Raw genomic sequence first — 57671 nt, 5'->3', positions numbered from 1 at the left:
TAAAGGTATGCGGAATCGGATCGCCCGGCTCGGTGACGCCGTAAGTGGCAACCGGTATGTACTCGATATCGAGACAGTCGTTTTCGAAGTCTCTGTCTTCGTTGCCCCAGGTTCTTCCGAGATCGTCGCTACGGTACAACTTGTATCCGGCAAAATCCGCCTGGCCGCTGAGCGGGTCGATTGCAGCTTCTGACGTGTCACCCCAACTCAAGTACACTTTTTGATTGCCCGCCCTGGCCACCAGCGATGGTGTCGGGGGCGGCTCAGGACCGACATAGTAGTTGTCGTACATCGTCTGCGCCATAGCGGCATTGGAGACAAACTCGTCGTGATCGGCTCCGGCTATCAAGGCGTAAACAACGCGCACGGTTTGGCCGGCTCCGAGGGTTATGCCTCTGACGCACTGTACGTAGTACTGGTCGGTCGGAGGCAGCGGGCTATCGAACCGGGTGCTGTTAATCAGTTCGAAGCGACCAACATCATCGGTCGGCAAGAACGACCAGTCATCGGTTCTGAAGGCGGTCACACCGATATCGTTCGGCGTTTGGAGGAGTTTGGTTCCCATAACTCCGGTTTTGACAGTCGGTCCCCATCCGGGATCAATACCGACAACGTCAAAGATGTATGCCCAGTTATCCTCGATACTGTAGACGACCGAGTCATTCATGTTGCCGTTGCCACCGGTGCCATCGAGGCCGCCGACATCGATATCCACATAGAGACCGAAGGCGAAATCGTAATAGTCGATGGCGGTGGTATTGGTTATATCGAGAACGATAAACATGAAATCTTCATTGTAGCAGTAGTTCCATTGCATAATCGAGTGGGTAAGTTCCAGACCCATCAGCGATGATCCCGATGCGGCGTCGTTGAGACGGTAGTGCGAATCCTGAAGTGAAGTCGGACCACCGGCGTTGAAACTCGAGGTGAGGGAGTTGTAGCTGGTGTTGTACTCAAAAGTCTCCAGATTAGCGCTCCATATACGCCAGCCAAAGGCCGGGTTGCCTTCGCTGAGACCGACCGTATCGGCGGGGTCAAAGTCATAGTAGCGATTGGTATCCGTCGAGAGATATATTTTGTAGGCGTCGGAACCGTTCACCGGCATTCTCATGCCTTGGAAGTCGTCTGCGGTGTTGGCCACCAGAGTGTCGCCGGTTGGGAGCACCGCGCCCATCCAGTAGTGTATTTCAGCCAGGTAATCGTGTCCGGAATTACGCGGCCACTCTCCCGACGGCAGATATCCCGGATATCCACCTACCAGCCCCCAGTTGTCGACGGTAGTGACGATATTGCCGACATTGTGCGTCACCCGATCGATCGTGGTCGGTTCCGGGGACAGCGACAACGTAGCGGGATCTTTCTGATTCGGATCGTTTTTGAGCGGCGGCATGGCCACAACAGTTGCCGCGAACAGGACAAGGGCCATCACGATGGCTATATTACATTTTTCAGTATTCTTTCGGCGTGTCATAATCTTATCTCCGGCTTAGAAGTGTAATTCTAACCCGGTTCTGATAGTCCGGGGAGGTGAATAATTCTGGGGATCGTGATCATACAGAGCGTCCCACTTATCCAATTCTTCCTGACTCAAGGCCAGAGTGGCTGTCTGGTTGAAACCATCATCATCGGCACAACCCGTCAGGGAGTAAACATTAATAATGTTGCGTCTATTGAGGAGATTATCGATTTCCACAAAGAAGCTAAGAATAGAACCGCCTCTCGACATGCGGAAATCTTTGTTGAAGCGCATATCGACGGTATAATATGCCGGCAGGCGGCCGGAATTGCGGTCACCGAGCCTGTTGCCGTCAACATCGGTCATCGTGTATGGAAGACCGGAACCATAGTGACCGACCGTGTTTATTCCCCATCCTCCCGGAATGGCGAGCCCGGCCACTTTCAAGTGACGATCGTACGGAACGCGGAAGTCGATTACGGCGGTCAAGGTGTGGCGCTGATCGAAATCCAGCGGGTATTCGGTCAGCGGCGCCAGGGTATCTTCGAGCGACGTGAGGTAAGTATAGTAGGGCTCGAGAGCATCGGAGCCAATGCCCTTAGCGACCATATATCCATAGGATAGTGAACCTGTGATGAAGTCGTTGGCGGGGAGTTTCTCGACGCTTATATCGACTCCCTTGGCGGAACCGTAATCTTCATTTACAAAGAAGGTCACGGAATTCCCGGCGACTTCGAATGACGACCGGGTGGTTACCAGGTCATTTATATCTTTGTAATAGGCGGTAATATCGAACTTTACCGCCTCACCTATCAGATGATCGAGACCAATTTCCCACGAGGTGGTGCGTTCAGGCTCGAGGTCAGGATTGCCGACCAACGGATAACCGCTGGAAACATCGCCACTCATATTGGTATAGAGATACAGAAATTGCGGCACTTGATAGTAGACGCCGTAATTCATGTGCATTACGCTTTTATCGGAAATCGGATATGAGATACCGAAGCGGGGGGACAGACGCTGTTTGGACTCTGCCTCTTTGAGATATGGCACAGGTTCACCGCTTTCGGTGATTGTCCAGGCGGTGTAGGTTACATCGGTGTTGCGGTAATCATAGCGAAGTCCGAGGTTTATAACGAAATAGTCATACTCCATTTTATCCTGTAAGAAGAGCGACGCGTAGGTCGGCTTGCTGATATATTTTTCGCCGTACGGTCGGGTGTTGTAAAACTGTTTGAAGTCCCACGTCACATTGTATTTTCGGTATTCGAGGCCGGCTTTCAGTTCATTGGACTTGTTGAACTGATTGATAAGGCTCAGGTGCAAGGCATCATAGGTAGTTTCGCGAAGTCTGAAACTCGGTTCGTAGTCATCACCGTCAGTAAAGCCGACGACCTGCATTGGGTCGCTCCAATCGACATCGTTAAGATAATTGTCATCATCGATAGTGCCATTATAAGTGCCGGTGGAATCCTCGGAGTAACCGGGCCAATCGGACCAGTAGACATTGAACAGATGTTGCGGGGCCGACTTGGTGTAGGTGTAAAACCGGTTATATCTTGTTGAGACAACGAACTTCTTATTGAAGTAGTAGTTTCCGGAGAGTCCGAGCAAATAGGACTGTTTCTCAAAGACCGGCAGTCCATCGAGATTCATATCATAGGAGACATTGTTGACATCGCGGTGGTCAAACTTTTCTCCGGACGCCTCATAATATGTCAGATTCGATACCAGCTTGACCTTTTGAAACGGCTGTGCCGAGAATTTCGCCGTTCCGGTGTAAGATGCCTGGCCGTTGTGAGGCAGGTCAGTGGGGTCGTGCAGATATTCTCCGGCAACGCTGAAGGTGTAAAGTCTGGAGTTGACACACGGAAGCGGTCCTGAAAGGTGGGCCGAGACGGATCTATTGCCCACATTCCTCAGATCACTCCAGTCGGCTGAGTTTATATCATAGGCGTGCGTGTAGCCCTGGTAAGTTTTTATGCCGCCGTGATACTCCGAGGTACCCTCGCGCGAGACGGCACTAACCACCCCCGAGAGAGCCTCGCCGTACTCGGCAGCATACCCGCCGGACGTAAGGGTCAACTCCTCCAGGGCGTTCGGAATAATGTGGATTCCGGAGTTAGCGACAAAAGGATCCTGCACCGAGAAACCATCATAGTAGTAACTCACCTGGCCGGATCGCCCCCCCCTGACGTGCAGATCCTGTTCACGATCAATAATCACGCCCGGATAATTCGTCAACACCGACTGCACGGTCACGATGTTAGGGAGTGTTTTTAGACGATCCGAGGTGAAGATCACCTTTGAGGCGGTCAGGTCTTTCTGGATGATCGGGTTATCGGCCATGACCACCACTCGATTAGAGAGCTCGACGGTTTCTTCATTGAGGGTGAAATCGACCGGGGTCGTGAGGTCTACGAGGACTCTTACATCTTTTTTTATGAGCGGCTCAAACCCGACGGTCGTGGCGGTGATATCGTACTTGCCACCGGGTATATCAATAACAAAGTATTCGCCGTCGGCGTCACTGACCGTGACCATATTGGTGCCGACGACTCGAATAGTGGCTCCCTCGATTGGTGCACCGGTGCTGGAATCGGTGACCACACCGGATATTTTTCCGGTAACACTGGCACCTACCGGAGCCGCGAGCAGACACAGCAGTGTCAGTATTATAGGGGAACGGAATTTGCTTTCGGGCATGAAAGATATTCTCCGCAAATGCATTTTGGAAATGGCGTCATTTTGTTACTGTTGAAACCTCTCTGTCGCGCGGGCGGCGCGGTTTACTAATTTATCGGTAGGGCACAAAAAATCTTTATTCCCCCTTTAGGGCAAAAAGGCAGGAAACAAGGCGCTTTTTATCCATTATGAATGGTACCGGGACCGTCAAGTTTTTCTCAAGGAATCCGATAATTCGAAAGACAGGGTGGATAATTGCGCCTTTTTCGGGCGATTACCGTAACCGCTCATCCTGTAACGAAATAAAGAGGATAGTTCTTTCATCCTATGGTCCCGAGCCTCAAAAATGTCTTATACGCTATTGGGGTTGCCGTAGCGGCAGTGGTGTCCTCCTCGACGACCTATGGCGCTCCGATAGAGATCGCGGTGTTGACAAGTGACAGTTCGACCTCAACTTTGAGGACTTTGGCCGGCGCTGAAAAGGTGATTGCTCAGGAGTATCCTCAGGCAAGTTTCACGTCGTTCACCATCGGCAGAGACAGTGTGGAGGATCAATCCACAGTGATCGCCATAAGAAGTCTCGGGCCGACGTTGATATTGACGATTGGCAGTTCGGCGACGGAATTGGCAAAGCGAAATTTCGAAGATATTCCAATAGTCTTCTCTGCCGTAAAATACCCTGAACTTTCGGGCTTTGTCGAATCCAACGAGAAACCGGGCCGGAATATAACGGGTGCGTCGCTGGACATTCCGACAGATGTCCAGTTCGGTTATTTCCAAAAAATAATCCCTTCGTTAAAAAAGCTGGGGGTTCTTTATACCGAAAACACGGCGAGTCTGATACCCCAGGCGAAGATCGTTGCCGGTCAGCTGGGTCTGGAGCTGGTAGCTCTCAATGTCGAGAGTGACAAGGGCCTTCCGGCCGCATTGGATTCGCTGACATCGGTAGTTGACGCGTTGTGGTCGGTGGCCGATCCGAATCTGTTCAAGCCCCAGTCCACCAGATATATTTTGCTTCAGACGGTGCGCAAGCAGATACCTTTTATGGGTTTTTCGAGGTATGTGGTGGAATCGGGGGCTTTGTGCGCGCTGGACTTTGACTACAAAGCCGTGGGACTTCAGGCCGGCGCCATCGCCAATAGAGTCATCAGTGGTGTATCCCCCGACAGCATCGCCGTCACCTCGGCCGATGTCATCTGGTTTCATTATAATGAGAATACGGCCAAGCGCATAAACATAACGATTCCCGAGGAGCTTGTGGCCGTAGCCAAGGAGGTGTATCGATGAACCTTCTTGGATATTTCCGCAATCTCAATTTGCAGACGAAATTTGTCCTGCCGATTTATGCTCTGTTGATTGCTGTTATAGTCTCAATCAGCGCCCTGTTGATCGAGCAGCAGTCCGATGGTTTCCGAAGAGAAATGGAGACCAATGGCGAGACCATGGTGAGAATGCTTCAGATGAACGTAGAGAGCGGTGTACTGTTTGAATCCAAGTACGAGCTTTTCAGCGCCCTTAATGTTCTGTCTCGATTCGATTTCGTTCAGTATGCATCGGTATCGAACAGTGATGGAGAGATACTGGCCAGTATAGGATACTGGGAAAAAGAGCGTTACCGGTTATCGGCTGAAGTAAAGCACAAGGACAAGGTGAATCATAACGACTGCCGGCACTTGTATTTCCAGGACAGTGAAGGCAATGAGTTCATAGAGATATCGGTACCGGTACTGTCCCGAACCGAGAAGCTCGATCGAGAGACACTGGGTATTACGGGAAATCTTGATGGGGCTATTGATCCACCTTACGTGATGGAGAAGATCGGAAGTATCAGGCTTATATTGTCGCTGGAGGTCGTGAATGAAGCCATTGCCAACGCCACCAGAAGCGTGATTGGCCTGACGGTGCTGATTTTGATCCTGTCGCTGGTGGTCCTGACATCGCTGGTGAAGTTCGTAACCAGGCCGATCAAGAGGCTGGTGGTCGCGACCGACCAGATCAGCCAGGGTGATCTCAGCCAGCAGGTTGTTGTCAAGCAGCACGACGAGATAGGTCAGTTGGCAACGACTTTCAACAAGATGGTGGAGTCACTCAAGCAATCGCGTCAGGAAATCGAGCAGTATAATCGCACGCTGGAAGAGAAGATTATCGAGCGCACGCTTGAACTCGAGGAGGCGCAAACGCAGTTGATTCAATCGGAGAAGCTGAGCGCCATCGGGCAGCTTGCGGCGGGAGTGGCCCACGAGTTGAACAATCCGCTGGGTGGAATTCTGGGGTATACGCAATTCGCGCTGGAGAAAATGAAAAAGGTCAATCCAGAACAGATAACCGCCAGGGAGTTGAACAATTACATTCGATATCTTACGGATGTCGAGACACAGGCGCGGCGGTGCAAGACAATTGTCCAGAATCTCCTGAGATTCTCGCGCTCCTCAAGGACCAGTGAGTTTGCCGAAGTTGATATCAACCGGGTGATCAACGACACCTGCACTTTCGTGGAACATCAGCTCAGCATGAACCAGATATCGCTGGTGGTCCAGACCACCAATGATCTGCCTGCCGTTCAGGGGAACGCCGGGCAGCTGCAGCAGGTGTTGACCAATCTGATAATCAATGCCATGCACGCTTCGCCGCCCAATACCGAGATTAAACTGATAACTCGGCTCAGCCCGGCTTTGGGTGAATTTGGAGGAGCGATAGAGATTCTCTGTGTGGACCAAGGCGTGGGAATCCCGCCGGAGGACATCAAGAAGATCTTTGAGCCGTTCTTTACGACCAAGGAGGTCGGAAAAGGCACGGGATTGGGCCTGTCGGTAAGTTACGGGATAATCAAGGAACATGGCGGAGAGATAAAGGTGAAATCAGCCCCCGGTGAAGGGACCACTTTCACGGTAATATTACCGGTTCAGAAAGCCCAGGCGGGGGCCGATATCCAGAGTAAGGGTTTTTTGGACATAGTTTCGGGTAAATCTGATAAGTAAGCGGCCTAATTGATGGACAAAAAGTCTATTCTAATTGTTGATGATGAAGAAATAATCCGGGAGTTCCTTTACGAAGTCCTCAATGAGGATTATCAGATAAGTATGGCTTGTGACGGCGATGAGGCCATAGAGCAGTTGTCGGCCAACAACTTTGATCTGATAATCACTGACCTTAAGATGCCCAAGGTGTCCGGCGAGGAAGTGGTAAAGTATGCCCGTGATGTCGATCCGCGTCCAAAGGTAATAGTCATATCGGGCTATTCGAGTCTTTATACCGTAAGCCAGTCCGTAAACTGCGGGGCCTGCGCGTTTTTGTCCAAGCCGTTCAGTATCAAAGAGCTTTTGCAGGCGGTGTCAACCGCCATAGGGGCCTGAGGAGTCATCGTGGTAAAAATACTGATTATAGACGACTCAGAGGTTATCAGGAACTTACTCACCGAGTATCTCTCCGATCTGGGGTATCAGGTCGACTCCGCGTTTGACGGTCAGGATGGGATTGAGAAAGCTTTATCCGGCGATTACGGGCTTGTCCTGTGCGACATTCACATGCCGCGCAAAAACGGATTTGAAGTACTGCGAGCGGTTACCGCGACCAAGCCCGACATGATGTTTGTTATGACCGATTCTCTTCCCGACAAGCTTTCGGAGCTTGCCCAGCAGGCAGGAGCATATTGTTGTCTGAAGAAGCCGTTTGACCTGACCGAGGTCAAGACGGTCGTGAAAAAGTTACTTTCCGAGATTCGCGCTTATGAGTAAGCTTGCCAACAGCGACATAAACATACTTGTGGTTGACGACGAAGAAGTGGTCCTATCTCTCGTGCGTGATTCTTTGGAAGAGGACGGATTCGTCGTGCGAACCGCTTCAGATGCTTTCGAGGCGCTTGAAAGCATTGAAGAAAGGGCGGTGGAACTTCTGATCACTGATATTCGCATGCCCCGAATGGACGGTATCGAATTAGTTCAGAAAGTCCGCAAGTCTTATCCGAACATAGCCGTAATTTTCACCACCGGTTACGCCAATCTCAATTCGGCCAAGGATGCTCTCAGGCAGGGGGCTTCCGATTATATTCTTAAGCCGTTTGAGCTTAAGGAAATGCGGCAGGCTGTCCATAACGCGGTCGAAAAGATCAAAAGGGAAGCCGACTCCAGAGAATCCGATACGCAGCTTGACCGGCTGTCGGATTTACATCACATGCTGTTCACTGTCGGAGACAAGAAGACCCTGATTACGATCTCGCTACGTTTTGCCATGATGCACTGCAATTCGAGTCATGGCTCGGTCCTTTACTGGAACAGCAATACGGCGGATGTACGCGTTCTGTCGGTAAGCGGCGAGGATATCGCGGAAACGGAACTCCCCGAACGGGTCTGGCTGGAAGGCGTAAACCACCTTGAGCCGGAGCATGTACATCAGCCCATGGTGGTGTCATCGCTGAGCGAACACCCCCTCTTCCGACACCTCGCCGATCAGAATCTTGAACACAACATTTTGCCTTCGCTCGAGCAGGATGGACGGCTGGCGTTGGTGACGCCGGTATGCCGGGGATCATCTGTCTATGGCGTTCTGATAATCTGCGTGGATTCGAATTCGGCCAGAGTGGAGGACTCAAGCCTGAGATTTCTTACATTTACGACGCACCAGCTGGCAATGTCGCTTGAGAACCTTGAGTTTCTCGAAGAGGCGCAGAATGCTTACACTCGTCTGAAGGAACTTCAGGACGAGACCATTCAGCTGGAGAAGATGGCGACCCGTGGTGAAATGTCGGCCGAGATAGGGCACGAGCTGAACAACTTCCTGGGCGTGGTGGCGGGCAATCTTTCACTTCTGGATCATCAACTCAAGAAGAAGAACTATGACGAATTAGAGCGCTATGTTTCGGTGATGGCCGACAATATCGGGAAGATCAAGAATTTTACGGCGAACCTGATGGATTTAAGACCCATTTCGACAACCAAGGAGATTGTCTACTTTGACAAACTCATCAAAGAGGTCATCGACTACTTGAAGCCGCAGAGACGATTCAGGCAGGTGACGATTAATCTGGTTGCTATCAGCGAGCCGCTGCCGTTCGAGGCCGATACGGTTCATATCCAGCAGGTTCTCTATAACTTATTCAATAACGCCGCCGATGCTATGATGGACTGCGAGCGAAGAGAGATTACTCTGAACGCGGCCCCCAACGAAGACCGTACATCGTTTCGGGTTACCATCACCGACACGGGAGTTGGCATCCAGCCCGAGAACCTTCGCAGAGTATTTCACGAGAAATTTACGACGAAGGAGAAGGGTCACGGTTTCGGACTGGTGGTTTGCAAGCGAATCATCGAAAGCCATCACGGTAAGATCAGTATCGATTCGGCTCCCGGTATGGGAACATCGATCAGCATCGACTTTCCTCTTCATCTGCACCCGGTCGAAGTCGCCAGCGCTATCTGACAAATAGCCGAAGGTCCTCAGTGACCCGTATCAGCCCCTGTTAAAATTTCCGGCTACCTCTTTGTGTGATTTCGATTCCTTTGGCGCAAAGCGGGCACTCTTCGGGCGGCCAGGCGTTGGCCGCGACGGTGGCGAGCGCGAAATACGGATAGTCGAATTTTACGGTACCGTTGGACCGGTCGAGCATAAGGCCGACGCCGACTATTTCGGCCTGGTAGGAATTGACCAGGTCAATGACTTCAAAGACTGACCTTCCGGTGGTGAGAACATCATCGACGATAACCACTTTTTGTCCTTTTTCCAGATAGAAGCCGCGCTTAAAGACTCTCCCCTCATCGCCGGGTTCGGCGTAGATGGCTTCGATGCCCATATATCTGGCGATGTCGTAGGCGATTATAATCCCGCCGGTGGTGGGACCCACGACGGTCACCGCGCCGCTGCCGCTGAATCGCGCGGCCATCTCCTGGCAGATTTTGGTGCACAGTGTCGGCTGTTTGAGCAAAGTGAATTTTTCGTAGTAAACATCGCTGTGTTTTCCCGATGTCAGTTTGAAGTGGCCTGTCAGAAGGGCGTTTGATGATTTGAACAGTTCGATTATCTGCTGCTGATTCATTTTTCCTCCAGAAATACCGCGACGGCGGCGGCGTAGTTTTTGTCATGGGTGATGGATATAAGGCAACGATAGCTTCCGATTTTTTCTTCAATTGAGGCGGGTAATCTCAGGGTGGGTTGACCGGAGGCGTTGTTAACGATTTCGATTTCGCAGAAGGCGGGTCGATCGTCCAGATAGTGTCCCAACCCTTTGATTACGGCTTCTTTGGCGGCGAAACGTCCTGCCAGGAAGATCGCTCGATCACGACGCCTGTCGAAAAGTACCAGTTCATTACCACTTAGTACCCGTTCGGCGAAGCGCCGTCCGTACTTATCGAGATCTTTGCTTATTCGCGCAACTTCAACTAAGTCAAGGCCTATCGAATTAACCAAACTTTACTCCTGTCCCGGTCGTAAATGCAGTGAGAACATATTAAAAAACGCTGCGACTCGCAACTTTTACCAAAAAGTAATTGCATTAAAGTATTGAACAAAATATCATGGGACTAAGATGGAGAGAGGGTTGACATTTGAAATTCTCTAACACTTAGCTAATGAAGGCCGTCTCTTCGACGCTGCGTTTTCGCCGTGACCCGGCCCATGGCTGGTAGCGAGACTAAATGCGATGAAGTGGCTATAAAAACCCTTTACCGTACAGTATGGGAGTTTTTCAAATAGCGGACCTCTCTCCTTAAGATAACGAAAAAAGCCTGCCGGATACGGCAGGCTTTTTTGGTAAGTTCGGTTTGCTTTTGACAGCAGCGTCAGGATTTTTTCGGGGATTCCATAAAAGACTCAGCCAGCACCGCTTTAAGGGCCGACTCATAGTCCGCTACCTCGCCCGTTGGTTTCACCACAACGATATAGATTTCGTCGCCGGAAGATACCAGGTAGAGATGGTCGCGTTCCACCTCATAGACACCTTTCTCCCTGGTAATAGTAATTCCGGGCACGGTGGCGAATACTTCTATTAGCTCCCGCAGACCTTTAAAGAGCGCGCTGAACGCATTTTTGAATTGCGCCGCATTTTCTTTTTGCAGGAAGTTGCCGTCGCTGTCGAGGTCGTATATTCTCTGCACCCCGGCGATAGAACGCATCTTTTCAGTCAACGGGGCATAGTCATTGGACGATTGTTTGATGTCCTTGAGCATCGACGGGTTGGTCTTGGCGGTCCGCTTTATTATGGTGACAATTTCGTGGTGCTGCCTCTTTATTTGGCGCTCTACTTCGCACTGTTCTTCCTGGGAGCTAATCGGTCGTTCAAGTTTTTTCTCGATCTTGTGAACAACCTGCCCATTGTTGAGGACCGTGGTGGTCAGACGAGGGTATGGCCTGAAGGCGTACTCAGTCTGCACTTGCAGGGAAGTCTGCCCTCGCTTCACCAGCGATGTCCGACCATTGGGTATGAAGCTGGATACTGTCATTTTCAATCTCTGTAAACGGGCACGGGCAGCCACAATACAACCCGTGACCCCATTTAATTTATATCGGCAGAATTAGCAGGTTGAATAACCACAAGATGCGCAAGTGAAGCAGCCCGAGTCTAATCTCATGGCCGCAGAGCACTGCGGGCAAATTTCTCCCGAAGTTGATAAACTGTCAACTCTCTCTGCGGGATCCCCAAAGTGCTTGTTCAAAACTTGCGCAATGGCATCGGGAATTGAGGAAACCTTGGCGCCATCGGCAAAAATCTGGCTGGAGCCGCCGATGCCGCGGAGTTGACGTATCACCTGCCCCACCGGGACTCCCGATCTCAGGGCCAGGGAAATCAGCCGGCAAATAGCCTCGGTATCGGCCATAGTCGTATAGCCGGATTTGCCGATGTGGGCAAATACTTCGAATGGCCGGCCGTCGCGTGTATTTACAGTAACATAAAGATTGCCATAGCCGGTTCTTATCTTTTCGGTTATGCCGGGCAGGACGTTGGGGCGTTTTTCCACTTTTGAGGAATCGATGACTGCCATGGCGCCCGCGCCACCGGTAGAAAGGACCTGGTTGGGACGCGAATTATCGCGGTAAATTGTCACGCCCTTGCATCCGGAATCGTAGGCAAGCAGATAGGCGCTGCGGACATCATCGCGGGTGGCGAATTCCGGGAAATTGATGGTTTTCGAAACCGAAGAATCGCAATGTTTCTGAAAGGCCGCCTGCATACGCACGTGCTCATCGGCCGAAATATCCGCGGCAGTAAGAAAAAGAGCCTTGACGTTGTCGGGGATTTCTTTTATATCGGCCAGCGTTCTTCGCGAAGATACCCTGGAAACGAGATCATCAGAATAAAACCCGTCCCTTGCGGCTGTCTCTCTGAAGAGCGGATTGACTTCGGTAAGCTTTGTTCCGTCCATGACATTACGTTCGAACGCTATGGCGTAGTATGGTTCGATGCCTGAGGAGCACCCCGCGATAATCGAAATAGTACCCGTGGGAGCGATAGTCGTAACCGTAGCGTTGCGCATGGCAATATTGTCTTCTTTGTAAACGGAGCCATCCCAGTTCGGAAATTTCCCTCGTGCCTTGGCCAGTTCCGAAGAATGCTTGTGCCCTTCGCTTTCGATGAAACCCATGACTTTGCCGGCCAGTTCGATAGCCTGGTCGCTGGTGTAAGGCAGTCCGAGACGGACAAGCATATCGGCCCATCCCATAACCCCGAGCCCTATACGCCGGTTTTTTTTCGTTTGTTTTTCGATCGGTTCAATCGGGTATTTGTTGCGGTCAATGACATTGTCGAGAAAATGCACCGCGGCTCGCACAACCGTTCCCAGCCGATCCCAGTCAATGCCCTCTTCGGGTGAGGATATGGTGTATTTGGACGGCAACGGCTGTTTCACGAACAGACCGAGATTGACAGAGCCAAGGTTGCACGAATCATAGGGCGGAAGCGGCTGTTCCCCGCAGGGATTGGTAGCTTCGATTACCTCCGAAGGTCTGGTGGGGTTCAGGCGGTTTACCCGATCAATGAACATGATTCCGGGTTCGCCGGTCGCCCAGGCGTTGTCGACAATCAGGTCGAAAACCTCGCGGGCATCGAGATGTACTTCTTCACCATCGATTTCATGAGTTCTGCCAGTGTGTGGATTCAAAAGAGGATAGCTTCTATTCTCCCTTAAGGCATCCATGAAGGCATCGGTGACGGCGACTGAAATGTTGAAGTTGGTTATCTCGGAGGTGTCACGTTTGCAGGAGATAAAATCGAGAATATCGGGGTGGTCCACTCGCAGGATTCCCATGTTGGCGCCGCGGCGCGTGCCGCCCTGCTTTACCGCTTCGGTAGACGAATTGTAGACTTTCATAAATGATACCGGTCCTGATGCTACCCCCGATGTAGAAGCCACAATGGAGTTCTTGGGCCGGAGGCGCGAGAATGAGAAGCCGGTACCTCCGCCGGATTTGTGAATAAGGGCGGCGTTTTTGTTGGTCTCGAAGATCTCTTCCATGGAGTCACCCACAGGCAGGACAAAACAGGCCGAGAGTTGCCCGAGAGACTTTCCCGCGTTCATCAGGGTGGGAGAGTTGGGCAGAAATTCGAGCGCCGCCATCATCTCGTAGAATTTGCGGGCGGTCTTTTCCACCCGATTTTCATCGGCGCCATACAGCCGGTCGGCCTCGGCGATATAATTGGCCACACGCAGAAACATGTCTTTGGGCGACTCGATGACTCTCCCCTGCTTATCGCGCAGAAGATAGCGCCGCTTGAGCACTTCCATCGCGTTCGAAGAAACCTGTACATCCCTATATTCATTCATATAATATCCTCTGTCATAATTGTCGGATTATAAGGTCTATATTATTATACGACTTGCGGGCCCGGCTGTTAATCACATTCTGCAGTTTTTAGTGGATGCAACCCTATATTATTTAGCTAATTACGTTATGGGCTTTCAATTGAAAGAACCGGCGGCGAGCCGAAAAACGCTTGTTATGACCGCGGGCGTAGTCTGGCTGGTCGTGGGTATTGCGCTGATTTCGATAGCGGTCTTCTGGCTGAGCGCTTCTCACGAGAGGTCATATCTGCTGATTGGCGCTGCTTTTATCGTCGGAATGCTGGTAGGGCGTTTCGGCTTCTCCAGGCTCGTCAGAAAGAACGTCGCGCGCATAAAAGCCTTGTCCCCCCACAAGGAGCGCATCTGCGTTTTCGCCTTTCAGGCCGTTGTATCATACTTGCTGGTGATAGTAATGATGGGCATCGGTTATACCCTTCGTCATTTTCCCATCCCCCACACATATGTGGCATCCCTATACCTCATAATAGGGGTGGCTCTGGTGCGCTGCGGGATCGAATATATAAAGACCGCAAAGGGAATCTGACCGATTACTCGGCGGGCAGATAGTCCGAATCGCTTTCCATTATCATCTGGAGATAGCTGACACCGCGAAGCCCGAAATAAGCTTCCGGGGCCGAGTACAGCTCATCATCGAGAGCCTGGTCGAGAGGGATAAACCCATAGCCCATATCTTCAATGGCTGTCAGCATCTCATCGAGAAACACCGCATTGAGGCGGTTTGCCTTGAGACGAAGGATGTGCCGGCAGGGGCGTCCGAGAATCTGCTTAGAAAGTCGCTCCATCCGCTCGATTTCATCGAGCACATGGTTGACATACTCGTTAAGGAGATTGTCATATTCGGCTGAATCAGGAATCGTGCCCATCTTTTCAAAACTCAGATTGTAAAGATAGTCTTCGATGACCACCGACGCGTGAACGACCGTATAATCGTTTTCATCAAGATAGAGTCTTACCTCGTCCTTGGCCTCCACCGTGCTGCCGTAGTGCAAAAACGGATATCTGAAGTAGCGGCCTTTTTGGCCAAATCCCTTGAGCATTGTTTCCAGAGCGTCGTTACCGGCCACAATATCCTTAATAAACTGCTCTATACCCAGCTCATGCAGGTCCTGATTCGAATAGGTCATATTCCCTATGATATGGCCGTTATTAAGCCACTCGCCGAGGATATCAAAACTGCCTTCGATCTGGTCGCCGACCACGAAGCCGGCCGCTTTGACGTTGTGCTTTTTCAGGGTTTCCAGCAAAAGATAAGTGATCGCGGACCGATCGGTCTCTCCGAATGATTCCGACGCGGGCAGTTCATCGAAGGTGATGCAAATTTGCTTGTTACTTTTTTTGCTCTTTGTCTGACATAATCCGTCCTCGACAGTCAGCAGAGTACCGACCAGTATGGCAAAAAACCACACCGTTATCGGCAGCAGTGATTTATTTCGAGCGCCGTCCATGTTTTTGCTTCTTCCCCATTTCATGGTACATCATAAAGTTGGTAGGTACGGTTGAACCGAAGGGGACGCCTCCGGTGATGACTACTTTATCGCCGGCCTGTGTAAGGCGATATTTCCTGGCTACATCGTTAACGGTATCGAGCATATCATCGAATGACCGCGGCTGTTCAATCTGAACCGGGTAGACCGAACGCAGAAGGACCAGTTTGGTGAGCACTCTCGGATCCGGGGTCAGCGCAATTACCAGTTGTGGGGGAAACAGATTGGATATCATGGCGGCGGTGAATCCCGATGTCGTGAAGGCGAATATCAGTTTCGTCGAGCATCCGCCATCGTGAGCGCTGACCGCCTTGGCGATAGCCTCGGTGATCTCCAGGCTCACTTTGTAGCGGCCCACTTCTATTTTAAGCGGCTGCGCGGTTTTTTCAGTCGCGGTGATTATCTGTTCCATTGTCCTGACACTCTCGACAGGATAGTTGCCGGTCGCGGTTTCGGCCGACAACATAACCGCGTCGACACCATCGTACACCGCCGAAGCGACATCATTTACCTCGGCCCTGGTCGGCCTGGGGGCAAAGCGCATCGATTCGAGCATTTGGGTCGCGACTATAACGGCTTTGTGTCTGAAGTTGGCGGCCCTGATAATCTTCTTCTGCAGATCGGGGAGTTCGGCGAGAGGCAATTCCACGCCCAGATCACCGCGGGCAATCATTACACCATCGGCTACTTCGAGGATTTTGTCGAGATTATCGATAGCCTCTTTCTTTTCCAATTTGGCGATAATCTGCTGATCTCCGCCAAAGCTCTCGATGATTCGACGAGCTTCCAGAACATCGGCAGCCGACCTCACGAAAGACAGGGCGACATAGTCGGCCTTCAGACGAATAGCGGTCTTGATATCATCTTTGTCCTTGTCGGAGATAGTGGGGATACGAATATCGCTCTGCGGCAGGTTTATACCTTTGCCCGGCAGGATCGTGCCGCCGTTGACGGCTTTGAGAGTAACCCATCGATCGCCCGACGAGAGGGCTTCGAATATCAAATTACCGTCGTCGATATAGACTTTCTGTCCTTTTTTGATTGAGCGGATTATGCCGGGGTGATTCACGGCGATGGTTTTTTTGTCCAATTCGGTTCGGCCGGTGGTGAGATTCAGCTTCTGGTCCAGTTTTACGACCACTTTGCCGTCAAAACGCTCGAGTCTTAGTTTTGGCCCTGAAATATCGAAAAGCAGGCCGACCGGGAATCTTTCCTTTTTGGTGGCATTTCGTATGGAGTTGGCGGCTCTTACGAAATCCGGGGTCGTTCCATGTGAGCAGTTGACCCGGATTATGTTCACCCCCGCGGCGACAACCTGCGACAGTCTGCCCTGCGATGAAATTGCCGGCCCGTACGTGGCAATTACTTTGGTTCTTTTCATATGGGTATTAAGTACCGGCAACAAGGGTTGAAATCAACAAAAATCCCTGAGATCGGGTCTGTGGCCCAAACGGGCGGCTAAAGTAATTTTGGGGCAGTCCGATACTTTTAGAAAGATGTCTCAATTTGAAACGAAAGAAAATTTATGCTTACCAAAGAGTTTCACGATGAAGCTGTGATCGATGTGGCAACATTGCCGGCTTTAGCACCTAAAATTGACCACAGTCAAATTGAAGAGCAGGCGAAAACAGTCGCCAAGCCGCTGCTTTTTCGTCTGTTAGTGAATGGGTCGATAACCGACAAGGAGCGGGTGTTTCTTGACAGTATCGCGCCCGCCGATTGTCTGACCTTTTTGATTCATAATAGAACGTATATTCATCCCGAAGGTCTGGAGTTGTTCCCATTCGATGTTATTGAATCGACCACCTGTCACGGTGGTGAGGCGGTCTTTTCACACCGTTATGAACCGGAGCACATGACCGACAGTCATCAGCAGTACCGAATCTTCTCCGCTATTATCAATCCTTATGAGTCTGATCACATTATTCTCGGTTTCTTTGGACCGGCGCATCGCCTGGGACGAATCGATGACGATTGTGTTTTCACGCGTATGGTTTACCTGTTCAGGGACGCCTATGCTTTGATCAAGAGCGGTATTGGCGCGGCGAAGAAACGGCTCGACACGAAAACGGCCACGTTGTTGATAGATCGCTCGACGGGGCGGGTGTTGTCGGTCAACCGGTCGGCCACAAAGCGGCTCGGCAGCCCTGACCATTCGCTGGTTGATATAAGTCTCCAGCAGCTCAAATATCACCTGTCGCCTCTCATGTCGCGGTACAATCTGATGATGGAAAACACGAATGCCGGGGTGCTTGATTTGTCCGTGGTCAGTCTGGACTCCAATATCGTAAGGGCCAAAAAGGAGAGCGAGGTGCTCTGTTCCCTTACCGGTCAGTTCACCACGAGAGCCGCCAACCTGGGTCTCGCGGCGGACTTCCTAAAACAGACAGCCTGTGAAAAGGGCGACATTGAAACGGCACAACTCGCCGCCGGGATACAGAGGGAATCCGACGCCCTGGAGCTTCTCACCAGAAGGCTGTCGTTCATGCTTCGTTTCGACAACCTTGGCGAAAGAACCCAGAACCTTGCCTCGGAGCTCGACCGGGCTATTGATGGCGTAGAAGGCTACCTTCCGACGGAGGCCCTGATTGTGATCAACGATCACGCTGTCGATTCGCATGTAACGGCTCCGGCGGATGCATACCGGATGTTGTTTGAGGCCGTTTTAACCTCCCATCTGCGCCGCGAGTGTAATGATTGTGAGATGAAAGTAACGTTCTCAAACACGGATTCGGGCAATTTGTCGGTCGTGTTCGAGACCACCTTCGACAGCTGTATGCCTGTCGAGGTCGTACAGAGTGACTGTAGCATTTTCATAGAACATCTTTCTGAAAGACTTGGTAAGGTAGTTACCAGGAATATCGCCATAGAGAATGAGAAACTGGTCACCGAATTAACCCTCAAACATCGATAGAAAGACTATGAAAACGATAAACAATACCAATAGAAGCAAGATCCTGCTTTTGAATATCACCGATGAACAAACCGGGGCACTCTCGCGCCTGCTTGATTCGGAAAAGTATCAACTGGTCGCGGCGAGTTCATCGCAGGAAGCGCTCCGGATTGCCACAGACACGGCATTCTGTCTGGCTATCGTAGGCAACGCCACCTCGACCGATGATATCACCCTGAAGAAGCTCAAATCCTCCTATCCCTGGATGGAGACTATCGTGGTGCTTCCCTCCAGCGACACCGAACTGGCGCTGGAATTCGTTCGGTCGGGGGTACATGACTGTCTTACGTCGGCCAACAGCACGGAAGAATTCGTAATGCGGATAAAGAAAGCGCTCGCGATGGGTCAGATGAAGCGGGAACTGACAAGCCTCAGACAGCACGTAGCGATGAGCTACGGGTTTGACAATATCGTGGGCAACTCGAAACCTATCACCAAATTGAAAGAAACGCTCAGAAGAATCGCGCCGACCGATATTTCGGTAATGATTAACGGTCCGATTGGCTCGGGCAAGGAGCTTGTCGCCCGTGTAATTCATCACCACTCAGCCCGTCGAAAAAACCCGTTCGTGACGATCGACTGCTCGTCACTACCCGAGAGCCTGTTCGAGGCGCAGCTTTTTGGGGAGACCTCTGTCGCGGGAGCGCCGGATTCGAGTCACAGCAAGAGCCTGCTGATGGAGGCCAATGGCGGCACGATCTTCTTTGACGATGTTGACAGGATTCCACCGTCGGCTCAGCCGCGCCTTATGAGTTTCCTTCGTGACTTTACTATCAGAGCCCAGGGACAGGCGCTGCCGACCAAACTCGATTTGAGGATTATAGCCGCGAGCAGCACCGGCCTGGCATCAATGGTGGACGAGGGCTGTTTCTCCCGTGAGTTGTTCTATCAGCTCTCCGTGTTGCCGTTACAGATGCCGTCTCTCGCCGAACGTCCGGAAGATATCGAGATGCTGTCGGAGTATTTCCTCAGGCGCGTGGCGCACGAGATGAACCGTCCGTATTTCGAGATTACCCGCAACGCGCTTGATCTGCTTATCAGTCATCGCTGGCCGGGTAATGTGCGCGAACTGGAGAATACACTCAAGAGAGCGGCGGCGCTCTGCCGGGAAAACCGAATTGATGCTGATGATGTGCTGTTTATCTCGACCGACAGCGACATACCGGTTGCGGCTTCGCAGGTGAGCACAAAGGCGCCGGAGACCAGGACAGGTCGTCTCGACGAGGGTCAGCGGACGATCATCATCAAAGCGCTCGCAGAGAACAATTGGAATTTTACGCAGACAGCGCAGGAGCTGGGCATTGGAAGAACCACGCTCTGGCGCAAAGTGAAAAAATACAACCTGAGCAAGGAAACGGTAACATCATAGCAGGGAAAGACAGTGAAAAAGTCTAAAGCCAACCACAGCGGGGGCATAGCACCTGAACAGGTCGGCACGGAAAACGCTTTGGGCGCTCCGGCAAATGGAGGCGGAGAGCCATCGGAAGTTTTTTTCGACCTGACAAGGCGGCTAAGCACAAAGTTTAACATCAACAAAGGGGTCTTGCTGCTCAAAGCCGATATGAACGCGCCGCTGGCAGCCGTTTCTACCTGGAACAACGGCCAGATGCACGAGGGGTTGTCCATCAAGCTTCCCAGTGACTCTTCCCTTTTCGAGAGAGTCGCCGAGCAGGGAAGCGTTTACACCGAGAATTTCTGTGACAGTTTCAGCGGGAATTTTTTTGAACGGAAGCTTCTGCTCGATGATGATTCGAGATCGTTCGTACTGCAGCCGCTGAAGCACGAGGGCGAGGTTATCGGCCTACTGGGATTCAGTTCCGAGAAGCCGACGGCGTTTACGTTGTTTGAAGAAGGTGACCTCGACGATATCGTTACTGATTTCGCGGGAGTGATCCGCGAGAAGATTTCCTTCTCCTAATTGGAGCCACTCGATTTTTCTTTCAGGGCGGCTTTTATTTTCTCCTTGGCGCGGTTGTGCTCCGCGTTTGTCTTAGAGAAATAGTGCCCGCCGGTTTCATCAGCCACAAAATAGTAATAATCCGTCTGTTCGGGATTGAGGGCCGCCCGCAGCGACGCCAACCCCGGAGAGTTTATCGGTGTGGGAGGCAGTCCCCTACGCATGTAGGTGTTGTAGGGTGAGTCTTTGCGCAGATCTTTTGTCCAGAGGGGTCGGTCGAGGCCGCCCAAGCCATATATCACGGTGGGATCGGCGTCCAGTTTCATTCTTTTGCGCAGCCGGTTGTGGTAAACCGACGCTACCAGACGGCGTTCGTCTTTGATGCCTGTTTCCGCCTCGACGATGGAGGCCAGTTTAACTATATCGTAGCGGCTGTGGCCGTCGATTATGTTCTCGGGCCAGATGGTGTCGGTCTGCCGGTGAAACATGTCTATCATTTCGTTGGCCACATACGCTTCATCAACGCCCCACGGAATGAAATAGGTTTCCGGGAAGAGGTAACCCTCGAGGCCGGGTAATTCGTGTGCGGCGAGAAACGCGGAGTCTTTGTCGAGCGCCATGAATGTCGTAGAGTCGAGCCCGAGTTTTTCTGCTACTATAGAAGCTACTTTCCATTTTGTGGCGCCTTCGGGGATGGTCAGTTTGACTTTGAGAAAGTCGGCTGCTTCGAGCCTTGCGAGGACCGACCGACAGGAGTTTTCGCCGGTGAAATCGTAGCGTCCGGGGGTCAACTTACGGTCGAGGTTCATCAGGCGAGCGGGATAGACCAGCATGGCTTTTGACTCGACCACGCCTTTATCGACGAGTTGCCGGGCTATCCGGCTGAGCGTGTCACCGGGTTTGATGACAACGGTGACGACGCGATCGCCGATATCAATCGTGCGGGTGTAGGCGCGGTAGGTGTAGGCAGCCACAACGACTATCAGCAGAGCCGCAAAAATAATGACAGTTTTGAGGCTCATCTTTTTTCTATTTCGTCTGCTCATATCAGTGCTTTATCCCTGCTGCGCTTTCGGCGGGTGTTCATCCAGATAGCGCTGGAGGATAATCACGGCCGCCAGCCGGTCGATTCTCTTTTTGTCCTGGCCTGTTTTTTTGCCGTGGGCGTGGATAATAGTCGCGGCCTCCTGTGAGGAATACTGCTCGTCGACTTTTTCAATCGGGCCGCTGTAAAACGCCTTCAGTTTTTCGATGAATCGGTCAATTTCCAGACATTTTTCGCTTTTGTCACCGGATTTCAGAAGGGGGTAGCCGATGACTATGCCATTGGGGCCATACTCTTCGATGACGGTGCGCAATGACTCCAGGGCGTGCTTGTCGGATTTTACTTCGAGGGTGGTCAGGGCCGAGGCTATTGTGCCGGTGGGGTCGCTCTTGGCAAGCCCGATGCGCCGGGAACCGTAGTCGATGGCTATGAATGTCCGGTTGTAGTCTGATGTCATGGGTGTAATTTAGCTGCCAGTTAAACAGCCGTCAACTTTGATACTGCCTCAATCAGGTTTTGCGTTCTTTTTTCTTGGCAGCCGGGAAAAGGATATTGTTCAAAATCAACCGGTAGCCCGGCGAGTTCTTGTAGAGGCCCAAATCAGTCGGCGGGTCGTGAACCATGTGCTGGTAATCTTCGGGATCGTGGCCGGACAGAAAGGTGAAAGTGCCGCGCCCGAGACTTCCGTGGATATATCGCACCTCGTCGTAGTTATCCGGCTGGGCCAGGATGGTGACGAATTTTTTCAGCAGTGATTTGCGAAAACCGGTTGTCTGCCCCATGAAGCCGTTGACAGTGTTCACGTGGTCCTGGGTGAGCATGGTGGGAACGGGGTCGAGTTTGGCGGCGAAGTCGAACAGGTAGAAGAAATCATCGGTGGTTCGCGGGAAGCGAATCTGGCGATCGGGGTAGGTGTCGATGTTGGAGTGGCGGTATAGAAGCGGGTCGGTGGTTATTTCGAAATTCTCGAAGGCGAATGTTTTGGAGAAATCGAGTTTCTCCTGGCATCCGGGATCGACCGGGTCGCTATCGAACTCGCGCGGCACTATATCCACACCATCGGCGGCGAGAGCGATATCAATAGTCTCCGGCGCGGAGCACATCGAGAACAGAAATCCGCCGCGGCGGACATAGTCGTAGATCGTTTTGGCGACATCGAGTTTCATCAGCGAAACTTTGCTGTAGCCCAGCTTTTTGGCCATTTCTTCGTTGGCGGAAACATCGGCCTGATACCAGAGCTGTTGGCGGAAGGCGGCGTAGAATTTGCCGTATTGGCCGGTGAAATCTTCGTGGTGGCAGTGAAGCCAATCGTAGTCGTCAAGAGCGCCTGTCAGGACTTCTTCGTCCCAGATAACATCGTATTTGATTTCCGCATAGGTTAGCGCGAGGGTGACGGCATCATCCCAGGGCTGCATCGAAGGCGGCGAATAGACGGCGATCGATGGCGCTTTTTCGAGTTCTACTCTTTCCATGTTTTCGACTTCGATTATCCGGTAGATATCCGCTATATCGCCTTCGCCGACCTGCTGATACTTGACGCCCGCGAGCAGGCAGAGATTGACGATATCGGGAGAGTAATCGATAAGGAACGAGCCGCCCTGATAGTTGAGCAGCCATTCGGCTTTGGAGCCTTTTTCGAGGGCTTTATAGACGACGCCGTAGGCTTTTAGGTGGTCGGTTTGGGATTTATCCATAGGTATAAAGACGGAGGCCGCCAACAGGTTCAGCGGGAGCAGGAGGGCTGCGAGTATATAACGGCAAATTTTCATAGTTGTTAAGTTACTAACCTTTTGCGGTCAGGCAACTACTGTTTTAACGCTAAATGGGGGGATTGGTTGCATCAGACCTTGTCGGAGGCAGGTGACCGGGGTCATGTTTGGACCAGTCGATAGCGGCCGGGGCTCACAAACTCGAGGTACCCTCTGTCCCTGAGAACCTGTAATTGCTGTCTGATCTTGTCCTTGATATGTTTATTAGACGGATGGCCAGCAGCGAGAACTGACTCGAATTTGTACACATCTTGAAGACTGAATTCCTGTTTTCCCAAAGAATCCAAGCATGACATGATATCAATGAGCCAACCACGAGATTCCGTATTGCGACTCTCCCTTAAAAAAGCGGTCTTGTTGAAGCGGCGTATCACCAGCTCTTTTGGGATAATCTTATTCTGCTTAATGTAATATAGCTTGCCGCTGTCAGGAATTCTGTTAATACAAATATTGCATCCTACCCAGCCCGCCCTGCGAGCGGTGCCGGCCAATGGCTTACGCTTTTCGATGATCTGATGACTGAAGAAATGCCGAGGAATAACCATAAGGTTCGTCACCTCGAAAACCGCTGGTTCATATGTCAGCATGAAGAAATTTGGGGCGGTGTCGCTTCCCACACGTTGCATCATGGAATCAAACGCACCGTCGATGATCTTGCGCCCAATCTTGCTTTTCTTGCTCTTGAGTTCGTAGTCCTCCCTGCACCCCGCACAAAAGAAATCGGCTACCGGGCGACCGGGCTCGTATTGTTCGACATTCAATCCACACCCAGGACAATAAACCTCCGAGGCGACCCATGCCTCAGACATAATGCGAATTTGTTGGGATGGGCTTTTGTAATATTTCGCCAGTTTCAGATTAAAAGTAGTGCGCATACGATCTTCGATGCATGGGTTCATGCTTTACGGACACACAATGCACCTTCATTTTTAAAATCGCAAGCAGTAAAGGTTTTCGTGTACCCGGGTTGGTCCCCGCTACCGCTCGATTTTGAGGGCGGCCAGGAAGGCTTCCTGAGGGATCTCCACCCGGCCAAACTGCTTCATCCGCTTCTTCCCCTCTTTCTGGCGCTCCAAAAGCTTGCGTTTGCGGGTGATATCTCCCCCGTAGCATTTGGCGGTGACGTTTTTGCGAAGCGGCTTGACGGTGGCTCGGCTCACAATCCGGCTGCCGATAGCGGCCTGAATGACAACCTCGTACATCTGGCGAGGTATCAACTGGTGGAGCTTCTCGTTCATGCTCAGGCCCCATTTGTAGGCGCTTTCACGGTAGATGATGACCGAGAGAGCATCAACCGGCTCGCTGTTTATCAGGATATCGAGTTTCACCAGATCAGAGCGCTTGTAGTAAGGAATACCGTAATCGAACGAGGCATATCCGCGGGTAACGGATTTGAGTTTATCGTAAAAATCGAAAATTATCTCTGAGAGCGGAAAGGCGTAGGAAATACTCACCCGCTTGGCGGCCAGATATTCGGTGGTTTTGTACTCGCCGCGCCGCTCGGTGCCCAGTTTCATTATGGCGCCGATATAATCATCGGGGACAATCACCTGAGAATCGACGAACGGCTCCTCGACATAATCGACAAGATTCGAGGGGGGCATCTTGGCCGGGTTGTCCACAACGGTCATCGAGCCGTCATTTTTGAAAACGTGGTACTCCACGTTGGGGACAGTGTTGATGATAGTCTGACCGTATTCGCGCGAGAGCCGCTCGGTGACGATTTCCATGTGCAAAAGGCCCAAAAAACCGACGCGGAAGCCGAAGCCGAGAGCAGTCGAAGATTCCGGGGTGAATTTGAGCGATGAATCGTTGAGGGTGAGTTTTTCGAGGGATTCCCGAAGGCGGGTGTAGTCTTCGGCGATTGCCGGGTACAGACCGGAAAAGACCATTGGTTTAACATCGACAAACCCGCTCAGCGCGGTTTTGGCCGGGTCTTTGGCGGTCGTTATCGTATCGCCTATTTTGGTATCGGCGACTTCGCGAATCGAGGCGAAGAAATAGCCAACATCGCCGGCCGACAATTCTTCCTGCGGAACCCTTGTCAGTCTCAGGTGGCCGACCTCATCGGTCTCGTAAACCTTACCGGTGGAGAAGAATTTGATTTTATCGCCGGTTCTCAGTGTGCCATTGACCACCCTGACCAGCGGCATGGCGCCCCGGTAGCTATCGAAGACGGAGTCGAACACCATCGCCTGCAGGGGGGCATCGGGGTCGCCCTTGGGGGCCGGTACGCGCGCGACGATTGCTTCAAGGACTTCATCGACACCTATCCCCTTCTTGGCCGAGACTTTGAGAACATCGGCTTCGTCACAGCCGAGCAGGTCAGCGAGCTCTCCGACCACTCTATCCGGCTCGGCGTTGGGGAGGTCAATTTTATTGACAATCGGGATGACTTCGAGATCGTTCTCCATGGCCAGATAAAGATTCGATAGAGTTTGCGCCTCGATTCCCTGAGAAGCGTCGACCACAAGCAGGGCTCCTTCGCAAGCCGCCAGAGAGCGGCTGACTTCGTAGGTGAAATCCACGTGGCCGGGGGTATCGATAAGGTTGAAGCGATATGTTTCGCCGCTATTTGCTTTGTAGAGCAGTCTTATGGCGTGAGCCTTGATAGTGATGCCGCGTTCACGCTCGAGATCCATCGAGTCCAGCACCTGCTCTTTCATCTCGCGCACCGTCAACGTGTGCGTGGCCTGTAACAGCCGGTCGGCCAGGGTGGATTTGCCGTGGTCGATGTGGGCGATGATCGAAAAGTTTCTTATTTTCTTTATATCCTGCATTGCTGTCACCGGTCAAAAATAATCCCGACAATAGCAGTTGCCGGGCTGCGGTCGAGAAATATCGACTCAAAAAAAGTCAGTACCTTTGGCAGGCCAAGATAGCTGAAAGAGGCGTTTTTGTCAATTGAGAGATTTTGTCGTCGTTTCGGGTTGTTATTTTCGGTAAAACTCAGCCAGCCGGTCGCGGAATTCGGCCTTGTTTATATCGCGGTAGAGGACGCCTTCGAAGGCGATTGAAATCTGGCTGGTTTCTTCGGAGACCACCGCCACGACCGCATCGGAAACCTCACTGACGCCAATGGCGGCTTTGTGGCGCATACCGTAGAGCTTGCGGAAGCGCGGGTTCGATGTCAGGGGGAGCGATGTCGCCGCGGCCACGATGTGATCGCCGGAGACAATCACGGCGCCATCGTGGAGAGGAGTGTAGGGAGCAAACAGGGTGATGAGCATCTCCGAAGACAGTTCGGCGTTGAGTTCTTTTCCGGTTTCGGCGAAATTTCGCAGGCCGGTGCGGCGTTCGATGACGATCAAGGCGCCATGTCTGAGTTCCGACAAGCGCAGAATGGCACGGCTGATTTCTTCGAGAGTCTTGCGTTGCTCGAGGGTAGCAAATCGCCTGAGCAAACGGCTCTGGCCGAGTTGGGCCAATACCGAGCGAAGTTCGGGCTGGAAGACTATCACGAGCACGATAAGTCCGAAGGTCGTCAGATTCGAAAACAGCCAGGTCAGTCCTTCGAGTTGAAACCAGTAGGCAATGAAGGCCACGCCGGCGACCAGAAACAGGCCGAAAATAATCTGGACCGAGCGGGTGCCTTTGACCAGCTTGAGCATCTGGAAAATGATGAACGAAACGATCAGGACATCGACCAGGTCTTTCAGGCCGAACTGAACGAAATCTATACGAAAGAGCGTCATATGCCTTCCCTTATGGCCCGCAGGACCTTTAGAGCTTCAACCGTCTCGGCCACGTCGTGGACTCGCACGATATCAGCCCCGTTCATCACGGCCATTATCATTGAGGCTATCGATCCGCCGATTCGCTCGCGGGCCGGTTTGTCCGTCGGGTGGACCATCTTAATAAAAGACTTTCTTGACGTTCCCACAAGTAAAGGTTTGTCGAGTTTTTTGAATCGGGCCAGTTCGGACAAAATGTAGAGATTGTCCTCGAGGCGTTTTCCAAAGCCGATGCCCGGATCAAGGATCACTTTGCCGGTGTCTATTCCCTGTTTTTCGCAGAAGGCGAGGCGTTCGGAAAAGAAATCCATGAGTTCGCCGACACAATCATCGTAGTGCGGACTATTTTGCATAGTAGCCGGCGTACCCAGCATGTGCATCATGATTAAAGGTACTTTACCGGCAGAGACGACTTGTGCCAGGTCGGGGTCGAATCTGAGGGCGGAGATATCGTTGACAATATCCGCGCCGGCATCGAGCGCCGCCTTTGCGGTCGTGGCCTTATAGGTATCTATGGAGATGGGTATGGTCGAGGATGCTCTTAATGCCTTGATCACCGGCACAACGCGCTCGATTTCTTCTGCTGCCGGGACCATTTTGGCTCCGGGGCGGGTAGATTCTCCACCGATGTCGATAATGTCGGCTCCCTGGCGTTCCATTTCGAGCGCACGGTCAACGGCAGCATCGGCGTTTTTGTAACTGCCTCCATCGGAGAACGAGTCCGGTGTCAGGTTCAGCACACCCATAACGAGGGTGCTGGAAAGAAACAGATTTCGGCCGGACGTCAGTGGAATCGTTTTTATGCTCAAGTCTTATTTTCGCTCCGTAATCTTGCTGATATTGTGAGCCTATTACCCGCGCCACAGGCATTAAAAAGAGAATGGACTGGAATATCAAGTAATAAAACGGGTTACGGAAGATATTCCGTGTCGGGCGGGCACGGCACGGGTTGGATGGAAGTTCGAAACATAGTGTTGGAAGGACCATTTTGGCTTGACAAATCCTGGCTGGAAGGGTATACTTTATAAAAGGGCCGAAGTACAACCCATTTTTTCATAAAGTCTACAGCAGTAAGTTGCTTGAACAGTCTTAACGGACAGGAGCATTACCTCACATGTCAGCCAGGTTTTTCCTCACCATCGGCTTGGTATTGACAGCATTAATCACCGTCTTTGCCGCCGAAAGCGTCCTGACCGCCTCCGTAGAAGATATGGTAATCAACAGTCCAATGTCATTCACGGAGAATGCCGGTCAATGGGACGAAAACATCCAGTTCAGAGCCGGCGCCGGAGCCGTGACCTTGTGGTTTGGCCGTGATGGTGCCTATTACCAATTTGCCCGGGAGTTGACCGACTTTGAGCCCTCGGAGAAGCCATATAAGCAGGGTCCCGGTGAAGTTGAGGTCATGATGATCCGGGCATCGTTTGTCGGCGCGCACAGCAATCCCGTAGTGGTTGGCAAGGACAAGCTCGATTATAAATGCAACTATTTTCTTGGCAGTGATCCATCGCGGTGGCGATCAGATGTACCCAACTATGAATCGATCATGTATTGCGACCTCTATCCGGGCATAGATTTGAAATACTTCGGCAATGGTGAGAAGCTGGAGTATGACTTCATAGTGGCCCCCGGCGCGGATCCGTCGCGTATTGAGGTGCGCTACGACGGCGCTGACGGTTTGTATGTGAACAGCGCCGGTGAGTTGGTGGTGGAGACTCGTTGGGGTTCGGTAACGGAGCTCAGACCGTATGTGTACCAGGAAGACGGTGCCGGTCGCATAGAGGTAGCCGGTTCCTACCGAATGATTTCACCGACCAGTTTCGGCTTTTCTTTCGACGGCGGTTTTGATCCGTCGCTGCCGCTGGTGATCGATCCGATGCTGACCTACAGCTCGTATATTGGCGGTTCCGCGAGTGAGTATATTTGGGGTGTCGCGGTGGATAAGTATGACAACCCGGTTGTGTGCGGTCATACTTACTCCGTTGATTTCCCTTCGGTAAATGCTCTTCAGGAGGATTTTGCCGGGGATTGGGATGTTTTCATCACCAAGTTTTCTTCGGCCGGGAATGTGATTCTCTTCAGCACCTATTTCGGGGGTAGCGACCGTGAAGAAAACCCGCGCCTTGACGTGGACGGTAACAGCAACATCATTGTAGCCGGCAGAACTTACTCGCCCGACTTTCCTCTGGCCGCTGCTCTTGACGCGACACTTGGGGGCACCAATGATGCTTTTGTGGCAAAAATATCGAGTGGCGGAAGTTCCCTGTTATACAGCACACTTTTGGGAGGATCTGTTGATGAGTGGCTCACCGGGGTAGCTATTGACGGTTACGGGAACGCATATTTGACGGGGATTACCGGATCCATGGATTTCCCCTGCGTGGACGAAATCGACGACGACCTTGACGGTGAATCCGATGCCTTTGTTACGCGGATTAATAAGGCGGGAGATGCTATCGGTTACAGCACTTATCTGGGCGGCTTCAGGGATGACGAGGCCACCGGTATCGCGGTGACAAAGGTCGGGGCGATATTCGTTACCGGAGTGACTTATTCGAACGACTTTCCCACTCTCAACGCTTATGACAATGAGCTCAATGGTACGGTGGACTGTTTCGTGACCAAGTTCACCAGTGACAAAAGGCCGGCTGCCGACAGAATCACATCCCTTTCGACGACCGTGACGATGGGCGAAATAGAGCTCGCCTTCAGCACCTATCTTGGAGGTAACGACGACGACTACGGAAACGCTATCGCCATTGACGCGTACCAGAATGTGTGGGTGGTTGGCGGGACGGAGTCCGACGACTTTCCGGTCGTTGGCGCCCTTCAGCCGACCTTCTCAGGCGGAGGTGTCATAGGCAACGATGTCTTTGTAACAAAAGTAAATTCCGACGGGGGCTCATTGGCGTATAGCACTTATCTCGGCGGTACCGATGACGATTACGCGAAGGGTGTGGCGGTAGATATCGACGGTGATGTATATGTCACCGGCGGCACCTATTCAATCGATTTTCCGACTGTTTATCGCCTCGATGGTACTCTGGGTGGTGAACTCGACGCCTATATAACCAAATTCAACGGCCTGACCCACCAACTCATATACAGCACATTTGTGGGAGGTAACAACTCCGACCTGGCCCAGACGATTGATGTCGGCGCCGAGGCGGAGGTATTTATTGCCGGTTACACGTTATCATCGGATTTCCCGCTGGTTAATCAGTATCAATCGACCCGCCTGGGGACCCGCGACGGTTTCCTCTCAAAAGTGTACGGCGGGTGCTGCGTGGGCATGAGGGGCAATCTCGATGGTGACATTGCCGATTATGCCGACGCCATGGATCTGGTCTATTTGGTCGATTTCATGTACAAGGCGGGGCCCTACCCGCCGTGCGACGAAGAAGGCGATGTCGATGGCGATGGTTCCGTGAGTTCGCTGGATCTTGTTTATATGGTCAACTATGTGTATAAATTCGGACCCTACCCCATGTCATGTTATTGACCTGATTCACAACCGGTGGGCCAGCCCGTATCTTGTACACAGTGTCATTCGAAAAATCATTGGGGCCGGGGATGTTTTCGCCCCCGAATTGACAAGACTTGTCGGGTGAAGGCCGATCGGAATCCTACCGATACTTCACATACGGGGACTGTCACTTGCTCAGCCTTCGTCAGGGAAAACGGATGCGGCAGGTGGGATATTTCTTGACAAAATGCGGCAATTTTAGTATTCTTTAATTGCAGCGTTGGCTAACACCAAAGTGAGGCAACAGCAGTAAGTTGGTACTTTTTCCTGTCGGCCCAAGCAGAGTCTCCCTCACTCTGAAGTCTCTGACAAAATTTGTATTAATTGTATTCCTGGTCTTCCCGACGCATGTGATTGCGTCCAGCCCGGTGATTGACAGGCCGGAAATCCCCCTTACCGGTTTCACGGAGAATCGGGGGCAGTGGGACGATGCCGTCCGGTACAGAGTAATTCTGCAAGACGCTACGGTTTGGTTCACTGATCGTGGCCCCTGCTTCCAACTTCATGACAAAGGCGACGAGAATACGGATTTCAGCGCAGAGGATTATATCTTGCTGCCGCGCTGGTTGGGAGCGAAAGACAGGCTGACCATTGAACCGCAGGGACTGAGCAGCCACGTATCCAACTTTTTTCTCGGCAACAATCCATCCCGTTGGCGCATGGGGGTCTCGTCTTTCGAGGCAATCGTCTACAGAGACATCTACCCCGGTATAGACGTCCGGTACTATTTGAACGGTACGAAGCTCGAGTATGATTACATGGTCTCCGCCGGTGCGGATCCATCACAGATTCGCGTCAAATACGAAGGGGCCACTCGGCTCAGTATCAGTGGAACCGGCAGTCTGGTTGTCGAGGCAAAGGCCGGTTTAGTAGAAGAACTCAGGCCCCGTTTCTTTGTGCAAGGTGCTGATAATTCCAAGGTAACAGAAATTGACGGCGCCTTTGCCGTGTTATCCGATGAGGCCTTTGGTTTTGAACTGAATGGCGGGGTCAATTTCCACGCAGGGCTGATAATCGACCCGGTTTTGACGTTCTCCACCTACCTTGGAGGAAGCGGGAGCGAATATGCCTGGGGGATCGATATTGACGGCGATGGGAACATTTATGTGACGGGCAACACTTTTTCAACAAACTACCCCGTGGTGGAACCCCTTCAGTCAGTCTACGCCGGCGGAGAGAAGGATATTTTTGTCAGCAAGCTGAATCCTGCGGACGGTTTGCTGTACAGCACGTATTTAGGGGGGAGCGGTAATGACGAGAATCCTCGTCTGGTGGTTGACTCCGATCACAATATATTGCTGATAGGAAGGACTTTTTCAAGCGATTTTCCAACAGCCAGCGCCTTGTACTCAACCAGACAGGGCCTGAGTGATGCCTTCGTGGCGAAAATTTCAAGTGATGGCGATTCACTCGTGTACAGCACTTACCTTGGGGGCATGCACGATGAATGGGGTACCGGGATAGCAGTTGACAGCTCAGACTGCGCGTACCTTACCGGCATCACCGAGTCGGACGACTTCCCCACCGTTAATGCCTACTGCAGCTATCTGGTCAAGAATGATGACAGCTGGGTAACAAAAATCACGCCCGATGGCAGCAGTCTTGTTTACAGCACGTATATTGGTGGGTCTGGACATGACCGCACCAGGGATATACAGGTGGACGCTTTGGGCAGAGCGTATATTACCGGCGAGACGTACTCATCGGACTTTCCGATGGTCAACGCCTTCGACGACAACTTCGCCAAGAATACCGAAGGGATAGTGGACGCGTTTCTCGTGAGGTTCAGCAGCGACGGTACTTCACTTGAGTACAGTACCTTTATCGGCGGGAGTGACGATGATTGGTGTAATGCGCTGGACGTGACCGAGGATGGCAAGGCAACCGTTGTAGGAGACACTGAATCTGACGACTTCCCTACTCTCAATCCCATCCAGGCAGAGCACTCGCCGGATACCGGTTATCTGGGAACTGATATCTTCGTAACAGGATTTAGCGCTGACGGACGCAATTTGGTTTACAGCACCTATTTGGGTGGGATTGACGACGATCTTTCGGAGGATATAGCTTTCGGACCATTCGGATCAATAAATATTGTCGGCAGCACCTACTCACCTGATTTCCCTCTTGCCAACGCATTGGATGATATGCTCGGTGTGACTGATCGTCCGGATGCTTTCGCCGTCAGACTCAGTAGTCAGGCGAAAGAGCTCACCTATAGCACATTCCTGGGAGGCGACAGTTCTGACATAGCCACGTCGGTTGAGGCTGACGGCTCGGGGACTGCCTTTATAACTGGTTATACTTTATCCGCCGATTTTCCGCTGGTGGACCCGCTGCAGTCCGTCCGGAAAGGAACCCGCGACATATTCATTGCTGCTATCACCGGAGGGTGCTGTTCGGGTGTCCGCGGCAATGTAAACGGAGACGTGTTGGATGTTGTTGATGTCGCTGATGTCATCTATGCGGTCCAGTGGTCATTTGAACATGGTGGGGGACCAGACTGCCTTGAGGAGGCGGATGCTGACGGAAACGGCAGAATTGACATTGAAGACCTGGTATTTCTTGTAGAATATTTGTACGGCAGCGGACCGCAGCCCGCCAGTTGCGGCGAATAGGACAAACAAGCTTCCGACAGGCAATAAGAAAGGGGGTTGGGCCCATGAGGGGCAAGCCGCATATGCTGTTGCCCAATAGCGATTTACGTAAGACCAGCCATGGTCTGACGGCAACTTGCAGGATGCTGCTGAGGTACGTGCACTCACGGCGAATCAGGTTGACTTTTCACAGTATATTCATATATTTATACATAACCTTTTACATACCCGAAATACTTAATCAGACGCACTCCGTCCGGAGGTTTCTTTACATGTTAGGTAGCCGCGCAACCGCCAGCGCCTTCGCCACAACCTTAACTGCCCTCATCTTTCTTTTCAGTTTTGGTCACAACGAGGCTGCTTTCGCTAAGTCAGCGACTGCTCCCATGTCCTTCACAGAGAACGCCGGTCAATGGGAGGATAATATCCTTTTCAGAGCGAGCGCCGGGGCCGCCACGATGTGGTTTGGCCGAGACGGTGCTTATTATCAGTTTAGCCGGGAGCTGACCGACCGGGAATCACCTCTCAGACGTGACCGGCAGGGTCCCTCACCGACCGAGGTCATGCTGGTAAAAGCTGCTTTTGTCGGCGCCCGGGGTAACCCCGAGGTAGTCGGTCAGGGCAAGCTCGATTATCGGTCGAATTATTTCTTGGGTAATGATCCTTCTCGATGGCGGACCAATGTAGCCAACTTCGAGTCGATTGTCTACCGGGGTTTATATCCGGGAATAGACTTGAGGTATTTTGGCAACGGTGAGTATCTGGAGTATGATTTCATTGTATCTGCCGGGGCGGATCCGTCGGTAATCGAGGTTCGTTACGAGGGGGCCGATGGGATATATGTGAACGGTTCGGGAGAGTTGGTGGTGGAGACTGGTTGGGGTACGGTTACGGAGCGTTGTCCGTACGTGTACCAGGAGACATCTACCGGCCGCGTGGAGGTGGTTGGTTCTTACCGTCAGATATCGCCTATGAGTTTCGGTTTTTCGCTTGATGGGGGTTATGATCGCTCGTTGCCGTTGATTATCGACCCGGTTTTGACTCACAGCACTTACATCGGGGGTTGGGCGAGTGAATATGGCTGGGGCGTGCAGATAGACGATGAAGGCTTCGTGTATACAGTGGGAGTCACCAACTCGGCGGACTATCCGGTTGTCAACGCCCTGCAAAACACGCTGGCGGGGGACTGGGACATTACGGTATCCAAAATCAATTTCGAGACCGGGCAGTATGTTTACAGCACATATCTGGGCAGTATCGCCCGCGAAGAGAATCCCCGCATGGATATCGATGAAGACGGGTGCGCGTACATAGTCGCCAGAACCTTTGGGAGCGACTTTCCTCTCGTCAACGCGTATGACAACACTCTTGGAGGCACCAGTGACGCCCTCCTGACGAAGATAAGCGCGGCCGGCGACCAACTCGTATACAGCACTTTTCTTGGTGGTTCCGATGATGATTTTGGGACCGGCATCTTTGTAGATAAGAATTTCAACGCCTATGTGACAACCACCACCTACTCGTCGGATTTCCCGCTTTTGAATCCATATCAGGCATCGCCCGGCCAGGGGTCAAAAGATCTGACTGTGACTAAATTTACATCCGCGGGAAATCAGCTGTTGTACAGCACATACCTGGGCGGCACCCAGGATGAGGAAGGTCGCGGGTTACACGTTGATAGTGTGGGACGAGTCTATTTAACCGGCTATACGTACTCTAAAGATTTTCCGGTAGTCAATGCTTATGATGCTATTCTTGACGGTGCGACAGATGGCTTTATAGCCAGGCTGGGCAGCTCCGGGAATGTGTTGGATTTCAGCACCTACTTCGGTGGTACCTCCAGCGAGCTCTGCACGGCTCTCGACCTGGACCGGAGCGGCAATATCTATGTAGCCGGCGGTACGGCATCGACCGACCTGCCGATAGTCGGCGGTTTTCAGCCAGTGCACTCCGGCGGCGGCTATCTCGGCTATGATATTTTTCTCAGCAAGTTTTCTCCGACGGCCGGCAGCCTGTTATACAGCACCTTCATGGGTGGGACCGACGATGATTTCGGCGAGGGGATGTGTGTGGGGAGGTACAACGATGTATACCTGACCGGTTACACGTACTCATTTGATTTCCCTCTTGTCGATCCTCTGTTCGCTGCTATGGTCGGTACACCGGATGCCTTTGTGGCGCGAGTAGGAGCTGATGGTTCCGAGCTCAAATTCAGCACGTATCTCGGTGGTTCCGCCGCCGATGTGGCTCGGACGGTAGTTATCAGCGATTTGCGGTCGGTCTATGTCACCGGATACACGACATCGACCAATTTCCCGATTGTCGATCCGGTACAGCCTTACCGGCTCGGGACTCGCGACGGTTTCGTCAGCATGATTGACTTTGGCTGCTGTGAGGGAATTGTCGGCAATGTCGATTACGACCCCGGCGATTACGTGGACGCGATGGATGTGCTGTATTTTGTCAGTTGGCTCTACAAGCAGGGCCCGGCGCCAGGTTGTCTGATGGAGGCTGACGCAAACGGAGATGGCCAGCTCGATCCACAGGATCTGGTGTATCTCATAGCATTTATCTGGCAGGGAGGTCCGGCGCCGTCCGGATGTTATTAGTCAACGATATCAGGCACAGGACAGTTAACAAACCTGTGTTTTGTCATAAAACTCTTCTCGAGTTTAAGTATCGAGAAGGTGTCTGAATTCAATTAAGGGGTCTGCTTTGAGCGGACTCCGGGCGTACCGGCTTTTCCGGGGTTTCCACCTCCTCCGGACGGATGGCGCCAGGCCTGTTCAGTTGTCTGCCGTTGTGCCGCGCACCTGACAGATTGAATTACCCCCTCACCAGACATCTTTAGAACGTCAGGATAATCTGTCTTTTATAATAAGTCAGCGGAGTACAATTCGACGCAGCCTGGAGGCCAAAAGAATATGCCAGCAAAATCAACCGCCATCGGACTGGTATTGATACTCACCCTCGCAATAGGTACCGCCGATTACAACGCGTTCGCTTCACTGAGCGGTCTGAGCGCGACTGCTCCCATGTCCTTCACAGAGAACGCCGGTCAATGGGAGGATAATATCCTTTTCAGAGCGAGCGCCGGGGCCGCCACGATGTGGTTTGGCCGAGACGGTGCTTATTATCAGTTTAGCCGGGAGCTGACCGACCGGGAATCACCTCTCAGACGTGACCGGCAGGGTCCCTCACCGACCGAGGTCATGCTGGTAAAAGCTGCTTTTGTCGGCGCCCGGGGTAACCCCGAGGTAGTCGGTCAGGGCAAGCTCGATTATCGGTCGAATTATTTCTTGGGTAATGATCCTTCTCGATGGCGGACCAATGTAGCCAACTTCGAGTCGATTGTCTACCGGGGTTTATATCCGGGAATAGACTTGAGGTATTTTGGCAACGGTGAGTATCTGGAGTATGATTTCATTGTATCTGCCGGGGCGGATCCGTCGGTAATCGAGGTTCGTTACGAGGGGGCCGATGGGATATATGTGAACGGTTCGGGAGAGTTGGTGGTGGAGACTGGTTGGGGTACGGTTACGGAGCGTTGTCCGTACGTGTACCAGGAGACATCTACCGGCCGCGTGGAGGTGGTTGGTTCTTACCGTCAGATATCGCCTCTGAGTTTCGGTTTTTCGCTTGATGGGGGTTATGATCGCTCGTTGCCGTTGATTATCGACCCGGTTTTGACTTATAGCACTTACATCGGTGGTACCTCGAGTGAATACTGCCGCGGCGTGCAGATAGACTCCAGTGGCGCTGTCTACCTGGTGGGGTACACCAATTCGGTTGATTTTCCGATTGTCAATCCGGCGCAGGACAAGACCCCGTCCATTCTCGACTGGGATCTGTTCGTCATAAAGATGCGTCCCGAGACGAATGTCATTGAGTTCGCCACTTATCTCGGAGGCAGTGAGCAGGACGACATAAGCCGTCTCACCGTGGACAAAGACGGATGTGCGTATATAGCAGCGCACACGATGTCTGATGACGTCCCCACCGTCAATGCGTTGGATAACACGCTTGGCGGTTGGAGCGATGTATTCGTCGTAAAGTTGAGTCCCCTTGGGAACGAGATCCTGTTCAGTACGTATCTCGGCGGTTCCGATGACGAGGCGAAGGGCATTCCGGCTGTGGATACGGCCGGCCATCTGTATGTTGCGGTGTCGACTTATTCGCGCGATTTTCCGACCGTCAACCCCATTTTCCCGTGGTTTGGAACGGGCCTTAAAGATGTAACGGTATCCAAATTCAGTCTTGATGGCACCGGCCTGATATACTCGACTTATCTCGGCGGCGGCCAGGATGACGAGTGTAACGTCTGTGTAGTCGATCTTCAGGGATGTGTTTATACCGCCGGCAAGACTTACTCGGAAGATTTTCGTCTGGCTAACGCTTATGACTCCACCTTTTGCGGAACGGTGGATGGTTTTGTTACCAAGCTTTCCGCCGATGGCGACGCTCTCGTTTACAGCACGTTCTTCGGAGGCTGTCACACGGACTGGATAACGGGCGCTTTCGTCGATGAGCGCGGTCAGCTTTCCGTAGTGGGAGGCACGGCCTCGCCCGACCTGCCCATAGTAAATGGATTTCAGCCTTATCACATGGGTGGCGCTTTCATCGGGGCCGATGCGTTTGCCGCCCGGTTTTCAGCGTCGGGTACCAACCTTCTTCTCAGCACATTCTACGGCGGCTCCGATGATGACTACGGAGAGGCCATCTGGACAGACCGCTACGGCAACATGTTTCTGACCGGATACACCTATTCGCTCGATTTCCCGATGGTTGATCCATTGGATGATTTCATGAACGCGGACACCGCGGACGCTTTCATCGGAAAGATAGACGCGCTGGGCAACGAGTTGGGGTTCAGTTCATATCTTGGCGGCCACAGGGCGGAAGGAGGCTGGTCGGTTGTTGTTGACGATTTGCGCCGGGCCTATTTCGCCGGTTACACTGTGTCGGAAGACTTTCCCCTGGCCGACCCGCTCCAGGGTGAACTTCTTGGCAGCCGTGACGCTTATCTGACGGTGATTGACTTCGGGTGCTGCGACGGAAGATCAGGCAATGCCGACTACGACACGCACGATTATATCGATGTTATGGATGTACTTTATTTTGTCAATTGGCTTTACAAACAGGGCAGCGCACCCGAGTGTGAAGAGGAAGCCGACGTAAATGGTGACGGTGAGGTCGATCCACAGGATTTGGTATACCTGATCGAGTATATCTGGAAACTCGGACCTCCTCCGGTGGCCTGTCAATAAAAGTATCGGCTGAGGAAGTCGCCCAGCGTGTTCTGCCGCCGTAAAAGCAAAGCCCCTCGATGATCACAATCGAGGGGCTTAATTTTCCAGTCGGTGTTATGCCGGCAGTCTCAGCGGTCCGGAGTGGGCGCGGGATGCTTGCTCGGTTCGACATCGCCGGACACGTTACCGATAATTTCATCGACTTCGCGGCTGTCGATAATTTCTCTCTCGAGCAGGGCTTTGGCCAAGTTATGCAGGCTGTCAATGTTCTTGGAGACGATTCCCTTGGCTGTCTTCTCGGCTTTATCGATGAAAGCCCGGACTTCGTCGTCAATAACCACAGCGGTTGCTTCCGAGTAGTCCTTGTGTTGCTGGATTTCACGCCCCAAAAAGATATGTTCTTCGGTTTTGCCGAATGTCACCGGTCCGATTTTTGCTGACATACCCCAGTTGCAAACCATCTTGCGAGCCAGTTTGGTGGCTCGTTCGAGATCGTTTCCGGCGCCGGTGTCGAGTTGGTCGAATACCACCAATTCGGCTACCCGTCCACCCATCAGAACAGCGAGCGTCGTCTCGAGATAATCCTTGGAGTGAGTATGGCGCTCGTCAACCGGCAGTGACTGTGTGACACCCAGGGCCATACCGCGCGGGATAATCGTGACTTTGTGAATCGGGTCCGCCTTGGGCAGAAACTTGGCGACCAGAGTGTGCCCTGCCTCGTGATAGGCGATAATCCTTTTTTCTTCGTTACTGATAACGAGCGATTTTCTGGCGGAGCCCATCATGACTTTGTCTTTGGCCTCCTCGAAGTCATCCATCGTAACGGCATCGCGATCCTTGCGCGCGGCCAGCAGCGCCGCTTCGTTGACCATGTTGGCCAGGTCGGCGCCGGACATTCCCGGGGTGCCTCTGGCGAGAATCGGAAGGTCAACATCACCAGCCAGCTTGATTTTTCGCACGTGGACCGAAAGGATACCTTCCCTGCCCTTAACATCGGGCGTAGGTACAACAATCTGGCGGTCGAAGCGGCCGGGTCTTAAGAGGGCCGGATCGAGAACATCGGGACGGTTAGTGGCCGCGATAAGGATCACGCCGTCGTTGGATTCAAAACCATCCATCTCGACCAGCAACTGGTTAAGAGTTTGTTCGCGCTCGTCGTGTCCCCCCCCCAGACCGGCACCGCGATGTCGCCCGACAGCATCGATCTCGTCGATGAAAATGATACACGGGGCGTTCTTTTTGCCCTGGTCGAACAGGTCGCGCACGCGACTGGCGCCGACACCGACGAACATTTCCACGAAATCGGAGCCGGACATCGAGAAGAAGGGCACGCCGGCTTCTCCCGCCACCGCGCGGGCCAGAAGCGTCTTCCCCGTACCGGGCGGCCCCAGAAGCAAAGCGCCTTTGGGTATTTTACCGCCGAGTTTTTGGAATTTACCGGGTTCTTTGAGAAATTCGATGATTTCCTGCAGTTCTTCCTTGGCTTCATCCGCACCGGCAACATCTTTGAAAGTGACTTTCGGATGATCTTCGCTGAGAAGTTTAGCCTTGCTCTTGCCGAACGAGAACAGACCTCTCGGGCCGCCTCCGCCCTGCATCTGCCGGATGAAAAACAGCCAGATTAAGATAAGGATTATCCAGGGTGACGCCTGGAAGATGTAGAAAAGCAGGTTCGGGCTTTCGTCCTTGGCGACAATTTTGACGCCCTTCTGTTGAAGCCGGTTGACCAGCTCATAGTTAAAATCATCGAAAGGAATTCGAGTTTTGAACTTCGTAACCGCATCCGGAGAACTGACAGAAGCGAACCGTTGCGGCTCGCTGAGGGTACCTTCTATTTTCTTCTGCTCGAAGGTAACCTCGGAGATATTTCCCCGGTCGAGTTCGTCTATGAATTCGGAATAAGTTATCTCGGGGGCTTCCTGTTGAGCGCCGCCGAGATAATAGTAGAGCATGATCATGACCAGGATCAAGCCGGCCCAGAAAATCAGTGACCTTCCGGGACCACGCCAATTGGCCGGTTCTTTTGAGTTGTCGTCTTTGCTTCTGCGGGGTTGTCGTCTGTTATCGAAATCAGCCACGTGTCTTTTGCCTCTTAGTTGTTGCTTCCATTATTATACATGCGAAGCCGTTTGGTATTCACCGAAATTTCCCTGAAAGCGCGTTTATTACTTGGTATCAATCACTTTGCCGACAAACGGCAGGTTGCGGTATTTCTGCGTGTTGTCCAAACCGAAACCTATCACGAACTCGTTCCCTATCGAGAAGCCCTTGTAGGCCAGGTTCATCTTGAACCGGTGGCTACCGGGTTTGTCAATTAGTGTAACAACCTCTATCGAAGCCGGTTCCATCTTGCGGACATTATTGAGCAGGGTGGTTACTGTCCGTCCGGAATCAACGACGCCTTCGACTATGAGTACATGGCGGCCCTTGAGCGGAATGTGAGCCGGTCCGCGGAAGACGATATCGTCTTCCTGTTTTCCTCCCTTGCGATACGATGCCGCCGATACAAACTCGATTTCGAGCGGCAACTTGATATGACGCATCAAATCGGCCAGAAACACGATGCAGCCTTTCAGCACACCGAGCAAGACAAGATTCTTGTCCTTGTATGCCGCGGTGATTTCTCTGCCAAGCTCCGCGATTCTGCGGGCTAGGGTCTTCTGGTCCAGAAGCAGTTCAAACGGCTTCAGTTCAAGATTTTGATCGCTTAATGCACTCAATTTTCAGAACCTTTCCGGATGAGCTTTCAATTTTTACCCGGTCGGCAATCTCAAAACCGACCAACCACACTATTCCCTTCTTATCGCACACCACCGGTATCTCATCTCTGAAAACGCGGTGGATTTTTCTGTCTGTCAAATAGTCGCCGACTTTTTTGGTCCCTTTCAGACCGAGGGGTCGGAATTTGTCTCCCGGCCTGACATTTCGCACAACCATCGGCGGCGTGACCTTCTCAAGAGCCAGATAGACCTTATCAGCACGCCTCTTTCGACTCAGCGTGGCCTTGCCGGCATCTAATACCGACATACGGAAATTGAGCCGCAAGGTTGTCAGTTGGCTGGTCTTACCGGGGCTCAAGGCTACATCATAACTATCGGTATGGCGGCGGTAAAGGACAAGCTTATTGTCAGTTGTCACGGCCTGAAATCCATCAGGCAGCGACAGGCTCTTTCCGCGCAGGCGGCAGAAATCATCGAGTCGGTCCACAACAATCCGGTCAAATCCAGATTCGCCGCCGGAAAGCACTGTAAGACAATGCCTTAGCAATCGCCGCCGGAACCATTTATCATAAGTGTTATATGCTCTTAAATCAAGCTCTATTTTGTCGCCCGGTGTGCGGCGAATTAGTCTAGCGGTCCGGCGCTTCACCAAGGCCTGAAGGAAACTCTCCTCTTCGGCGGAGATTTCCGAGAGAGTGAGCAGCGCCTTATCAATTTGGGGATTCAGGTTGTGCCTTATATCAACGAGGAGTTTGTTGCGAATGTAATTTCGATCATACTCGATGCTTCGATTGGATTCATCGAGACAATAGGACTGTTTGTTTTCTTTGAGATAATCGAGTATCTCCTGCTTGGTCAATTCATACAGAGGTCTGATAACCCTGTCGCGTTTCACCGGGATTCCGGCCAAACCGGTTTTGCCGGTGCCTCTGATTATTCTGAAGAGAACGGTTTCCACTCGGTCGTCGGCGTGATGGCCAAGGGCGATTTTATCGATTTTGTTTTCTTTGGCCAGATTTTCGAAGGTAGCGTAGCGGAAATCTCGTCCGGTCTCCTCGACCCCTTTACCCAAATATTTGGCGAGCGCCGGGATGTCTTCGGACACGATAAATAGCTCGATATCGAGTCTGGAGCAAAGCTCCCGGCAGAACCGCTCTTCTTCTTTGGCGGCTTTCTTGCGGATATTGTGATTGATATATATCGCGTATAGCTTGAGTTTCTGTTTCTTGCCCAGTTGATGGAGAATGTGCAGCAGCGCCACTGAGTCCGGGCCGCCGGAGAGGGCCACGAGCACGGAGTCGCCTTCAGCGAGCAGACTGTGTCTGGCGATAGTCTCGATTACTTTGTGTGCGAAGGTCATGCTTTAAGATAGCAACTTGCGGTCGCGCGTCGAGTAAAATCGTTGGTTGGATTGATTTTGTTGGATTTCGCGGTGAGAGGCATAAACAAAGCCCGCCTTCTGTTGTAAGGCGGGCTGCGTAGTCGAATTCAAAGCTGCTGGCAAGGATCTAGTAGACAATCTGAGTCACTGCAAGTATATCCCTATCACAGATAATGCCATCATTGTCCACATCGAGCATTTCCTCAAGGACACATGACGGTCCGGAGTGGTGAAGGTAGTCAATTATAAAGACAATATCTTCTATATTGACTGTACCATCGAGGTTCAGATCTCCCTCTATATATTCTATGTTGACCTCACCGTACAAGTCAACATGCTCTCCGTTGGTAAGATCGAAAGAGACGCTGTAGCCGGCGTGGACATCCTGTTCTATTGGCCGGCAGAAAGTCATGAAGCGCATCAAGAGGACATCTGTTATCAGGCGGTCTTCCTCAATCCACGCCTCTGTATGTGGAGGAATTTTCCCGTTAATTAGCACTGATTCCAGTACTATATCCTTAAGAGCATAATCCGCGCGGCGGACATACACTTTGAGGAGTTTCTCCGGCAGGTTGACCAGAGTGACAGGATCTTCTTCAAGATAGGTAAACGGCTTGCCATCGCGGTCGCGGCGGCGATACGGCGGTTCTTCCTCTTCGTAGCAACCGGCCTCTTCGAGCATGCGTTCCAGCTCTTCAACATCTATGTCGATAACGCCCTGCTCGGCGAGTTCCAAAAGCATAAATAACATCTCACAATCGTCTTCTTCGAAATTCAAATCGCCCGGATAAATCTTTACGTTCACCGTACCATCAAGCACAATATGCTCGCCCGAATTGAGATCAAACTCGACCGTGTAGCGACTGTGGACATCATCTTCGATAGGTCGCCAGGCGCTCAGAAAACGAAATATGAAAACATCCGTGACCATTCGGTCGCCCTCGATGCGGGCTTCGGTATATGGCGGGATTTTCCCCTGTGTTACAACTGTGCTGAGGTCGATATCGTGAATGTCGAAATTGGTGCCACGCACGTAGACCCTGAGGATCCTGTCTGTGAGGTCTTTGAGGACGATCGGGTTCTGTTCAAGGTAGGTTGGCGGGTCGCCGTAGCCTTGTTTCTCGCGGTTGGGTTCGGACTCCTCTGCCTCCGCGACGAGCTGCTTGAGAAGTTCGAGGTCGTCCAGGTTTAGATATCTGTCGCAGTTGACATTTAGGGCTTCTTCCAGCATCGACCCGGGTCCACTGTTGTACAGATAGTCTTCGAAGAAGGCGATATCGTCCCCGTTCACCAGACCATCGAGATTAACGTCTCCCTGAACGTAATCGAGATGCAACTCGCCGTAGAGGGTAATGTGTTCTTCGTTTTTCAGATCGAATGATATGGAATAGGTTCCTTGTATATCCTCGCAAATTGGACGCCAGGCGGCCAGAAAGCGAAAAATGAAAACATCGGTTACGAGTTGGTTGCCTTCGATTCTTGCCGCAGTATAGGGAGGTATTTTCCCCTGAACGAGCACCGTGCTGAGATCGATGTCGCGGACATCGAGGTCTCCCCCGCGCACGTAGACTTTCAGAATCCGGTCCTCAAGGTCGACGAGTCTGATTGGGTCGTCTTCAAGATAGGTCTGAAGGTTCGAATATTTGTGCTGGTGAGTGTTTGGTTCTTCGCGAGTCTGGTATTGCTCACCCTCGCCGAAAACGGAAACGGCAAGGAGCAACCCGAGAGCGGTCAGGATAAGTCTTGGCTTTATTTTCATCATACCCTCCACCGAGATATTTATGGATCGCCGCTGTTTGCCGGGTGAACGGGCGGCGTTTGGATAACCCGAATATACCTAAAATAGACAATATTGTCAACTGTAGTCTTGTATCGGCAATTTGCGCGTCGAGGTTAAAAAAAACCCGCCCATTTCGAGGGCGGGTTTTTTCGAGAGTAATTATACTCGGATAGTCAGAAGACTACTTAGTATACGATTTCCACGATAGCGCGAAGGTCTCTGATATCGTTGTAACCGTCGCGGTTCACATCCAGAGCTTCCGGCAACATCGGTTCGTCGCCGCCCCTGAACATGTAGTCGACCAGGAAAGTGATATCGTTAACATCTTCAATGCCATCGAAATTCAGGTCGCCGGGATAAACCTGGAGGTTCATCTCACCGGAGAGTTCCACGAACGTGCCGTCAAGCATGTTGTAGGCAACCGTGTACTGTGACTGGATATCGGCCGCAATCGGTCTCCAGGCGGCGAGGAAGCGGAAAATAAAGACATCGGTCACGAGGAGGTCGCCCTCGATGCGGGCGGCGGTATACGGCGGAATTTTGCCCTGTACCACCACGGTGTTCAGATCGACGTGCGCGTTATCTTCGCACTCGACGTAGACGCGGAGGACTCTGTCGGCCAGGTCTTTGAGGATGATCGGATCCTGCTCGAGATAGGTAATGACTACCGGACAGCCCTCGGCCACGCTGATCACGAAGCTCTGGACCGCATCGGGCTCGATACCGTTGGCGGCCACAACTGTTACGTCATAGTCACCCAAAACGGTGGGAGTCCAGTTGATTTCGCCGGTAGCTTCATTGATGGTCATGCCATCCGGGAAGACGGTCAGGGTGAAGGTCGCAGCCGGGTAGCCGGTAGCGTTGACATCGTAGTAGTACGGGTCACCCTCGGCGCCCTCGAGAACGGGAGTCGAAGTAATCACCGGGGCGGCGAAAGCCGGGACCACGGCGATGACGAAGCTCTGGGTAGCGGCCGGAGACACACCGTTGGCGGCGCGCACGGTAACACTGAAATCACCAGCGGCAGTCGGAGTCCAGTTAATTTCACCGGTGAACCCGTCGATGGTCATCCCGCCCGGAGCGGTGGTGAGAGTGAAGGTCGGTTCCGGATATCCGGTAGCGTCGACGTCATAGTAATAAGCCTCGCCGACCTGACCATCGGTCACGGGAGTGGTTACGATAGTCGGCGAAACGAGTTCCGGAGTGACGGTAATAACGAAACTCTGGACAGCGTCCGGCACGACACCGTTGGAGGCCACAACTGTTACGTCATAGTCACCGGTGGCGGTGGGAGTCCAGGTAATAGCGCCGGTTTCAGCAACGATCACCATGCCGTCCGGGAAGACCGTCAGGGCATATGTCGGGACCGGGTTGCCGGTAGCGTTGACATCGTAGGTGTATACCGAATTGACCACGCCATTAGGAATCGGAGTGGATGTAATCACGGGGGCCACTGGCGGTTCGGGAACGTGGATGACAAATTCCTGAGTGGGCGCACTGCAGGCGTTGCTGGCCACAACTGTTACGGCGTAGTCGCCGGCGGCGGTAGGTGTGAAAGTAATGACGCCGGTCATCGGGTCAATAGCCATACCTTCCGGGAACACGGTCAGAGAGAATTCCGGAGCCGGGTTACCTGTGGCGTTGACGTCATAGACATACTCCGTGCCGACTTCGCCCTCGGTGATCGGGGTCGAGGTGAACACAGCGGGTTCGCACTCTATGGCCATCGGGAAAGCATACGGGCCGCCCCAGGCAACGTTTTCACCGACGATATCCCATACCCAGCGGCCAGCCGGCGGGTAGAACGACGAGTCGATATAGAGGAAATCGCCGCCGCCGGTCACCGGTCCGAGGTTGATCCAGTACCCAATATCATCAAATCCGGCCGGAAGTCCGGTACCAAACATACCGGCTGCACCACCGAAACCGATGGTGTCAGCGACCGATCCGGTGGAGAATACGTTGATGTACATTCCGAGGTCAAAAAAGCACGGGAAACCGAAGCTCAGATCCCACTTGTAGGCGGGATTCAGCTTACCGCTGAGTGAGCCCCAGTTCAGATCGTTACCGTAGACACGGAAGCCGTTCGATATGACATAATGCGCATTAGCATCGCCTGTCAGGCGCATGTAAACGGTAAGCGTAGCTCCCTGTTCGATCTCACCCGAGGCATTGAGGCCGTCGACATGGTCGATGGTAATCGACTGACCCAAAACAGTGCCGAATGAGAACAGTATCAGACCAACGCTGAGCAAGACTGCTGTTAGTCTCATAGTTACTCCCTCACAAAGTGTTGAAAAGTTGAATGGGTTGTAATTGGTATCTCTCAAACTCTAACTTGCTGCGTTACTCCCGGAGGGCAAGCAAAACAAATGAAGTCCTCTTGAACCTGTTCCCGCTCCCCGGGGTTTTACGCGATGTAACTTAATCAGTAATAGCAGTACGCCAGAGGTGAGGGTTGACGTACTGGGTAAATATAACCACGAGTGAGCGGTTTGTCAACCATTAATCCCCGGCGCGAAGACTGTCGGCAGGAGAATTGTAGCTGACCGGAAAGATAGCCGGTAAAAGAAAGGCCCGCCCCGTTTTGTTCGGGGCGGGCGCTAGACTGCTTTGTCAGACAGCCACTTACGAGGCGCTAGTACACAATATTGATAAGGGCGCGCAGATCCAGCGGATCCAGCTTGCCGTTACCATCGACATCATAAAGCGCTTCGTAGTCTGAGGCACGGCGACCGTTGTTCCAGAGTACGTTGACCAGCAGGTCGATATCCTGGTTGTCCACGATGCCATCGACATTCAGGTCGCCAGGGTTGATTTCGATGTTGATATCGCCACGAAGTTCAACCGGTGTTCCATCCAGAAGCAGGAAGGTCACCAGGTAGGTATCCTGAATGCTGGTCCTATAAGGACGGTAGTGTGCCAACAGACGGTTCGTGTAGAACGGGATATACAAAACGGGTTCGGTATATCCGGTCCAGGAGGTCATGTAAGGCGGATCGTGTTCCGGAACCACCATGCCCATGATCAGTATCGATGATATATCGACCTGCGAGACATCGAATCCGGCCAGAATCACTCCCACAGTCTGATCGATAATATCGGAGTTGATAAAGAGCGGATCGTGCTCGAGGAATGTGACCGGCTGGAACTCGTCGTGAACCGTGATGGTGAAGGCCTGCGTGGCGACACCAAAGTCGTTAGTGGCTTCGATCTCGACATCATAGGTTCCTGTAACATCCGGGGTCCACTCGAGCAGGCCGGTAGCGGCATCGATAGTCATGCCGGCCGGGGCCGTGATCAGGGCAAACGTCGGAGCCGGATAACCATCGGCATCGGCATCGTAGCTGTACAGCGTGTTAACTGTCACACCAGTGACCGGCATCGAAGTAAATGCAGGAGCGATGCCGATAACGGTGATCGTGAACGACTGAACAGCGTCGGGATCGACACCGTTGGAGGCAACGACTATCACGTCGAAGTCACCCAGAGCGTCCGGGGTCCACCCGATCAAGCCGCTGGCGGCATCGATAGTCATGCCGGCCGGAGCGGTTGAGAGAGCGAACGTCGGAGTCGGATAGCCAGTGGCCTCGACATCGTAAGCATACGCGTCAAATATAACGGCGCTGGTCACAGGAGTCGAGGTGATAACCGGAGCCTCGGTAGCCGGGGCCACGGTGAGGTTCCAACTCTGGGTGTCAGAACCGTAGTCGTTGCTGGCCGTGATGGTGATGCTAAAGTCACCGGGCACGGTCGGGACAAATTGCAGGACACCGGTGACCGGGTCTATGTCTCCACCGGACCATGTCGGGGCCGGGTAACCGGTAGCATCAGCATCATAGTAATACAGCTCGCCAACCACCCCTGCGCTGGGCGGAGTCGTCGTGATCACCGGAGCGATACCGACAACTGCGATAGTGAAGCTCTGGACGTCGGTTCCGAAGGCGTTGGAGGCTTCGATAACTACACCGAAATCACCAACATCATCCGGGGTCCAGGCAACCAGACCGGACGCGGCGTCAATGGTCATACCGGCCGGAGCGGTCGTCAGAGCGAACGTCGGAGCCGGGATACCATCGGCATCAGCGTCATAGCTGTAAGCCACGCCGTAGGTACCGGAGGTAACCGGGGTCGAGGTGAAGCTCGGAGCCACACCCGAAACCGTGATCGTGAAGCTCTGAACAGCGTCGGGATCCACACCGTTGCTGGCGACGACGGTTACGTCGTAATCACCAAGAGCTCCGGGTGTCCACGAAATCAAGCCGCTGGCGGCATCAATGGTCATGCCGGCCGGAGCGGTCGTCAGAGCGAACGTCGGGGCCGGATTACCGGTAGCATCGACGTTATAAGAATAAAGTTCATAAATACCAACTGTGGTAACCGGGGTCGAGGTGATAACCGGAGCCTCGGGACCAGCAGCGACCGTGACCGTCCAACCCTGAGTGTCAGAGCCATAGGCGTTGGTAGCCGTAATGGAAAGGATATAGTCGCCGGGTTCTGTCGGCGTAAAGGAAACCTCGCCGGTAACCGGATCGATGTTACCATCACCTGACCAGGTCGGGGCCGGGTAACCGGTAGCATCGGCGTCATAGTAATACAACTCGCCAACCACGCCTGTGGTGGTAGGAGTTGTGGTAATCACCGGAGCAATACCAGCAACAGCTATGCTGAAGCTCTGGACATCGGTTCCGAAAGCGTTGGAAGCTTCGATGACAACACCGAAATCTCCAACATCATCCGGTGTCCAGGCGACCAGGCCAGTCGCAGCGTCGATAGTCATACCGGCCGGAGCGGTCGTCAGAGCGAACGTCGGAGCCGGGATACCATCGGCATCAGCATCATAGCTGTAAGCCACGCCGTAAGTACCGATAGTAATCGGCGTGGAAGTGAATGACGGAGCGGCGCCGAGGACGGAAATCTTGAAGCTTTGGACATCGCTACCAAAAGCGTTGGAAGCCTCAATGACCACGTCGACATCACCGGCAAAGTCGGCTGTCCACTCGATCAAGCCGCTGACGGCATCAATAGTCATGCCGGCCGGAGCGGTTGTCAGAGCAAACGTCGGAGCCGGGATACCATCGGCATCGGCGTCATAGCTGTAAGCAGCGCCGTAGGCCACACTGGTAACCGGGGTCGAAGTAAAGCTCGGGGCAATGCCAACCACGGTAATCGTGAAGCTCTGAACGGCATCGGGTTCCACATCGTTGCTGGCGACGACTGTTACACCGTAATCGCCAACCATGGTGGGTGTCCACGAAATCAAACCGCTGGTGGCATTAATCGTCATGCCGGCCGGAGCGGTCGTCAGAGCGAACGTCGGGGCCGGATTACCGGTAGCTTCCACATCGTAGGTGTAAAGCTGGTTCACGGTAACACCGGTCACCGGCGTTGAAGTAATAAGCGGGGCTTCGGGAGCGTCAACCACGCCGATCGTGAAGCTCTGTACGTCAGAGCCAAAAGCGTTGGCGGCTTCGACTACCACGTCATAGTCGCCAGCTGCGGCGGGAGTCCACCCGATTAGACCCGAAACAGCATCTATGGTCATGCTGGCCGGGGCGGTCGTCAGAGCGAACGTCGGGGCCGGGTAACCGTCGGCATTAGCATCATAAGTGTAGAGTTCACCGACAACGCCACCGAGAGGAGCCGTCGAGGTGAAGCTCGGAGCAATACCAGTAACCGTGATGGTAAAGCTCTGGACGTCGGTACCAAACGCGTTAGCAGCTTCGATTACAACCGCGAAGTCACCAACATCATCCGGGGTCCAGCTTACCAGACCGGACGCGGCGTCAACGGTCATACCAGCCGGGGCGGTCGTCAGAGCGAACGTCGGGGCCGGATAACCATCAGCATTGGCATCGTAGCTGTAAGCAACACCATAGGTACCAGTCAGGACCGGGGTCGAGGTGAAGCTTGGAGTGATACCAGCCACCGCAATCGTGAAGTTCTGAACATCGGAGCCGTAACCGTTGGAGGCTTCTACGACTACCAGAACGTCGCCGATAAGGTCCGGGGTCCAAGAGATCAGGCCACTGGCAGCGTCAATGGTCATGCCGGCCGGGGCGGTCGTCAGAGCGAACGTCGGGGCCGGATAGCCATCAGCGTCTACATCACAAGTGTAAGGCACACCGTATTGGGCATTCTCACACGGTAACGAGGTGATGCTCGGAGCAATACCGCCAACCGTGATGGTGAAGGTCTGGGCATCGGAGCCATAAGCGTTGGAAGCTTCGAGGACAACCGCGACATCACCAACGACGTCCGGAGTCCAGCTTACCAGGCCGGAAGCGGCGTCAATGGTCATGCCGGCCGGGGCGGTCGTCAGAGCAAACGTCGGGGCCGGGTAACCAGAGGCGTCGGCATCATAGCTGTAAGCCACACCGTAAGTACCGGTAGTAACCGGAGTCGAGGTGAAGGCCGGAGCGATACCGGCCACGGAGATACTGAAGCTCTGGACAGCAGTACCGGCTACGTTCGAGGCTTCTACGACTACCGGAACATCACCGACAACATCGGGTGTCCAGGAAATCAGACCGGTCGTGCCGTTAATGATCATTCCTGCCGGGGCAGTCGTCAGAGCGAACGTCGGGGCCGGGTAACCACTCACGTTAGCATCATAGCTGTAAGCCACACCGTAAGTACCGGTAGTAACCGGAGTCGAGGTGAAGGCCGGAACGATACCAGCCACAGCGATAGTGAAGGCCTGTGTATCAGTACCTTCGGTGTTCGAGGCCTCTACTACGACATCGATGTCACCGACAACATCCGGAGTCCAGGAAATGACGCCGGTGGCAGCATCAATGGTCATGCCTGCCGGAGCCGTTGTCAAAGCGAACGTCGGAGCCGGGTCGCCGGTAGCCTCAACATCATAGGTGTAGGCTGCACCGTACGTGGCTGAGGTAACCGGCGTTGAAGTTATCACCGGGGCTTCGCCTATGGGTTCATCACTGTGAATCGGGAAGGTGTGCGGGCCATCCCAGGCGACATTCTCGGCCACGGTGGCCCAGACCCAGCGACCGGCCGGCGGGTACCAGGCTGAGTCGAGTACGATGGTTTTACCGGCGTGGGCGATATCAACCGCGCCCATGGTAATCCAGTACCCGACGGCATCGAAGTTGGCCGGAAGGCCGGTGCCGTACATGCCCGCGGCGCCGCCAAAGCCGATGGTGTCAGAGACTAATCCATTGGAGAAGACGTTAACGTACATTCCCAGGTCGAAGTAAGGCGGAAACATTACAAACGGATCCATATCCCATGGATAAATTGGATTGAGTGTTCCCACCAGTGGGCTCCAGGTAGCACCGTCTGGAGAATACACCCGATATCCGTTGCTGATAACCGACTGGGCCAATGGCCCGTTGGTCAAGCGGATATAGAATGTAACTACTTCACCGGGGATAATCTCGCCGCTGGCGTTAAGTCCATCGACATGATCAAGCGAAATTGCCTGACCAAGTATGGTACCGGGCAACACCAGGACTAGGGCAACGATGAGTGTGAGGGCAAATGCTCTCATTGTTACTCCCTGTGTTTTAAAGTTGTGAGGTTATTAGGTTGTATTGATAAATATGCTCATTATACGATATGCTGCGCCAAACCAAGTTCCCTATTGATATAGAGAACCAACCCCTGTAAAACCCCTCTTGAACCCCCGAACGAAAAAATGATTCGTGAGGGTATCTAAACTGAAGTAATGGTTTAAAGTACATTTAAAATATAAACATAATTGACTCATTAGTCAACTCTAATTCAAGGTCGATAGTGGTCTTTCCTGTTTTTTGGGGTAGCACCATTGCGCATACGCGACTCATTGTATCTCGTTTCATTATCGGTGGCAAAAAAATAAAGCCCGCCCCCTTTTGGAGGGCGGGCTTTTTACTGCCTTGAGGGGCAGCTATTTAGGAATCGCTAATAGACCAGCTTTATCAGAACGCGCAGGTCTATCGGATCAACCTTGCCGTTTCCGTCAATATCGGCCAACTCTTCGTAGGTCGGATATTTACCGTGATTCCACAGCAGGTCGACCATGAACGATATATCGTCGTTATTGACTATCCCGTCAAGAGTGAGGTCACCGGGTACAATCTCGATGTTCACATCGCCGACGAGTTCGACCGGAGTACCGTCGAGCAGCGTGAAGCTGACGACATAAGTATCCTGAACAGTGGTCTTAATAGGTCTCCAGTTGGACATGAATCTCATGACTCCAACCGGTATCTTCAAGACCGGCAGCGGATACTCGGCATACACCGTGTCATACGGGGTATCCTTCGGAGGTACCTCGTAGTTGACGAGTATCGAGCTAACGTCGACAGTGCTAACGTCGAATCCAGCAAGCATCACGCCAAGGATCTTATCCTGCACATCCTTAAGATAGATGGGATCCTGATCCAGGAAGGTGACGGGCTGGAATTGACTGAATACCGTGATCGTGAATTCCTGAGTCGCAGTGCCATAGTCGTTGATAGCTTCTATGGTAACGTCAAAGGATCCGGTTTCGGTCGGTGTCCACTCAATCAGGCCGGTCGCCGCGTCGATCGTCATTCCCGCCGGGCCATAAGCCAGCGCGAATGTTGGCTCCGGATAACCATCGGCATCAGCATCGTACGAGTACAGCTCGTCCACCGTACCTTCTACCACAGGAGTAGAGGTGAAGGTGGGAGCGATACCCGAAACGGTTATGGTGAAGCTCTGGACAGCGTCGGGTTCAACACCGTTGCCGGCCACAACTGTCACCGCAAAGTCGCCGAGAGCATCCGCGGTCCACGAAATGAGACCGGTCGCGGCGTCAATGGTCATGCCGAGCGGAGCCGTGGTCAGAGCAAACGTCGGCGTCGGGTAACCAGTGGCTTCAACATCGTACGCGTACGAGTCAAAGATAACCGCGCTGGTCACAGGAGTCGAAGTGATGACCGGAGCTTCCGGAGCGGCCTCAACCACTATGGTGAAGCTCTGGGCGTCTGAGCCCGCGGAGTTGCTCGCTACGACAACCACATCGTAGCTGCCGGCAGCGGCAGGAGTCCACGAAATCAGACCCGAGATAGCGTCGATGGTCATGCCGGCTGGCGACGTCGTCAGAGCGAACGTAGCCTCGGGATAGCCATCAGCGTCTACATCGTATGCATAGAGTTCACCGGCAACACCGGTAAGAATCGGTGTCGACGAAATGACCGGAACAGTACCACCAACGGTGATGGTAAAGCTCTGGACAGCAGTGCCGTAGGCGTTGGAAGCTTCGATTGTAACATCAAAGTCACCAACGTCAGCAGGCGTCCAGGTTACCACGCCGGCAGCGTCGATGGTCATGCCAGCCGGGGCGGCCGTCAGAGCGAGCGTCGGGGCCGGGTAACCATCAGCGTCGGCATCGTAAGTGTAAGCAACACCAAAGGTGCCGGTCAGAACCGGCGACGAGGTGAAGCTCGGAGCGATACCGGCAACGGCTATCGTGAAGCTCTGGACATCGGTGCCATAGGCGTTGGAAGCTTCGATTGTAACGGCGAAGTCACCAACATCGTCCGGGGTCCAGCTTACCAGACCGATAGCATCAATGGTCATGCCAGCCGGGGCGGTCGCCAGAGCGAACGTCGGGGTCGGATAACCATCAGCGTCGGCATCGTAAGTGTAGAGCACACCATAAGTACCGGCAGTAACCGGCGTCGATGTAAAGCTCGGGGCTATACCAACGACCGTGATGGTGAAGCTCTGGACAGCAGTACCGGAAGAGTTAGCGGCTTCGATGACGACGTCGAAATCACCAGCATCATCCGGGGTCCAGGAAATCAGACCTGACACGGCGTCAATGGTCATGCCGGCCGGAGCGGTCGAGAGAGCGAAGGTCGGAGCCGGATAACCAGAGGCATCGGCATCATAAGTGTAGAGTACACCGTAGGTGCCGCTCGTGATCGGAGTGGACGTAAAGCTCGGAGCGATACCACCAACCGTGATGGTGAAGCTCTGAGTGGCGGTTCCGGCGGAGTTAGTGGCTTCAATTATGACATCAAAGTCACCAGCATCATCCGGAGTCCAGCTTACCAGACCACTGATAGCGTCGATAGTCATGCCAGCCGGGGCGGTCGCCAGAGCGAACGTCGGAACCGGATAACCATCGGCGTCGGCGTCATAGCTGTAAGCTACACCATAGTCACCAGTCAGAACCGGCGAGGAGGTAAAGCTCGGAGCGATACCGGCAACCGCTATCGTGAAGCTCTGGACATCGGTGCCGTAAGCGTTGGAAGCTTCGATTGTAACACCAAAGTCACCAACATCATCAGGCGTCCAGCTTACCAGACCACTGATAGCGTCGATAGCCATGCCGGCCGGGGCGGTCGTCAAAGCGAACGTCGGAGCCGGGATACCATCAGCATCAGCATCGTAGCTGTAAGCTATACCATAAGTACCTGTCAAAACAGGTGTCGAAGTGAACGCAGGAGCAATACCCAGCACAGTGATCGTGAAGCTCTGAACAGCATCAGGATCGACACCGTTGCTGGCTACCACGGTAACATCAAAGTCACCAACGGTGCCTGGGGTCCACTCGATAAGTCCGGTCGTAGCGTTGATTGTCATACCGGCCGGAGCAACGCTCAAAGCGAACGTCGGACCCGGGTTACCGGTAGCTTCCACATCATAGCTGTAAAGCTGGTTGACAACAACACTGGTCGACGGAGTCGAAGTTATTACAGGAGCCTCTGGGCCAGCAACCACGTTGATGGTGAAGCTCTGAACATCGCTGCCAAAGGCGTTGGAAGCCTCGATAACGACATCATAAAGACCTTCAGCATCAGGCGTCCAGCTGATCAGACCACTCACCGCATCGATTGTCATACCGAGAGGTGAAGTCGTCAGAGCGAACGTCGGGGCCGGATATCCATCGGCATTAGCATCATAAGTGTAAAGCTCACCAACGACGCCACCGAGAGGAGCCGTCGAGGTGAAGCTCGGAGCAATACCAGCCACGGCGATGGTAAAGCTCTGGACAGCAGTACCGTAAGCGTTGGAAGCTTCGATGGTAACACCAAAGTCACCAACATCATCCGGAGTCCAGCTTACCAGACCGTTAGCATCAATAGTCATACCAGCCGGGGCGGTCGTCAGAGCGAACGTCGGAGCCGGATAACCAGCAGCGTCGGCATCGTAAGTGTAGAGCACGCCATAGTCACCGGTCAGAACCGGCGAAGAGGTGAAGCTCGGAGCAATACCGGCCACCGCTATCGTGAAGCTCTGGACAGCAGTACCGGCAACGTTGGAAGCTTCGATTGTAACACCGAAATCACCAACATCATCCGGGGTCCAGCTTACCAGACCGTTGGCATCAATGGTCATGCCAGCCGGGGCGGTCGTCAGAGCGAACGTCGGCGCCGGGTAACCATCAGCGTCGGCATCGTAGCTGTAAGCTACACCATAAGTACCGGAAGTAATCGGCGTCGAGGTGAAGCTCGGAGCAATACCGGCAACGGCTATCGTGAAGCTCTGGACAGCAGTACCGGCAACGTTGGAAGCTTCGATTGTAACATCAAAGTCGCCAACATCATCCGGAGTCCAGCTTACCAGACCAGCGCCATCAATGGTCATACCAGCCGGGGCGGTCGTCAAAGCGAACGTCGGAGCCGGGTAACCATCAGCATCGGCGTCATAGCTGTAAGCTACACCATAGTCACCAGTCAGAACCGGCGTCGAGGTGAAGCTCGGAGCAATGCCACCAACCGCGATGGTGAAACTCTGGACAGCCGTGCCGAAGTCGTTAGTGGCTTCGATGATGACATCGAAATCACCAACATCGCCCGGGATCCAGCTTACCAGACCGCTGATAGCGTCAATGGTCATACCGGCCGGAGCGGTCGCCAAAGCGAATGTCGGGACCGGGTAACCACTGGCATTAGCGTCATAGCTGTACGCCACGCCGTACGTACCGGTCAGAACCGGTGTCGACGTGAAGACCGGACCGATACCGCCAACGGTGACGGTGAAGCTCTGGACATCGGTACCAAACGCGTTGGCAGCTTCGATTACTACGGCGAAGTCACCAACATCGTCAGGCGTCCAGCTTACCAGACCGCTGATAGCGTCAATGGTCATGCCAGCCGGGAACGTCGTCAGAGCGAACGTCGGCGCCGGGTAACCATCAGCATCGGCATCGTATGTATAGAGTACTTCAAAGCCGGCATTCGTGATCGGCGTTGAAGTAAAGGTCGGAGCAATACCAGCCACGGCAATGGTGAAGCTCTGGACAGCAGTACCGGCAACGTTGGAAGCTTCGATTGTAACACCGAAATCACCAACATCATCCGGGGTCCAGCTTACCAGACCGTTGGCATCAATGGTCATGCCAGCCGGGGCGGTCGTCAGAGCGAACGTCGGAGCCGGGTAACCATCAGCGTCGGCATCGTAGCTGTAAGCTACACCATAAGTACCGGAAGTGATCGGCGTCGAGGTGAAGCTCGGAGCAATACCGGCAACCGCTATCGTGAAGCTCTGGACAGCAGTACCGGCAACGTTGGAAGCCTCGATAGTAACACCGAAGTCGCCAACATCGTCCGGGGTCCAGCTTACCAGACCGCTGATAGCGTCAATGGTCATGCCGGCCGGGGCGGTCGTCAGAGCGAACGTCGGAGCCGGGTAACCAGCAGCGTCGGCGTCATAGCTGTAAGCCACACCATAGGTACCAGTCAGGACCGGCGTCGAGGTAAAGCTCGGGGCAATGCCGGCAACCGCTATGCTGAAGCTCTGGACAGCGGTACCGGCGACGTTGGAGGCTTCGATTGTGACATCGAAATCACCAACATCATCCGGAGTCCAGCTCACCAGACCACTGATAGCGTCAATGGTCATACCGGCCGGAGCAGTCGCCAAAGCGAATGTCGGGGCCGGGATGCCATCGGCATCGGCATCATAGCTATAAGCTACGCCATAGGTGCCGGTGGTAATGGGAGTCGACGTAAACGTCGGGGCAATACCCAGAACGGTGATCGTGAAGCTCTGAACAGCATCAGGAGCAACGCCGTTGGTAGCGACGACGGTTACATCGTAATCGCCAACGACGGTCGGCGTCCACTGAATAAGTCCGGTAGTGGCATTGATAGTCATGCCGGCCGGAGCCACAGTGAGAGCAAACGTCGGGGCGGGATTACCACTGGCCTGTACGTCATATGAATAAAGTTGGTTGACAGTTACGCTGGTAACCGGCGTAGAAGTGATAATCGGAGCGATGTCACCTTCTACCACATTAATACTGAAGCTCTGGACATCCGTACCGGCGACGTTGCTGGCTTCGACCACAACGGCGAAGTCACCAAGGTCAGCGGGAGTCCACGAGATCAAACCGGAAACAGCGTCAATGGTCATGCCACCCGGCGCGGTCGCCAAAGCGAACGTCGGGGCCGGGTAACCACTGGCGTCAACATCATAAGTATAGAGTTCATTCCTAACACCGTTTTCGTTCGGTGTCGAAGTAATGATCGGAGCGATGCCAGCTACAGCAATAGTAAAGCTCTGGACATCGGTACCAAACGCGTTGGAAGCTTCGATTGTAACACCAAAGTCACCAACATCGTTCGGGGTCCAGCTTACCAGGCCGTTGGCATCAATGGTCATACCAGCCGGGAACGTCGTCA

The 57671-nt window shown here is 53.1% G+C and carries 35 protein-coding genes (1 of these 35 running past the window's edge); 13 read left to right on the top strand and 22 right to left on the bottom strand.

Annotated elements, in window-relative coordinates; genetic code table 11:
* Both AB1483_12830 and AB1483_12825 read right to left on the bottom strand, forming a co-directional pair.
* A protein-coding gene (locus AB1483_12830; GenBank protein ID MEW6413334.1) for a hypothetical protein crosses the window boundary here: on the bottom strand, window positions 1-1471 show its 5' portion. It extends 1253 nt beyond the left edge of the window; 1471 of the gene's 2724 nt are visible here — the first part of the coding sequence; it begins with the start codon at window positions 1469-1471; its stop codon lies off the left edge, out of view.
* Between the two features lie 15 nt (window positions 1472-1486).
* Window positions 1487-4162, bottom strand: coding sequence for a TonB-dependent receptor (locus tag AB1483_12825; protein ID MEW6413333.1), 2676 nt, complete (start codon window positions 4160-4162; stop codon window positions 1487-1489).
* A 306-nt stretch (window positions 4163-4468) separates the two neighbouring features.
* On the opposite strand from AB1483_12825, the gene AB1483_12820 reads away from it, so the two are divergent.
* From AB1483_12820 to AB1483_12800, 5 genes are read left to right on the top strand one after another with little or no spacing between them, the layout of a single operon-like run.
* Window positions 4469-5428 (top strand): ABC transporter substrate-binding protein, encoded by a 960-nt coding sequence (locus AB1483_12820; protein MEW6413332.1) that lies wholly within the window; start codon window positions 4469-4471, stop codon window positions 5426-5428.
* Window positions 5425-7119: an ATP-binding protein gene (locus AB1483_12815; GenBank protein MEW6413331.1), complete on the top strand. Its 1695-nt coding sequence runs from the start codon at window positions 5425-5427 to the stop codon at window positions 7117-7119. The genes AB1483_12820 and AB1483_12815 overlap by 4 nt, the downstream gene beginning before the upstream one ends.
* A 12-nt stretch (window positions 7120-7131) precedes the next feature.
* Window positions 7132-7494, top strand: a complete 363-nt coding sequence (locus tag AB1483_12810; protein ID MEW6413330.1) for a response regulator — start codon at window positions 7132-7134, stop codon at window positions 7492-7494.
* Window positions 7495-7503: 9 nt separating this feature from the next.
* Entirely contained in the window at window positions 7504-7875 is a 372-nt protein-coding gene (locus tag AB1483_12805) for a response regulator (GenBank protein ID MEW6413329.1), read from the top strand.
* Window positions 7868-9556, top strand: coding sequence for a response regulator (locus AB1483_12800; protein ID MEW6413328.1), 1689 nt, complete (start codon window positions 7868-7870; stop codon window positions 9554-9556). Before AB1483_12805 ends, AB1483_12800 begins: the two co-directional genes overlap by 8 nt.
* 40 nt (window positions 9557-9596) lie before the next feature.
* Here AB1483_12800 and pyrE read toward each other — a convergent pair whose 3' ends face one another.
* From pyrE to AB1483_12780, 4 genes are all read right to left on the bottom strand, one after another.
* Entirely contained in the window at window positions 9597-10169 is a 573-nt protein-coding gene (gene pyrE, locus AB1483_12795; protein MEW6413327.1) for an orotate phosphoribosyltransferase, read from the bottom strand.
* Window positions 10166-10540 (bottom strand): holo-ACP synthase, encoded by a 375-nt coding sequence (gene acpS, locus AB1483_12790; GenBank protein ID MEW6413326.1) that lies wholly within the window; start codon window positions 10538-10540, stop codon window positions 10166-10168. Before acpS ends, pyrE begins: the two co-directional genes overlap by 4 nt.
* A 371-nt stretch (window positions 10541-10911) precedes the next feature.
* Window positions 10912-11571 (bottom strand): hypothetical protein, encoded by a 660-nt coding sequence (locus tag AB1483_12785; protein ID MEW6413325.1) that lies wholly within the window; start codon window positions 11569-11571, stop codon window positions 10912-10914.
* A gap of 72 nt (window positions 11572-11643) precedes the next feature.
* Window positions 11644-13890 carry a vitamin B12-dependent ribonucleotide reductase gene (locus AB1483_12780; protein MEW6413324.1) on the bottom strand — a complete coding sequence of 749 codons (2247 nt, stop codon included), beginning with the start codon at window positions 13888-13890 and terminating at the stop codon, window positions 11644-11646.
* Between the two features lie 175 nt (window positions 13891-14065).
* On the opposite strand from AB1483_12780, the gene AB1483_12775 reads away from it, so the two are divergent.
* On the top strand, window positions 14066-14452 hold the full coding sequence (locus AB1483_12775; protein MEW6413323.1) for a hypothetical protein: 387 nt from the start codon (window positions 14066-14068) through the stop codon (window positions 14450-14452).
* 4 nt (window positions 14453-14456) lie between these two features.
* Here the strand turns inward: AB1483_12775 and AB1483_12770 are convergent, their stop codons facing one another.
* Together AB1483_12770 and pyk are read right to left on the bottom strand one after the other, a co-directional pair.
* On the bottom strand, window positions 14457-15374 hold the full coding sequence (locus AB1483_12770) for a polysaccharide deacetylase family protein (protein MEW6413322.1): 918 nt from the start codon (window positions 15372-15374) through the stop codon (window positions 14457-14459).
* Window positions 15355-16794, bottom strand: coding sequence for a pyruvate kinase (gene pyk, locus AB1483_12765; GenBank protein MEW6413321.1), 1440 nt, complete (start codon window positions 16792-16794; stop codon window positions 15355-15357). The genes AB1483_12770 and pyk overlap by 20 nt, the downstream gene beginning before the upstream one ends.
* Before the next feature lie 144 nt (window positions 16795-16938).
* On the opposite strand from pyk, the gene AB1483_12760 reads away from it, so the two are divergent.
* Genes AB1483_12760 through AB1483_12750 form a run of 3 tightly spaced genes read left to right on the top strand, consistent with a single transcriptional unit; the run spans window position 16939 to window position 20284 of the window.
* A complete protein-coding gene (locus tag AB1483_12760; protein ID MEW6413320.1) occupies window positions 16939-18327 on the top strand; it encodes a hypothetical protein in 1389 nt (462 codons plus the stop codon).
* Window positions 18328-18334: 7 nt separating this feature from the next.
* The gene (locus tag AB1483_12755; protein MEW6413319.1) at window positions 18335-19735 is read left to right on the top strand and encodes a sigma-54 dependent transcriptional regulator; all 1401 of its coding nucleotides are present in this window, start codon (window positions 18335-18337) and stop codon (window positions 19733-19735) included.
* A 12-nt stretch (window positions 19736-19747) separates the two neighbouring features.
* Window positions 19748-20284 (top strand): GAF domain-containing protein, encoded by a 537-nt coding sequence (locus AB1483_12750; protein MEW6413318.1) that lies wholly within the window; start codon window positions 19748-19750, stop codon window positions 20282-20284.
* Here the strand turns inward: AB1483_12750 and mltG are convergent.
* The 7 genes from mltG to folP all read right to left on the bottom strand — a co-directional run bounded on the left by mltG (window position 20281) and on the right by folP (window position 27620).
* The gene (gene mltG / locus AB1483_12745) at window positions 20281-21309 is read right to left on the bottom strand and encodes an endolytic transglycosylase MltG (GenBank protein MEW6413317.1); all 1029 of its coding nucleotides are present in this window, start codon (window positions 21307-21309) and stop codon (window positions 20281-20283) included. The two genes, AB1483_12750 and mltG, sit on opposite strands and share 4 nt — an antisense overlap.
* Window positions 21310-21318: 9 nt before the next feature.
* Window positions 21319-21765: a Holliday junction resolvase RuvX gene (ruvX, locus tag AB1483_12740; GenBank protein ID MEW6413316.1), complete on the bottom strand. Its 447-nt coding sequence runs from the start codon at window positions 21763-21765 to the stop codon at window positions 21319-21321.
* A 52-nt stretch (window positions 21766-21817) separates the two neighbouring features.
* On the bottom strand, window positions 21818-23077 hold the full coding sequence (locus AB1483_12735; protein ID MEW6413315.1) for an asparagine synthetase B: 1260 nt from the start codon (window positions 23075-23077) through the stop codon (window positions 21818-21820).
* A 101-nt stretch (window positions 23078-23178) separates the two neighbouring features.
* On the bottom strand, window positions 23179-23952 hold the full coding sequence (locus AB1483_12730) for a DpnI domain-containing protein (GenBank protein ID MEW6413314.1): 774 nt from the start codon (window positions 23950-23952) through the stop codon (window positions 23179-23181).
* 102 nt (window positions 23953-24054) lie between these two features.
* Window positions 24055-25857, bottom strand: a complete 1803-nt coding sequence (lepA, locus tag AB1483_12725) for a translation elongation factor 4 (protein MEW6413313.1) — start codon at window positions 25855-25857, stop codon at window positions 24055-24057.
* 153 nt (window positions 25858-26010) lie between these two features.
* A complete protein-coding gene (cdaA, locus tag AB1483_12720) occupies window positions 26011-26772 on the bottom strand; it encodes a diadenylate cyclase CdaA (protein ID MEW6413312.1) in 762 nt (253 codons plus the stop codon).
* A complete protein-coding gene (gene folP, locus AB1483_12715; GenBank protein MEW6413311.1) occupies window positions 26769-27620 on the bottom strand; it encodes a dihydropteroate synthase in 852 nt (283 codons plus the stop codon). Before folP ends, cdaA begins: the two co-directional genes overlap by 4 nt.
* Window positions 27621-27925: 305 nt before the next feature.
* Between folP and AB1483_12710 the strand changes: the two genes are divergently transcribed.
* From AB1483_12710 to AB1483_12695, 4 genes are all read left to right on the top strand, one after another.
* The gene (locus AB1483_12710; GenBank protein ID MEW6413310.1) at window positions 27926-30313 is read left to right on the top strand and encodes an SBBP repeat-containing protein; all 2388 of its coding nucleotides are present in this window, start codon (window positions 27926-27928) and stop codon (window positions 30311-30313) included.
* A 392-nt stretch (window positions 30314-30705) separates the two neighbouring features.
* Window positions 30706-32955, top strand: a complete 2250-nt coding sequence (locus AB1483_12705) for an SBBP repeat-containing protein (protein MEW6413309.1) — start codon at window positions 30706-30708, stop codon at window positions 32953-32955.
* A 251-nt stretch (window positions 32956-33206) separates the two neighbouring features.
* Entirely contained in the window at window positions 33207-35543 is a 2337-nt protein-coding gene (locus AB1483_12700; protein ID MEW6413308.1) for an SBBP repeat-containing protein, read from the top strand.
* A 315-nt stretch (window positions 35544-35858) separates the two neighbouring features.
* Entirely contained in the window at window positions 35859-38201 is a 2343-nt protein-coding gene (locus AB1483_12695; protein ID MEW6413307.1) for an SBBP repeat-containing protein, read from the top strand.
* A gap of 110 nt (window positions 38202-38311) precedes the next feature.
* Here AB1483_12695 and ftsH read toward each other — a convergent pair whose 3' ends face one another.
* The 7 genes from ftsH to AB1483_12660 form a co-directional block, all read right to left on the bottom strand.
* On the bottom strand, window positions 38312-40261 hold the full coding sequence (gene ftsH, locus AB1483_12690; protein MEW6413306.1) for an ATP-dependent zinc metalloprotease FtsH: 1950 nt from the start codon (window positions 40259-40261) through the stop codon (window positions 38312-38314).
* Between the two features lie 87 nt (window positions 40262-40348).
* Window positions 40349-40903, bottom strand: a complete 555-nt coding sequence (gene hpt, locus AB1483_12685; GenBank protein ID MEW6413305.1) for a hypoxanthine phosphoribosyltransferase — start codon at window positions 40901-40903, stop codon at window positions 40349-40351.
* Window positions 40875-42263, bottom strand: coding sequence for a tRNA lysidine(34) synthetase TilS (tilS, locus tag AB1483_12680; protein ID MEW6413304.1), 1389 nt, complete (start codon window positions 42261-42263; stop codon window positions 40875-40877). The genes hpt and tilS overlap by 29 nt, the downstream gene beginning before the upstream one ends.
* Window positions 42264-42411: 148 nt before the next feature.
* Complete coding sequence (locus AB1483_12675) at window positions 42412-44046, bottom strand: dockerin type I domain-containing protein (protein ID MEW6413303.1); 1635 nt, start codon at window positions 44044-44046, stop codon at window positions 42412-42414.
* Between the two features lie 203 nt (window positions 44047-44249).
* Complete coding sequence (locus AB1483_12670) at window positions 44250-46337, bottom strand: putative Ig domain-containing protein (GenBank protein ID MEW6413302.1); 2088 nt, start codon at window positions 46335-46337, stop codon at window positions 44250-44252.
* A gap of 365 nt (window positions 46338-46702) precedes the next feature.
* Complete coding sequence (locus AB1483_12665; protein ID MEW6413301.1) at window positions 46703-51577, bottom strand: putative Ig domain-containing protein; 4875 nt, start codon at window positions 51575-51577, stop codon at window positions 46703-46705.
* Window positions 51578-51969: 392 nt separating this feature from the next.
* On the bottom strand, window positions 51970-57671 hold a 5702-nt coding region (locus AB1483_12660), incomplete at its 5' end, for a putative Ig domain-containing protein (protein MEW6413300.1).

The sequence above is a fragment of the Candidatus Zixiibacteriota bacterium genome, assembly GCA_040756055.1.
Taxonomy (GTDB): domain Bacteria; phylum Zixibacteria; class MSB-5A5; order GN15; family FEB-12.
This window is presented reverse-complemented; position numbering and strand designations above follow the sequence as displayed.

What these genes read in the sequence shown, in the direction of transcription:
- AB1483_12785 (MEW6413325.1), bottom strand. Translation starts at nt 11,571, where the DNA reads ATGACAGTATCCAGCTTCATACCCAATGGTCGGACATCGCTGGTGAAG.
- pyrE (MEW6413327.1), bottom strand. Translation starts at nt 10,169, where the DNA reads ATGAATCAGCAGCAGATAATCGAACTGTTCAAATCATCAAACGCCCTT.
- tilS (MEW6413304.1), bottom strand. Translation starts at nt 42,263, where the DNA reads ATGACCTTCGCACACAAAGTAATCGAGACTATCGCCAGACACAGTCTG.
- AB1483_12695 (MEW6413307.1), top strand. Translation starts at nt 35,859, where the DNA reads ATGCCAGCAAAATCAACCGCCATCGGACTGGTATTGATACTCACCCTC.
- AB1483_12810 (MEW6413330.1), top strand. Translation starts at nt 7,132, where the DNA reads ATGGACAAAAAGTCTATTCTAATTGTTGATGATGAAGAAATAATCCGG.
- AB1483_12800 (MEW6413328.1), top strand. Translation starts at nt 7,868, where the DNA reads ATGAGTAAGCTTGCCAACAGCGACATAAACATACTTGTGGTTGACGAC.
- AB1483_12675 (MEW6413303.1), bottom strand. Translation starts at nt 44,046, where the DNA reads ATGATGAAAATAAAGCCAAGACTTATCCTGACCGCTCTCGGGTTGCTC.
- AB1483_12815 (MEW6413331.1), top strand. Translation starts at nt 5,425, where the DNA reads ATGAACCTTCTTGGATATTTCCGCAATCTCAATTTGCAGACGAAATTT.
- AB1483_12665 (MEW6413301.1), bottom strand. Translation starts at nt 51,577, where the DNA reads ATGAGAGCATTTGCCCTCACACTCATCGTTGCCCTAGTCCTGGTGTTG.
- AB1483_12820 (MEW6413332.1), top strand. Translation starts at nt 4,469, where the DNA reads ATGGTCCCGAGCCTCAAAAATGTCTTATACGCTATTGGGGTTGCCGTA.
- AB1483_12700 (MEW6413308.1), top strand. Translation starts at nt 33,207, where the DNA reads ATGTTAGGTAGCCGCGCAACCGCCAGCGCCTTCGCCACAACCTTAACT.
- mltG (MEW6413317.1), bottom strand. Translation starts at nt 21,309, where the DNA reads ATGAGCAGACGAAATAGAAAAAAGATGAGCCTCAAAACTGTCATTATT.
- ruvX (MEW6413316.1), bottom strand. Translation starts at nt 21,765, where the DNA reads ATGACATCAGACTACAACCGGACATTCATAGCCATCGACTACGGTTCC.
- AB1483_12775 (MEW6413323.1), top strand. Translation starts at nt 14,066, where the DNA reads ATGACCGCGGGCGTAGTCTGGCTGGTCGTGGGTATTGCGCTGATTTCG.
- AB1483_12760 (MEW6413320.1), top strand. Translation starts at nt 16,939, where the DNA reads ATGCTTACCAAAGAGTTTCACGATGAAGCTGTGATCGATGTGGCAACA.
- AB1483_12755 (MEW6413319.1), top strand. Translation starts at nt 18,335, where the DNA reads ATGAAAACGATAAACAATACCAATAGAAGCAAGATCCTGCTTTTGAAT.
- AB1483_12780 (MEW6413324.1), bottom strand. Translation starts at nt 13,890, where the DNA reads ATGAATGAATATAGGGATGTACAGGTTTCTTCGAACGCGATGGAAGTG.
- AB1483_12735 (MEW6413315.1), bottom strand. Translation starts at nt 23,077, where the DNA reads ATGAAAATTTGCCGTTATATACTCGCAGCCCTCCTGCTCCCGCTGAAC.
- AB1483_12730 (MEW6413314.1), bottom strand. Translation starts at nt 23,952, where the DNA reads ATGCGCACTACTTTTAATCTGAAACTGGCGAAATATTACAAAAGCCCA.
- AB1483_12770 (MEW6413322.1), bottom strand. Translation starts at nt 15,374, where the DNA reads ATGGACGGCGCTCGAAATAAATCACTGCTGCCGATAACGGTGTGGTTT.
- AB1483_12670 (MEW6413302.1), bottom strand. Translation starts at nt 46,337, where the DNA reads ATGAGACTAACAGCAGTCTTGCTCAGCGTTGGTCTGATACTGTTCTCA.
- AB1483_12710 (MEW6413310.1), top strand. Translation starts at nt 27,926, where the DNA reads ATGTCAGCCAGGTTTTTCCTCACCATCGGCTTGGTATTGACAGCATTA.
- AB1483_12825 (MEW6413333.1), bottom strand. Translation starts at nt 4,162, where the DNA reads ATGCCCGAAAGCAAATTCCGTTCCCCTATAATACTGACACTGCTGTGT.
- lepA (MEW6413313.1), bottom strand. Translation starts at nt 25,857, where the DNA reads ATGCAGGATATAAAGAAAATAAGAAACTTTTCGATCATCGCCCACATC.
- pyk (MEW6413321.1), bottom strand. Translation starts at nt 16,794, where the DNA reads ATGAAAAGAACCAAAGTAATTGCCACGTACGGGCCGGCAATTTCATCG.
- cdaA (MEW6413312.1), bottom strand. Translation starts at nt 26,772, where the DNA reads ATGACGCTCTTTCGTATAGATTTCGTTCAGTTCGGCCTGAAAGACCTG.